Source organism: Silvimonas iriomotensis, assembly GCF_014645535.1.
GTDB classification, from domain to species: domain Bacteria; phylum Pseudomonadota; class Gammaproteobacteria; order Burkholderiales; family Chitinibacteraceae; genus Silvimonas; species Silvimonas iriomotensis.
The window spans coordinates 1153433-1210216 of record NZ_BMLX01000001.1 but is presented as its reverse complement, the minus strand read 5'-3'; the positions used below and the strand labels follow the sequence as shown (position 1 = coordinate 1210216).

Here is a 56784-nt window from a genome sequence, read left to right as displayed (position 1 = left end):
CAGGTGGTGCCGTCGAATTGCTCCATCACCGGGCCGCGCCAGTACAGTTGCGCGCGTTGCGGCGACAGATTGTCAAAATCGACGCGGAAGGCCACGCTGTCATCCTGGACCAGATCGCTGATACTGCCGGGCTCCATGGTATCGGACATGCCGGTGCGGGCTTGCTGGGTGTCGTTGGGCATACGCCACAGCGGGGTGGCCAGGCGCGGAAAAAGCACAAACAGGATCAACGCGATCGGCAGCGCTTCTGCCAGCATGCGCAGCACGCGCCAGAGGTCGGGCCAGCCGAAGTGGCCGTCTTCCCGCATCCAGGTCATCAGCTGCAGGCAGATCAACAGCAGCGTTGCCACTGCATACAGCATCATGAAAGGCGATTGCGACAACAAAAAGCCGGTGCTGCAGGCAAAAAACGCCAGCAGTGTCAGCACGCGTACATCGCGCTGGTTCGTGGTTTCCAGAAACTTCACGGCAATCAGACTACCCAGCGCCGCAACGCCGCCGCCGCGCCCGATCAGGGTGTGATATTGCAGCAAAATCGGCACAAACAACGCCAGCGCAACGCCAATGCGGATCACCGGATGCGGCACTGGCCGCCCGGCGTGAGCCAGCCACAGGCGCCAGCCCAGCGGCAATAAAACCAGCAGGCTATGCCAGACGGGTACTTGCAGCAGCACCGGCCCCAGCGCGCAGGCCACGGCGGCGGCCAGAATATAAAACGGGGGCATCAGCAACGGCGCGGCTGTGGTCTTGCGACGGGTCATGGCGCATCTCCGGGCAAGCCGAACAGCGCCAGCGCGCGTAAGCAGATTTCCCGGTGGCGGGCGCCATTGGCGGGCTCAATGCGCCGGCCAGGCAACTCCAGTGTGTAGGGCCGGCCCGAGGCATCGGCCTGCAATACCCAGGCGGTCAGGCGCGACAACCGAGCCTCCAGCCCCAGCCCGGCGGTGTCTCCCCAGCGCAGATAAAGCATGGCGGAGTGCGGTGCTTCATGCATGCGTACGGCCAGCCATTCCAGCCGCGCCGACTGTTTCCAGGCAATCTGCCGGAAGGTGTCCCCAGGCTGATACTGGCGCAGCCCGGCAAAGTCTTCATCACCGGACCGTGCGCGCAGCCCGGTTTTTTCGTTGCCGCCGCCATCCGGCCAGCCCGGCGGGTTCTTTTCCGGCGCGGGGTAAACCAGGCATTGTGCGTGCAGATGTGCCAGCGTCCATGCCCGGCACCAGCCCGTGGGGTAACGGGTTTCGATGGTAATGCGCGGCAGGGCCAGCCAGCCGCGGGCGGGCGCCGGCACCGGCAGCCAGACCTGCGCCTCGCCGCCGGCCTGGAGGCGGGCCTGCAGCGTCTCTTTGCTGCGGCCGGCGTGCAGGCGCAGGTTATGCCGGGCGCTATTGCGGCCGTCGCCCAGTTGCACCGGAAAATGCGCCGTCTCGCCGGCAAAAACCGCGGGCGCGATGTTGGCGGTAATGGTCAAACCCAGCAGATTGCGAAAGGCCTCGATCAAGCCGGCGTGGCCCAGCCCCAGCATCAGAAAGGCGAACATGTACGCCAGACTGAGCTGGTAGTTGATCGCGCCGATCAGCACCAGCACGCAGGTCAGCGCATAGGCCATGCCAAAACCGCTGGGCAGCACATAAATGCGGTTCTGTTTGACCCTGATGGTGCCGGTCACGGCTGGATGGCGCTGCGCCATCCAGTGCTGGATACGATCTTGCAGGGGCTGGATAAACGGAATTTGCACGCGTGGCCGGCTCAGGGAATGGCGACCGAGGCCAGCAGATCACGCGCGGTATGGGCATCGGCCTGACCATGCAGACGCGCTTGCAGGCGGTGGCCGGCCACGGCGGGGAACACCGCTTGCACGTCTTCCGGGATGGCAAAGTCACGGCCGTCCAGCCAGGCCCAGGCGCGCGTGGCAGAGACCAGATCCAGCAAGGCGCGCGGCGACAGTCCGTAGCTTAGCCGCTCGCTGGTCCGGGTGGCGGCGGCCAGAGCCTGGACATAATCGAGCAACGGTGCCGCAATGCGCACGCTGGCCACTGCCGCCTGCGCGGCCAATAGCTGATCGGGCTGGATGGTGGGCCGTACCTGTGCCAGCAAAATGCGGCGATCTTCGCCTGCCAGCAACGCGCGCTCGGCGGCCACGCTGGGGTAGCCCAGTTCCAGACGCATCAGGAAGCGGTCGAGTTGCGACTCTGGCAGCGCAAAAGTGCCAATCTGGTTTTGCGGGTTTTGCGTGGCGATCACAAAAAACGGTTCAGGCAGCTTCCAGGTTTTGCCATCGGCGCTGACCTGGCCTTCTTCCATGGCTTCCAGCAAGGCCGACTGGGTCTTGGGCGGTGCGCGGTTGATTTCGTCGGCCAGCAGCAACTGGCTGAACACCGGGCCGCGATGAAAACGGAAGCTTTCGCTTTCGCGTGCATATACCGACACGCCCAGCAGATCAGCCGGCAGCAGATCGCTGGTGAACTGGACGCGCTGGAACTGCAGGCCCAGCGTGGCCGCCAGGGCGTGGGCCAGCGTGGTTTTGCCCACGCCAGGGACATCTTCGAACAGCAGGTGACCTCGGGCCAGCAAGCACGCCAGCGCCAGTCTTACCTGGGTTTCTTTGCCCAGGATCAGGGTGTTGAGTTGTTTCAGCGTTGCAATAAAAGGCTGCAGCATCAGGTCTCTCTGCGGATGGCGGGTTGCATGGGTCGGCGTTGAAGCTGGATCAGTATCGCGCTGTCAGGGAAGATGGGGACGTTATGACTATATGCCATAAGTATTGTTCTGGATTTGGCCAGCGCACGCCGGCGCATCCAGTTTATGGCAATGCACAGCGCTTTGCCTGAGCGCGTTGCGAACGCGTAAACTCCGGGGACCAGCGGCGCCACAGAACCAACAGACCAGCGCGCCTTTTTGCGATTCTGCATGCAGTTCCAGCGTCCGGTAACGGACAGGAGTCTGGCGTTTGTCTTTAGCAGCTACCAGAAACGATGTGACCGCCTATATCAGCGCCAGCGCCTGCGCGATGCATGAAATGGGCAAAGGCCACCCGGAATGCCCGGAGCGCCTTGCTGCCATCCAGGACCGGCTGATGGCTGCTGGCCTGTGGGATACACTCATGCACGTTGAGTCTGAACCCGCCACCTACGAGCAACTGGCGCGCGTGCATGACCGCGAATACCTGGACAAGCTGGCGCTGATGTCGCCGCTGCATGGTTACGTGCATCTTGATCCGGATACCGCCATCAACTCGTTCAGCTTGCGCGCCGCATATCACGCGGCCGGCGCGGGTATCAGCGCGGTCGACATGATGATGCGCGGACAGATCCACAATGCTTTTTGTGCCGTACGCCCGCCCGGCCACCATGCCGAACACGCCCGCGCCATGGGCTTTTGTCTGTTCAATAACGTCGCCGTGGCCGCCGCGCATGCCATGGCAGAGTACGGGCTTACCCGCGTTGCCGTGGTCGATTTTGACGTGCACCACGGCAATGGCACGGAAGACATTTTCTGCAAGGACGAACGCGTGCTGATGACGGGCTGGTTCCAGCACCCGTTCTTTCCGTACTGTGGCGACGTGCCGCGCGGCGAAAACATGAAGAATGTGCCCAAACCGCGCGCCACCACCGGGCCGGATTTCCGGGCCATGGTCAGCGAACACTGGCTGCCCGCGCTGCATGATTTCAAGCCGCAACTGATTGTGGTTTCCGCCGGCTTTGACGCCCACCGCGAAGACGACATGTCATCGATGGGGCTGGTGGAGTCTGACTACGCCTGGGTCACCCAGGAGATTGTCAAAGTGGCGGACGAGCATGCACAGGGACGGGTGGTGTCCATGCTGGAAGGTGGATATGACTTGTCGTCGCTGGCGCGCAGCGTGGCCGTACACGTGAAGGAACTGGCCGGCTTGTAATGCAGAGTGGGGATGCGGCCGGCGAGGTGAGGCGCCCTCACACCTCACACCTCACGGCTTGATCAGTTCTGCCAGCAATTCCTTCACCCGGGCAGTACGCAGCGGCGCTTCTGGCCAGTTGCCCTCCAGCCGCAAGCGATCCTGGCCAGCCAGACGATAGTTTTTCTTGCTCTGGATCAGCGTGATGATCTTCATTGGATCAACCTGCGTGTTCTTGGCAAAGCTGATCACAATGGCGCTGTCGGCGGCGTCGATCTTGGTAATCCCGATCGGCTTGGCCAGCATGCGCAGCTTGTGGCAATCCAGCAGCACCTTGGCCGGATCAGGCAAGAGCCCGAAGCGGTCGATCAACTCCTGCAGCAGTTCGTCTAGGTCTTCTGCGGTTTCGCAATTGGCCAGGCGTTTGTACAGGCTCAGACGTTCATGCACGTCCGGGCAGTATTCGTTGGGCAACAGCGCCGGTGCATGCAGATTGATTTCAGTGGTCACGCCCAGCGGCTGGGACAGATCCCGCTCCACGCCTTTTTTCAGCGCCTTGACCGCTTCATTGAGCATTTGCGAGTACAACGAGAAACCGATTTCCTGCATCTCGCCCGACTGGGAATCCCCCAGCACCTCGCCGGCACCGCGAATTTCCAGATCATGCATGGCCAGGAAGAAGCCCGAGCCCAGCTCTTCCATCATCTGGATGGCTTCCAGCCGTTTTTTGGCCGACTGCGTCATGCCTTCCATATCCGGCACCAGCAGATAGGCATAGGCCTGGTGGTGACTACGGCCCACACGGCCGCGCATCTGGTGCAATTGCGCCAGACCGAACTTGTCGGCCCGGTTCATGATGATGGTGTTGGCGTTGGGGATGTCGATCCCGGTTTCGATGATGGTCGTGCACAGCAAGACGTTGAAACGCTGGGCATAGAAATCACGCATGACGTGTTCAAGCTCGCGTTCACGCATCTGGCCATGCGCCACCCCGATACGCGCTTCGGGCAGCAATGCAGCCAGCTTTTGCTGCATGTTCTCGATGGTTTCGACTTCGTTGTGCAAGAAGAACACCTGGCCGCCGCGCTTGAGTTCACGCAGTACGGCTTCACGGATCACGCCATCGTTGAATTTGGCGACAAAGGTTTTCACGGCCAGCCGGCGCGACGGTGCGGTAGCAATGACCGAGAAATCACGCAAGCCCTCAAGGCTCATGGCCAGCGTGCGCGGGATCGGCGTCGCGGTAAGCGTCAGCACGTCCACATTGGCCCGCAAGGCTTTGAGTTGCTCTTTCTGCCGCACGCCAAAGCGGTGTTCTTCGTCGATAATCACCAGCCCCAGGCGGGCAAACTGGACATCCGGCTGCACCAGTTTGTGCGTGCCGATCACGATATCAACCTGGCCATCCGCCAGGCCCTTCATGGCGGCGGCGACTTCCTTGGTCGAGCGAAAACGTGACAGCTCGACAATCTTCACTGGCCAGTCGGCAAAACGGTCAGAGAAGGTCTGGAAATGTTGTTCGGCCAAGAGTGTGGTCGGCACCAACACTGCCACCTGTTTGCCACCGGCAACTGCCGCAAACGCAGCGCGCAGGGCGACTTCGGTCTTGCCAAAGCCCACATCGCCACACACCAGACGATCCATGGGCCGGCCCAGACGCATGTCGATCAGCACGGCCTCGATTGCGGCTTCCTGGTCGGCGGTTTCTTCAAAGCCAAAGCCTTCGGCAAAGGCTTCGTAATCCTTGAATGACCAGTCAAAGGCGTGGCCTTCGCGCGCGGCGCGGCGGGCATACAGGTTAAGCAGTTCGGCCGCGGTATCGCGCACCTGTTCTGCCGCTTTGCGCTTGGCCTTGTCCCAGGCGCCGGAACCCAGCTTGTGCAGGGGGGCAGCATCTGGCGAGCCGCCAGAGTAACGGCTGATCACGTGCAGTTGCGATACGGGCACGTACAGTTTGTCGCTGCCGGCGTATTCAATCAGCAGTAGCTCGGTTTCGCCTTCGCCCAGATCCATGGAAATCAGCCCCTGGTACAGGCCGATGCCGTGCGCTTCATGCACCACAGGGTCGCCAATCTTCAATTCGGACAGGTCGCGCAGCATGGTGTCGGTATTGCTGCGCTTTTGCTGTTTCTTGCCGCGCGCCTGCGCGACCGAGGCGTACAGATTGCCTTCGGTAATGATGGCCAGCTTTTCCTGCGGCAAAACAAAGCCACGGTATAGCGCTGCCGGGGCGAGCGTGACGCGTTCCTTGCCGTCGATAAAACCTTGCCAGCTCTCCGCCAGGGCTGGTTTCAGACCGTATTCGGCAAAGTACTGGGCCATGGTTTCGCGGCGGCCCAGACTTTCGGCGCAAATCAGCACGCGGCCTTTGAAACTGTCCAGGAACGAGGTCAGCTTGGCCAGCGGGTTATCGGCGCGGCGATCCACATCCAGCGCGGGCAGGGCCTCGGCCATGTCCTGTTCTGCCGCGGCGCCAAATTCAAGCCGCGGCCAGTTCTTGCAACTGCCAAAGAAAGTGTCCGGCATCAGGTACAGATCGGCCGGCTTCAGGATGGGGCGGTCTTTCTCGCCAGAAAGATTGCGGTAGCGGTCCTGGGTGTCGGCCCAGAAGCGCTGGGCTGCCTCTTGCAAGTTGCCGCGCAGCGCCAGCAACGCGCTGGCGGGCAGGTAGTCAAACAGCGTGGCGGTGTGTTCAAAGAACAGCGGCAAATAGTATTCGATCCCCGCCGGGGTAGCGCCGCTGGAGATATCTTTGTAAAGACGCGATTTGGACGGATCGCCCTCGAACACTTCCCGGAACCGCTGGCGAAAGCGCGTGCGGCCGCCATCGTCGATCGGGAACTCCCGCGCGGGCAGCAGGCGTACCTCGGGGACCGGGTATAGACTGCGCTGCGTGTCGACGTCAAAGGTGCGGATGGTCTCGATCTCGTCGTCAAACAAGTCGATGCGGTAGGGCAGCGTAGAGCCCATCGGGTACAGATCGATCAGGCCGCCGCGAATCGAGAACTCCCCCGGGCTGTAAACCTGGGTGACGTGGCTGTACCCGGCAAAGGCCAGATCGGCGCGCATTTTTTCCGCGTCAAACTTCTGGCCCTTCTTGATGAAGAACGTGTGCCCCGCCAGGTATTCCACCGGTGCCAGACGCCCCATGGCGGTCTGCACCGGCACAATGACCACATCGGCCTTGCCTTCGCGGATCATCCACAGTGTTGCCAGCCGTTCCGAGATCAGATCCTGGTGCGGCGAGAAATGATCGTAGGGCAGCGTTTCCCAGTCCGGCAGCATGACCACGTTTTTTTCCGGCAACAGCCAGGCCAGCTCTTCTTTCAGGCGCGTGGCTTCATGCGCGGCGTCGGTCAGCACCACCAGCGGGCGGGCACGGTCGGTGTAGCGCGCCAGCAAAAGGCTGTCGGCGGAACCGGGCGGAAGGGCAAGTTGCAGGCGGTCGCCTGCGCGGGGAAGAGCGGGAGCGGACACGGGGCGGGTACTTGGCGGGCGGCAAAAACGCCATTATACGTATGAGCGCTACGCGGGGCGAGGCATGTGCGGAAGGCGCCTTGCCGCACGCCAGCCGGTCAATGCTGTAAACTCACGGGTTCGCAAAGTTTTCGCCGGGTCATCATGGATCACAAAGTCATACACGGTTTTCACGCCGTTACCTCGCGCCTGAAGCGCTTTCCGGATAGCGTGCTGGAACTCTATCTGAACGCAGGCCGCATGGATCAGCGCTCCAAAGACTTGGCGCGTCTGGCCGAGGGGCAGGGCTGCAAGGTGCATCTGGTCGATGCCAAACGGCTGGATGGCTTGACCAACGGTGGCCGCCACCAGGGCGTGGCCGCGCTGATTGATGCGGGCAAATCGTACATCACTGTGGATGACGTGCTGGACGACCTGGACGAGCCACCTTTCTTGCTGGTGCTGGACGGCATTACTGATCCGCACAACCTGGGCGCCTGCCTGCGGGTGGCCGACGCCATGGGCGTACACGCGGTGATTGCGCCCAAAGACAAGTCGGTCGGCCTGACCGCGACGGTCTCTAAAGTGGCCTGCGGCGCGGCGGAAGTCATTCCCTACGTGATGGTGACCAACCTGGCGCGGACGCTGCGCGAGTTGCAGGAACGTGAAATCTGGATCGCCGGCACTGCAGGCGAGGCCGATACCGATCTGCATCACTTCAACCATACCGGCCCGCTGGCCTGGGTCATGGGGAACGAAGGGGACGGCATGCGCCGCCTGACCCGTGAACACTGCGACGTGCTGGTGTCGATCCCGATGTTCGGCTCGGTGGAGAGCCTGAATGTGTCGGTTGCCAGCGGCATTGTGCTGGCAGAGACCCGCCGCCAGCGCGTGATGGCGCGGCCAGCATGAACCAGCGTCAGACAGCAACACAGCAAAAGAAAAAACCGGCCTTCGTGGCCGGTTTTTTTATGGGCTGCACCAGACAGTACGGGCCCGGTTTTGCCGGTTTATTGCCCGGCAGCGGTTTGCGTGCCTTGTACATCAATTTCCACGCGGCGATCAGGTGCCAGGCAAGCCACCAGACGGTCACGATTCTTGATGCCATCACACGTATTGCCGGTGACCGGACGTGCTTTGCCCATGCTGTGGATCTGGATGCGGTCAGCCGGTGCGCCGCGACTGATCAGATAGTTGCCAACAGCCCTGGCGCGGTCGTAGCCCAGTTGGGTGTTGTACTTGTCGGAACCCATTCGATCTGTGTAACCCACCACGATAGCCTGGCCGTCTTGCACGTTGATATTGCCCACCTGCTCATACAGCTTGTTCAGTTCATCACGCCCTTGAGGCTTGAGCGTGGCTTTGCCGAAATCAAACAGCACGTCAGACTTGAGCGAGAAGTGACGGGTTTCCATCGGTGGCTTGGGCGGTACAACCGTCGCCTTGATGGGTTCCGGGCTGGCAACAACGGGCTCTACGCGCGGCGTCGGGGTGGCGACAACGGGTGCGGGTGCGGCTTTGGCACCAAAGTGATAGTTCAGCCCCAGCATAAAGCTGTTGCTCTTGATTTTGGTGCCATCATGCTCCGGATGCATGACAGTCCATTCACCGGTGATGCCCCAGTTGGGGGCAATCTTGTATTCAGCGCCCAGACCTGCGTGCCAGGTGTTGTCAGAGAAATCGCTGATGACATCGGTGCCCTTGTAGTGGGCGTAGCCGATTTTGGCGTAAGGCATCAAGTTGTCGATCTGATAACCCAGGCGCAGGTCTGCACCCCAGATATCGGCGCCAAAGTTGCCGTAATTGGCCATGGTGGTAGCCGCTTTGCGGTCGACGTAGTCACCGAAAATATTGGCGCCCAGAACGAAGTTATTGCTGAATACGTAGTTGTAACCCGCTTCTACGCCGACGGTCAGGGATTCAGTGGTATCAGGACGAATCTTGCCAGTGAAGTCCATCTGGTTGGCACCGGCTTTGCCGCCGATATAAAAGCCGGAAAAATTATCCGCCCCGATTGCATAAACGCTGGCGAGCAAGGACGCAATGGCCAGCAATTTTATTTGTTTCGATTTCATATTGTCTCCGATCAATTGGCATTGATTTTTTGAGTCAGGTTTTTCTGAAAGCCCATACAGGCGAAGGCGCATGAACGCACCGCCGGATGCCGGCACTTCTGAACCTGAAATCCTGGAGTGTTGTTACCGAATTGACCAGTACACCCGGTCACGTTGGCCGCATTTTCAGATTTTTCCGGGGTTTCTAATTGGATGGGGAATATCGGATTGGCGGTGTTTTTAAAAAACGATTGAAATTGGGTGTGGGTTTTCGTTTTTATGCAATCAGATATGTCTGATTGGTGAATGGGGTGACTTTAATTGCGTTGATTTTTTGTCGATAAAAAAACCGGATGCATTTTCATGCATCCGGTTTTTGATTGATTTGTTCACTCAAACAAACATGGATACCAGCTTATTTCCAGCGGCCATCGCTTTTGGCTTTGGCCGGTTTTTGCTTCGTGGGTTTGGGTGTTGGGGTTGGGGTGTCCGATGTGTCGTTCAGATCCAGCCCGCTGTCATAGGCGCCCTTGATCGCCTGCGCCAGTTGCAGCACAGCCGTGGCATACAGCGTGCTGCGGTTGTAGCGCGTCACCACATAGAAATTGTTGAAGCCCATGTAGTAGCTGGTTACACCGGCTTCGGTCTCCAGGCTGAACAGCACGGCTTGCTGGTTGGGGTCGGTTTCATCCAGCGGCTGCACGCCTTTTTGCATCAGCTCGGCCACGGTGTAGTGCAGGTTGAACTTGTCTGCCAGCAAATCATCCTCTGCGCCCGACACATTCACCGGAACATAAGTATCTCCGTTGCGTTGCCAGCCATGCGCGGCAAGGAAGTTGGCCACGCTGGCGATGGCGTCATCCGGCGTGCCCCAGATGTCGCGGTGATGATCGCCATTCCAGTCCACGGCGTACTCACGAAAGCTCGAGGGCATGAACTGCGGCATGCCCATGGCGCCCGCGTAGGAGCCCATGAAAGTCAGCGGGTTTTCGTTTTCTTCGCGGGCCAGCAGCAAGAACTGCGTGAGTTGATCCTTGAAGTAGTCGGCGCGGCGCGGGTAGTCAAACGCAATGGTCGTCAGCGCATCAATCACCCGGAAAGAGCCTGTGTTGCGGCCATAAAGGGTTTCCACACCCAGGATCGAGGTGATGACTTCTGGCGGTACGCCGTATTTGTCGCTCACGGCATTGAGTGTGTCGGCGTTGCGGCGCATGAAGCGGGCACCACCGACAATCCGCTGGTTGTTCACAAAGTTGCCGCGAAACTGATACCAGGGGCGGCTGGTGGACGGGCGATCCAGCACGCTGATAATGCTCGATTTGGTCACCACCTGGCCAAACAGCGCGGTCAGGCTGTCGCGGTCAAAATTCTGGGTGTTGACGAGGGTATCAATGTACGACTGCACTTCTGGCCGCTTGAGCAAGGTGTCATCAGCATGACCAAGGGCGGGAAGCGCGGCGAGGGCGGCGCAGCACAGCGCTGCGCGAAGCGTTGAAAGCATGGGGAATCCGGATCAAGACAGGTCTGGAACGTGCAGCGGCACGGGGCAAGGCAGGTGCCGGAATCAGGCTGAAGCCAGAATCCGGTTCTCGTACCTTACCGAATCGAGTTCAAAATACAAGGTGCCATATTGCTCGAACTGGCGGCCGTTGTAAAAAGCCAGCGCAGCGTGATTCTGACTGTTGACCGACAACCACAACGCCCCATGGCCCGCGCGCTCGGTGGCCATGGCCTCACAGGCGCCCAGCAAGGCCCTGCCCACGCCCTGGCGGGTAAAGCGCGGCATGACATAGAGCGTTTGCAGTTCGATATCGGTGTGTGGCACCCCGGGTTGACTGGCGTCAAAATCCAGCGCTGCGTAGCCCACCAGATGTTCACCCTGACAGGCCACCAGCACGGCGTAGCGCGTGTCTGCCATCAGCCGTGCAAAATGATCTTGCGTATAGGTACTGAACACATAGTTGGCCAGCGCCGGGCGGATGCCCCCGGTGGCATAGGTGTTGAGCCACACGGTGATGGCCAGCGCGGCCAGGGTCTGTGCGTCTGTCGCGGTGGCAGGGCGGATGCTGATGGTGTCAGTGAGGGTAGCTGCAAGCGTCATTGGGATAGCGCACTGGAGAGCAGTTTGGCGGTGACATCAACAATGGGAATGATGCGCTCGTAGGCCATGCGCGTCGGGCCGATGACCCCCAGCGTGCCGATGATCTGGCCATTGGCGCGATACGGCGCGGTAATGATCGAGCATTCATCCAGCGGCGCAAGACCAGACTCGCCGCCGATAAAAATCTGTACGCCATCGGCGCGGTTGCCCAGTTCCATCAGTTGCAGCAGAGCGGTCTTGCGTTCAAACAGCTCGAACAGCTGGCGCAAGCGGCCCATGTTGTTGGCCAGATCGTCGCTTTCCAGCAGGTTGCGTTCACCGGAAATCACCAGGTCTTCTGCCGTGTGATCCAGCGCGCTCTGGCCGTACAGCACGGCGCTGTTCAGGAGTTCTGCCAACTGGCCTTTGACCGAACGCACTTCGGTTTCAACAAAGAGTCTTAATTCGCGCCAGGTCTTGCCGGCGCAATTGGCGTTCAGGAAATGGGCCGCCTCGATCAGATCGGCCGCCGGGAACGCGGTCTGGGTCTGGATGATGCGGTTCTGCACATCGCCATCATCGGTCACCAGAATCAGCAGCACCCGTTTGTCTGACAGCGGCAGGAATTCGATCTGCCTGAGCACGGTGTCCTGGCGGCGGGGCGACACCACCACGCCGGCAAAGTGCGTCAGTTGCGATAACAGGTTGGATGCGGCGGTAATGGTCCGTTGCGGGCTGTCCAGCGGCAGCGAGCCGGGCGAGAGCCCGATGTTTTCCAGCGACTGCACCGACATCAGGCTGTCGACAAAGAAACGGTAGCCCAGCGCGGTCGGGATACGGCCGGCCGAGGTGTGCGGGCTGGCCACAAAGCCCAGTTGCTCCAGGTCTACCATCACGTTACGGATGGTGGCCGAGCTGATATCCAGCCCGGAATACTGCGATAGCGCCCGCGAGCCCACGGGTTGTCCGTCGGCAATGTAGCGTTCGACCAGCGTCTTCAGAAGGATTTGGGCACGATCACTGAGCATGATCCGATTCTAATGTGGTTTGCGTTTCGCGTTAAAGTCTTGCAATGCGTTGTTGGTGGCGGGATACGCTTGAAGTGCCAAAGCGCCATGCCTTGTGGTTAAATGCAGCCGTATTTGTCTGGATCAAGCCATGCAGAGCCTATTTAAAACCATTGTGCTGGTCGGCCGCTTCAATACCCCCACGCTGGGCGGGCCGCTGCGCCAGCTTGCCGGTACCCTGCAGGAACTGGGCGCACGCGTGCTGATTGAAGCCGACGTGGCGGCTGAGCATGGCATTGAAGACATCCCGGTGGTGGATCGTCTGGCCATTGGCAAACTGGCTGATCTGGTGATTGTGCTGGGCGGCGATGGCACCATGCTTGGTGTCGCGCGGCTGGTAGCGCCGTACCGGATTCCGGTGATCGGCGTGAACCAGGGGCGTCTGGGCTTCATGACTGACATCCCGCTCAAGGATATGGAACGCACCATCAGCGGCATGCTGGCCGGCGCGTTTGTGCCCGAAGAGCGCATTTTGCTGGAGACCACAGTCAAGCGTGATGGCAGCAAGGATACCGTCAACGCGCTGGCGTTCAACGACGTGGTATTCAGCCGTGGCTCTACCGGCGCCATGATCGAGTTCGAGATTTTCATCGACCGCCAGTTTGTGTACAGCCAGCGGTCCGACGGCTTGATCGTCTCCACCCCGACGGGTTCCACCGCGTATGCGCTGGCCTCGGGCGGGCCGATTTTGCACCCCAGCCTGCCGGCCATTACGCTGGTGCCGATCTGCCCGCAATCGCTATCCAACCGCCCGATCGTGATCAACGATACGAGCGAAGTCGAATTCTTGCTGACCCGCAATTCTGACGCGCGGGTGTATTTTGATAACCAGTCTGATTGCGAACTACGCGAGAAAGACCGGGTGATCATCCGCCGTCACCGCAATACCCTGCGTATCCTGCATCCGGTGGGATACAACTATTACGACATGCTGCGCGACAAACTGCACTGGGGCGAAAAGCTCCTCTGATCACGGCTACCCATGCTGCTCTCTCTGAATCTCAGGAATTTTGTGATTGTCGACAAGCTGGCGCTGGAGTTCGCGTCCGGGCTGTCCGTGTTCACCGGCGAAACCGGCGCGGGCAAGTCGATTGTGATCGACGCGCTGGGCCTGTTGCTGGGCGACCGGGCCGATGCCGGCATGGTGCGCCATGGCACAGACAAGGCCGAGCTGGCGGTCGAGTTTGATATCAGCCGCCTGCCTGCCGCACAAGCGTGGCTGGCCGAGGCAGAGCTGACCGGGGACGACGCCGAAGTCGTCAACCTGCGGCGCACGCTGGATATCCAGGGCAAAAGCAAAGCCTTTATCAACGGCACCGCCGCCACCCTGGCACAACTGAAAAACCTGGGCGAAATGCTGGTGGACATCCATGGCCAGCACGCCCACCAGTTGCTGCTGCGTCCGGAAACCCAGCGCGCGGTGTTTGATGCCTTTGCCGGCGCCAGCGATGTCGCCGCGACGGTCGCCGGCCATTGGCGTGGCTGGCAACGGGCCGAAGAAGAATTCGCTGCCGCCAGCCGCAATGCCGCAGCATTTGAAGCCGAACGCGAGCGCCTGCAATGGCAGATCAACGAGGTCTCCGAACTGGCGCTGGGCGATTCCGAATGGGAAGAATTGCAGGGTGAACATCGCCGTCTGCAACACGCGGCCAGCCTGATTGATGGCGTGCAATCTGCCCTGGGCACGTTGAGCGACGATGACGAGAACTGCCAGGGCTGGCTGGGCAGCGCCACGCGCCGTCTGCAAGAACTGGCGGGCTATGACGAGCAACTGAATCCCTCGCTGGATTTGCTGGCCGGTGTCGAGGCGCAATTGTCGGAAGCGGTGAGCGAACTGCGGCGCTACGCCGATCACCTTGAACTGGACCCGCAACGCCTGGAAGAGGTTGAAGCGCGTCTGGATGCCATCTGGCGCACCGCCCGCAAATACCGCATTGAACCGCCAGACCGCCTGCCGCAGGCACTGCAGGACTGGACAACCCAGCTGGAAAGCCTGGGCGGCGGCGAGGGCATGGTCCGCCTTGAAAAAGCCGTTGCCATTGCCCGGGCTGCGTATGAGAAAACCGCCGCGCAACTGTCCGCGCTGCGCCAGAAACACGCGGCCCCGTTTGCCAAAGCAGTGACTGCGCAGATGAAGCCGCTGGCGCTGGCCGACAGCGCCTTCACCGTGGCGTTGACCACGGTCGCGGCGGGCGGACATGGTCTGGAAGATGTCGACTTCCAGATCGCGCACGGTGAAGCCGACGCGCGGCCCATGGGCAAAATCGTGTCGGGGGGCGAGCTCTCGCGGATCAGCCTGGCCATTCAGGTCATCACCAGCGGTTTGTCCGGCGTGCCCACGCTGGTGTTCGATGAAGTGGATGTGGGCATTGGCGGGCGCGTGGCAGAGATTGTCGGGCGCATGCTGGCCGACCTTGGCAAGGCGCATCAGGTGCTGTGCATTACCCATTTGCCGCAAGTCGCGGCCTGCGGTCAGCAGCATTTTCAGGTCAGCAAGGACAAGAGCAACGGCGGCATCGTCAGTCACGTTGCTGCGCTGGATGACGCCGGCCGGGTCGAGGAAATTGCCCGCATGCTGGGTGGCGTAGAGATCACCGAAACCACACGCCGCCACGCGGCCGAGTTGCTGGGCCATGTCTGATCCGGCAGCAGTGGTGCCGCCGGCCATGTTGCATGAATGGACCGAGGCGCAGACCGGGTTCATGCACGCTGCGCTGGCCGAGGCGGCCAAGGCACAGGCCCTGGGCGAGGTGCCGGTGGGCGCGGTGGTCGTGCATCAGGGCCGGATTATTGGTGCTGGCCACAACCAGCCGATTACCCGGCATGATCCGTCCGCCCACGCCGAAATGCTGGCGCTGCGCGCGGCAGCAGCAACACTGGAGAACTACCGCCTGCCGGGCTGCGAGTTGTATGTCACGCTGGAGCCGTGCCTGATGTGTTCCGGCGTCATGATGCACGCCCGTCTGGCGCGCGTCGTGTTTGCCACCAATGATCCCAAAACCGGTTGCGCCGGTAGCGTGATCAACCCCTTCATGGACCCGCGCCTGAACCACCATACCGAGGTGCTGGGCGGTTTGCTGGCGCAAGAAGCAGCAGCGCAACTGAAAGCGTTTTTTGCCGAACGCCGCCGCCAGCAAAAAGCCGCGCGGGATGCGCGCGCCGCCGGCGGCTGATCCAGCTTTATCTTCAATCTGACCCACTGTTGCTCAAATTGCCCGTCGTACATGACGTCCGGGTATGGGCGGGCGCTTGCGTGTTAGAGTCCCACGCATGGTCGCGACAATAACGCGGCCGTGAATAAAAGATTGCGAACACGATGTGCCGTCAAGGGCCGCGGCAGTTTTGCAGCAAAAGACGGGGCGCCGGTTGCCATGCAATCAGGTAAAAAAATACCCGAACGAGGATGAAGAATGAGACAGCTATTGTTGCTGCCATTGATGGCAGCCGCAGCGCTTGCGCACGCCGATAAAGTGGTGTTCCAGGACGATTTCAAGGGTGACCTCTCGCAATGGGTGGGTCAGAACGGCGACGGTAGCGTCCCCATGCATGGCGTCATCGTGGATGACCCGCTGCGCCCTGGCGCCAAGGCGCTGAAGTTCACCAAAAAGGTGTTCGGTGGCGACCTCTTCTCCAAAACCCAGTTTGCTGAAGGCAAGAAATACACGCTGACGTTCGACTATCTGGGCACGTGCAGCTCAAGTTGCGGCGGCGTGGTTGGCTATACGGCGGATTTTCCTGGGCGTGACAACTGGCTGGCGGGTGCGGCCAAGCTGGGTGGCGGCGCCGAAGTGCTCAAAGACAACAATCAATGGAATAGCTACAGCATTGATTTCAAGAGCAAATTTGCGTTTCATCTGGCGCTGGAGCAATGGGTGAACGGTGCCGGCAATCCGGGTGAATCGCTGTTTGCCAACTTCAAGCTGATTGAAAAAGACGATGCCGGCGGTGGCGATGCCAAACCGGCCGCAGCTGCCGCCGCCGTAGTCGGTGGCGTACCAGCACCGGCCAAACCGCAGTTTGTGGCGTATTACCCGGCCTGGGCCAATGGCCGCACGCCGCCGTATTTCATCAAGAACATGGAATCGACCGGCCTTGCCAACCAGATCACCGTGATCAACTACGCGTTTGCCAATGTGGTGGATAACAAGTGCGTGGTCGGTTATCCGGACCAGGATTACAAACAGCCGCTTGATGCCGCCAACACGCTGGATGGCAAACCCGATGCCGGCAGCAATGGCCTGTTTGGCAACTGGAACCAGATTAAGCAGCTCAAGCAAAAGCACCCGAACCTGAAAGTGGTGATTTCACTGGGCGGCTGGACGTGGTCCAAGTACTTCTCTGATGCCGCGCTGCCCAAAAACCGCGAGGCGTTTGTGAAGTCGTGCGTTGATACCTTTATCAAGGGCAATATCGACGGCAAGGCGGGCCTGGCGGCTGGCGTGTTCGACGGGATCGACATTGACTGGGAATACCCGGGCACGGCCGGTAACGAAGGCAATATCGTGCGCGATGAAGACCCGAAGAACTACACCGCGCTGCTGGCCGAGTTCCGCAAGCAGCTGGATGCGGCCAAGCCGGGTTATCTGCTGACCGTCGCGGCGAGCGCAGCGGCGAATGTCTACGGCAATATCGAAAGCGAGAAGATCCAGAGTTCGGTTAACTGGATCAACCTGATGACCTACGATTTTGCCGGCCCGTGGGATAGCCAGACGGGCTACCAGTCCAACCTGTTTGCCGGCCCGAAAGACCGGCTCTCGATTGATATGGCCGTCAAAGACTATATCGACAAGGGCGTGCTGCCGGGCAAACTGGTGTTGGGCATTCCGTTCTACGGCTACGGCTGGTTGCCAGTCAGCATGGACGCCCATGGCATTCATCAGGGCGTGAAGGCCAAAGCCCCGGGCTCGTCGGAGCAGGGCATTGCCAGCTATGCCGAGGTCAAGGCGAAGAAGGGCGATGTGTTCCGTGACGACAAGACCCGCGCCATTGTCAAAGTGGTGGGTGATGAGGTCTGGGTGTATGACGATCCGCAAGTCATCAAGGACAAGATCGACTACGTGAAAAAGATGAAGCTGGGCGGTATGATGGCCTGGGAAGCCTCTCAGGACACGCCGGATGGCGAACTGGCCAGCACCATCTACAACGGTCTGATCAAGTAAAGCGCGCGTCAGCGAGTTACCTGGAACGGAGGCTGCGGCCTCCGTTTTTCATTTCTGCCCCTGATTTTCTGATGACGTCCATGCATATCGAAATTGACCTTGCTGCCCAGACCCTGCATCTGTTTGAAGAGGGCCGGCTGATCCGGCAGTACACGGTATCGACCGCCGCGGCCGGAATCGGGGAACAGCAAGGCAGCATGAAAACGCCGCGTGGTCGGCACACGGTGAGGGCGCTGATTGGCCGCGACCTGCCGCAGGGCAGTGTGCTGCGCGGGCGCCGCCCGACGGGCGAAATCCACACGCCGGAACTGGGGGCGCAACACCGGGAGCGCGACTGGATCCTCAGCCGCATTATCTGGTTGTCGGGGTGTCAGCCGGGTTTTAACCGGCTGGGCCCGGTCGATACGATGCGCCGGTATATCTATATCCACGGCACGCCGGACGATCAGCCGATGGGCGTGCCGGGCTCGCACGGGTGTATCCGCATGCGCAATGAAGACGTGATCGACCTGTTTGCGCGCATCCGGCCGGGGATTGACGTGTTGTTGCTGGAAGCGCCCGCTGCGCGTCAGCGTTATTATGTTGCGGCGGTTCCGGTGAACTCGCTGGCGGCGCTGCAAGCGCAACTGGTGGCCGCGCAGGACGGCTTGCCGGCCTCGCCAGTGGCGTCTGATGATCACCCGGCCTGGGCGCTGTGGCGTGGTGACGGGCAATTGCAGGCACTGCTGCGTTTGCAGGCGGGCTCTGGTTTGCAGATCTGGCAACACGGCGCGGGCGAGCCCACCGCGTGGTTTGCCTTGTGGCCAGAGGCCGAACGCGCGGCGCTGGCGCGGGGCTGGCGGGAGGTACGCTTGCTCTTGCCCGCCAACCAGCCCGCACCGGCCGGGTTTGAAATGATCCGGACGCTACCGGACGCCGTTTTATGGCGGCACTGGCTGGCCGCCTGAACCCGTCATTTCCCCTGGCGGGTCTGCGATGACAGCGCCGGCGCCTTGGGGACATCAATGCACGCTTGCGCCATTTCTTCGTAGGCGTAGAAGGTCTGGTCTGCGCTTTCGACCAACACTGGCGGGCTATCGCGCAAATCAAACGGGCTGGATAACACCGCCGCCATGATCCGGGCATGCGGCAGGCGCTCGCGGAATGTCGCGATCAGGTCGTCGAACATTTCCCGTTCCTGTTCCGGGATCACGCTGATCAGGAACACCATGGCGACGATATCCGGATTCACTTCGCTCGGAATCGGGCCTTTCAGGTCTTCCAGCGACAAATGCCGGCCATCAATCTGCTGCGTGCGCAAAATGCGCACCAGGATTTCTGCCGCCAGTTCATCGCCGGCTGAACCCAGGCCGATGGCCAGCACCACGGAACCCAGCGGTGCATTCACCGGCCCTTGCCAGCGGCCGGTTTGCTGTTCACGCCGCGCCCGCAACTGGCGGCCCAGGCTGGTTTCTTCCAGCACGGATTGACGCTGTCGGCGGGGCGCTTTGGCCGTTTTGCCAGAACCACTCAGGGTCTCGATCACCGTGCCGATCACCGCACCCACCCGCTTTTGCTCCGCGTGAGAGATGCTCTTGCCGTTGTAATCAATGGCCAGCATATGCAGGGCCGGGCGCAGCACGGTGTCGCAATACACCGCCAGCGGCTTGCGCTTGAGAAAGGCGCGGGCGCTGGCGATGATCTCTTCGGCATCACCGGAAAGCGCGCGCTGGTAGAAGTTCTCCGGCATGGTCAGCGCCGGGACTTCCCCCAGCAAAATTTCCAGGAAATTGAGCGCCTTGATATAGCGGCCGGCGACCACCAGCACCAGCGTCATCGGGGTCGAGAGCACCAGGCCCACCGGGCCCCAGATCCAGCTCCAGAAAATCGCGGCGATGACCACCGACAGCGGCGACAAGCCCGTGGTGTGGCCATACAACTGGGGTTCTACCAGTTGCGCTACCAGTACCTCGATCATCAAGAACAGCCCCAGCGTCAGCACCGCCATTTCCCAGCCCGGCGTGATGGCGGCGGCCAGCAAGGTGGCGCAGAAGGCGGCAATCCACACGCCCACGTAGGGCACAAAGCGCAACACGGCCGCCATCACCCCCCACAACAGCGCCTGCGACAGCCCGATCAGGCTCAGCCCCAGCCAGATCAGTGTCCCCACGGCCAGGTTGACGGCAAATTGGGATACAAAAAACCGCGACAGCCGCGTGCCGGCGTCGTTCACGGCGATGGTCGTGGCGCGCAGATCGTCAGAGCCGATCAGCCGGATCAGCCGGTCGCGCAGCGCCTCGTGTTCCAGCAGCACAAAGATCAGCACCACAAACACAATGCCGGCGGTTTCCAGCGGCCCCCAGACCGAGCCGGCAATCCGCGTCAGCAAGGTAAACGGGCTGGGCGCGCTTTCCTGAATGGTGACCGGCAGCGGTCTGTTGCGGTTCTCCGGTGCGACCAGCGCGTCGGCATCGGCATCCGGCGTGGATTCATCGCCCTTGGCAAACATCTGCGAAATCACGCGGTTGGCCTGGCCCGTGACCAGGTTGAGTTTGCCCAGCGTCATTTCATCCAGCGTAACCACCTTGCTGCGGATGGTGTCCTCGTACTGCGGCAGGCTGGCCGCCATATGAATGACCTGCAGCCCGATCACCAGACCGACAAAAGACAGCGCAACAGACAAGCCCGATACCGCCACGACGATCGAGCCCACCTGACCCAGGCCAAAACGGCGCAGCCAGCGGATCAGCGGTGCAATCAACAAACTGAGGATGATGGCCAGGGTGATCGGGATCAGCACATCGCGGCCAAAGTACAACAGCCCCAGCACGGTGGCAGAGCCCAGAATCTGGGCCAGCTTGTTGGTCGGCGGGGTGTCGTTCTTCAGCAAGTTGCGCACTGCATTCATGGGATGGAATCCGGCTGGAGTTCTGGGTGAGGGCGTGGGCGTAGCGCTTGGCAAATACGTTTGCCTGCGAATTTATCGCGTCGTTATGGCGGGGGCAAATGCGGGATGGTGCTTTTGCAGTTTACGGGGAGTGATGCGGGCACATTGCACCGATAGACGGGTAGCCCGTCACGTTCGGCGTGTGCTGTCCTGGTTTTTGCATGGCGGGGCGGATGACCGGGGCGCTGTCTGTTGTTTTCCGGTGCTCAGAAGCTCACCGCCAGGCCAACCGAAACCCCGGATACGTTGTTGCCAAATACATAGCGCGCAACAAGGCGGGTGCGGGTGACGATGATGTCGTACTTGCTGGAATCAAGCTCAAACCCGGCGCCCAGCGAGGTCAGATAGTCAAAACCCAGTGCGCCGCGCAACTGGCCCAGGTATTCGGTGTGGGCAAACTCCAGCACGTAGCGGATGGGCCGATCCAGCGCGGTAAACCCGGTCGGTGCGCGGTAACGGGCCCATACCCCCAGGCTTTGCGCCACCGCGCGGCCCTGAACGGCGGTATCGGAGTCAAAACTTTCCAGCACGATATTGGAATAACGCACTTCGACTTCCTGTTCGCGCTCGGGCTTGAAGTCCTCGTACACCATCATCAACGAACCACCGAGGCCGTAGGCGTTAAGCGTGCCGCCATCCAGAAACTGGATATCCCGGTCTGTCCGGTGATTGACGATCCACTGGCCGGCGTACAGGTCACTGACCACTTTGCCCAGCGCGATATTGAAGATGGGGCGAATCTTGATGTACTGCGATATGGGGAAATCCCAGCCGATGCCGCCGCTGACGTTCACGGTATTCCAGCGTAGCGGCAAAAAGCGGTCTTCAGCGCCGTCGGACGCCACAAAGGTCGGGTCGTACCGGGTATAGGCCGCCAGGCCTTCCAGATACAGCGGCACGCTGTCGCTGATGGTGGCGCCGCCGCCCAGCTGGGTCGATGCCAGACCGGGGTTGCCGGTGCTGCCGTTATTGATGGCCAGAGAGCTGGTGGTGACGTCCGGCACTACCGAGTACCCGATCAACGCGACCACGCCGTTGGCGTTGCGTTTGACGTCCGTGCCGATTACCCGGAATGGCGGGTCGGCCATGGCAGGAGCACTCAGCAACAAGGCGGTCACGGAGAGGAACGCGACTGACAATGGCCATACGGCGTGTCGATGCTGCGCTGGCATGAAGAGGTTGCACCCTGGTGACTGTGTTTTGCTGAGGTTCGGTGAGCGGACACCTCTATCTATAGAAGAGGTGTCAGGTCTGTGCAAACCAGGACAAGCGCTTGTGGTGAGGATGCCAGGAGCGACATCCGCGCCGTACCATGGGTAGCGGCCCGCGTGGGCCGGCCGCGGGATCACCCGGCGGGTAAACGCGGCCGCCCGACATGGCTGGCCAGCGCGCTCAAGCCAGCGCAGAGCACGAAATAAACCAGCCCGGCAAACAGGAATACCGGCACCGGGTGGATCATCACCCGGTTGCTGACCTGACTGGCAACGGTGGAAAGTTCATTGATGCCCACCACATACGCCAGCGAGGTGTCCTTGATCAGCGTGATCCACTGGTTCACAAAGCTGGGCAACATCATGCGCAGCGCCTGCGGCAGGATCACATGGCGCAAGGCCTGCCAGCGGGTCAGCCCCAGCGCCAGCGCAGCGTGCCATTGTCCTTGCGGCAACGCCGCGATGCCGGCCTCAACGGCGTGCGCCAGATACGCCGCGCTGATCAAAGACAACGCGCAAACCACCGGCACCAGTCCTGGCACATTCAGGCCAAACACAATGGGGAGCAGGAAATACACCCAGAAAATCAGCATCAGCACCGGGATTGCCCGTAAAAAGCCCAGCACCAGTAACAGCGCCTGGCGCGGCCAGCCTTGCAACACGGCCAGCAAGACGCCCAGCAGCAGGCCGGCTACCGCTGAACCCAGGCCCGACACCAGACTGAGGATCACGGTGAGCGCCGCACCACCCAGCGGGCCATCCGGCCACGTGCCCCACAGCAGGTAATCCAGATTGGCGCGGATGACTTCAAATGCCTCCATGGTCAGTTCCTTGCCGGCAAGGCCACACGTTGTTGCAACTGGCGTGCCAGTACATCCAGCACGGCAATCAGGCCGATATAACCCAGCGTAGCGACGCCAAAGGCCTGAAAAGTCAGGAAGCTGGCTGCTTCAACCTGGCGCGAAGTGTAAGAGAGCTCGGCCAGCCCGATCCCCATGGTCAGCGATGAATTCTTGACGATATTCATGTATTGCCCGAACAAGGGCGACACAACGTGGCGTAGCGCCTGCGGCAAGATCACGTAGCGCTGCACCTGCCAGCGCGTCAGCCCGCTGGCGGCGGCAGCCTCATACTGGCCACGCGGCACGCCGCGTATACCGGAACGGATGTCTTCTGCCACAAAGGCCGTGGCGTAGAGCGACAAGCCGGCTGCGCCGGCCAGAAACTCGAACGACGGCCAGGACAGCGTGAAACCGGCCAGCTGTAGCTGGTGCGGCGTGTTCAGCCAGAGCATGGCGGTTTCCGGCAACAGATTGGGGGCGGCGAAGTACCAGAAAAACAGCTGGATAAGCAGCGGGGTATTGCGAAAGACCAGCGTGTAAATCCGCGCCAGGCCTCGCCACACGCCGGCCTGGGCGTCCCGCGCCAGTGCCAGGGCAAAGCCGGCCAGGGTAGAGCACGCAATGGCAATGAGGGCGATCCAGGCCGTCATCAACAGGCCATGGGCCATCCAGACCAGGTATTTGGGGGCGAGTAGTTCGGCAGACATGTGCAGACCGCGCATTCCAAAAAAAACGCGCCATCAAGATGGCGCGGCGTCTTTATCAGACAGTGGATGGAGAGCTCGAAGAAAGTACCGGATCGGCAACGGCTTTACTGGGTGCGGATGTGCGCATCACCGATCTTGAACAGCCGTGGCAGCGGCGCTTTGGTGTCCGGACCAAACCAGCGGTCATAAATCTTGCTGGCGGTGCCGTTCTTTTCCAGGTCCTTCAGGGTGTCGTTCAAATAGGCAACCAGCCGGGTTTCCCCTTTGGGTACGCCCACGCCTTCCAGTTCTTCAGAAATGGAAAACCCCGGGATTTCATATTTGTCCTTGTCAGGCAGGTTGCCCAGAATGGCCACCAGCTTGGAGCCATCTTGCGTAATGGCCTGCACGTTGCCGTTGCGCAGGGCGGTCAGCGCAAAGGGCGTGTCGTCGTACAGCACCACGGTGGCATTGGGGTATTTCTCGCGCAGGGTGGCTTCCATGGTGGTGCCCTTGTCGGCGCCGACACGCAAGCTGGCGATCTGCTCAGGCGACTTGAGTGTGCCCTTGCGTGCCAGGAACTGCTGGCCGGAGGCAAAATACGGCACGCTGAAATCAATGACTTTGGCGCGTTCCGGGGTGATGGTGAAGTTGGCGAAGACCAGATCCACCTTGTTGGCAGTCAACAGCGGAATGCGGTTGGCCGGGTTGGTCGGGACGATCTCCAGTTTGACGCCAAGGCGTTTGGCCACTTCCTGGGCGTAATCGACATCCAGGCCAATGATTTTGTGGGTTTTTTCATCGACAAAGCCAAACGGCGGGTTGCCGTCGAACGCGGCGACGCGCAGCACGCCGGCTTTCTTGATGTCATCGAGTTTATCGGCCATGGCCGCGCCAGAGGCCAGACCGAGCAGCAGCAGAGCAAGTACCTGGGTTTTGATTTTCATGGTGTTGTTCCGACGAATAAAAGTGTGCGGTGCGGGTTACTGCCTGGGCGCTGGTGAAGCGCCATGCACCGCATCTTAAGCAATCCATTAAATTTATATAAATTATATAAAATGCTGTTGTTATAACTAATGTGTTTGTAGGGGCGGGCGTGATCCGGCAAGTTTTTGATCTGGCAAGGCTTGTTGGCATTGCTTGAAACGTGTGCTCAAAGGTGCGCAGACCTCCCGCGGCCGCAAAGCGCATCGCGGCAGGTCTGGGTGATAGGCGCTAGTACTGGATCACGCCGGGAATACCGCCGCCCGCAGTCAGCACTGCGCCATTGAGTGCCGTACTGCGGGGCGAGGCCAGAAACGCCACGATGTCGGCAATCTCAGTGGCATCCACAATGCGGCCAATGGTGTTGTGCTGGGGCGCGCTGCGTTCGGTTTCGGCATCGGTGCGCTCGGTGCGGGTCAGGCCCGGGTGAACGGTGACCACGCTGACGCCATGCGGGCCCAGTTCATCGGCCAGATTCTTGCTGATGGCGGCGACGCCGGCATTGCGCAGGCTGGCAATGGGGCGACCGGTACGGTAGAGCGCCAGCCCGCCGATATTGATGATCCGGCCCCAGCCACTGGCGCGCAGGTGGGGTTCAACTGCGCGGGCGGTGCGCAGATAACCGATCACTTTCAGGTCGACATCCAGCAGCGCTTCTTCGTCGATCACTTCAGCCAGCTTGCGCGCTGGCGATATACCGCCGGGCACTGCGGCGGCGTTGACCAGAATTTCCACGCCACCCAGCGCCTCGACAGCATGGGCGACGAGAGCGTTGACCGAATCCGTGCTGCCGGTGTCGGCTACTACCGCAATGATCTTGCGACCGGTTTCAGCCGCCAGAGTCCTTGCCGCATGCTCCAGCTCGGCCTGGCCCCGCGCGGCAATGACGACATCGGCGCCTTCCAGCGCCAGTTGCCGGGCGATGGCTTTGCCAATGCCCTTGCTGCCCCCGGTGACCAGTGCGCGCTTTCCTTCAAGTTGCAGATCCATGCTGTTTTCCCCTCAAGTGTCGGTCAGGTTGATGTCGAGACCGTCACTGAGCAGAAGGCATGCCAGTATCAGGCGCACGCAGGCTGCGGGTTTGAGCGCGACGCAAGCCGGGCGCTGTCGCAAACGGGACAGCAACCGTGACAATGTGCGGGGCAAACGGCAGTCGTGGGCCGCCATAAAAAACTGCCCCGAGGCAAGCCCCGGGGCAGTGTGCATCACGATGCAGACAGGTTACGGATAACTTGCCACCGCGCCGTTCTGGCCGATATTGCTACCGCCCGTGTTGTTGATCACGTTGCTGATCAGGCTGTTGCCATCCAGCGCCACGGTGACCAGGTTGGTGAAGCTCACCCCCGGCTGTTGCGGTGCTTCAATGGCATTGGCCAGCGATACCGTGCGGTCGGTGGTGACAAAGTTAAACCCGTAGATACCCACCCCGAACGCCTTGTGCGTGGTCACGGTATCGGCCACCTTGTACGACGGGTAACCGTTTTCGGTGCCATTCATCCATGCCGCCTGGTTGGGGACGTCATACGGCTCTTCACTTTGATAGAAGTACACGCTACCGCCGTTCCCGTTCCACAAGGTCTGGAATTGCTCGAAGTGTTCCACCGCCAGACCGTACATGGTGACATTGTCGCCATTGACCACCAGCCCGTTGGCCGCCGGGTTGACGGTCCAGCCCGTGGTCGTCAGGCCGATATCACCATGGTCTGCGCGCCACAGCCAGAAATCATCGCCAATGACGTTGTTGGCGTTGATCTCTACCGCTGTATGCGCCTTGCCGGCGATCTGGCCGCCGATACGGGCATAAATGTCATACAGGCAGATCGGATCAGCAGCGTGACTGACGCCGGTGACCGACGAACCCACCTTCAACAGCGCGGGCGAGGAGGTCGTGCCGGCTTCAAACAACAGGCCGGAGATCTTCACGCCATCGACATCGGCTACGTCCATGGCATCCAGCCCGGTATCGGCTTCCAGCGTGGCCACGCCCAGACCCAGCACCACGGTATCGGCCCGGGTCACGCGGATGGTATCGGTCAGGTGATACACGCCCGGCGTGAAAATCAGGTTCAGACCTTTGGCCAGTGCCGCGTTGATGGTCTTGGCCGTATCCACGTTCTCTTTGGCGATATAGAACTGGCTGATCGGCAAAGAGGTCCCTGCGGCGGCATGGCCATGCCATGTGGTGCCGGTGGTGTTGGCATTGAGGGCTGGCACAAACACGCTGTAGTTGCCGTTGCCATCAATGGTCAGGAACGGTTTTTCACGCATGACCGGGGTCTGGGCGACCACGGTATACGGCGAGGTCGGCCAGGTGCCGGCTGCCGGGGCATTTTGCACCCCGACAAACACCATGTTCCAGACGCCACCCACCCACGAGGTCCATTCGTCATTGCGGCTGAACCACTGCTGTTGTGAGCAAGAATTGATCTGGCCATCAATCAGCGTATCGGCCATAAAGCCACCGCTGGACCACCCGCACCACGGCGAACTCAAAAAGGCATCGCCCTTGATATGAACGCGCCGCATGGGCGCTGCTTGCGACACGGCCCAGCGCACCGGGTAAGGCGATACATTGGCCGGATGCTGGACCGAGAGGTTCTCTGCCGAGCGCCAGAAATTCTGCGTGGCATCCTGGCTGGCATTGAGCCAGTCGGCTTCGACATGCAGATCATTCACCTGGACATCATCGGGCGAGCTGCCCAGACCGATCACATGGGTGTAGAACCCGACGTTCACATCAACCGGGTAGGTGCCGGGCTTGAACATCAAGGCGTAGCGATTGGGCCCGAACTGGTTGGCATGTTGCTGCGAATAGACGATATCGACCTGGGTCTGAATGGCTGCAGGGTCCATGCCAGGATCGAAGATCAGCACATTGGGGCCGAAGTCTACTTTGGGTTTGGCCGCAGACGGATCAGCCGCCGCGCTGGGGGCGGCGGTTTCAGTGCTCGGGTTGCTGCTACCCCCACCGCAGGCCGCCAGGGCCAGCGTCAGCGCACTGAGTGCACCAAGCGCAAGGTATTGCCGGGAACGACATTTCATGCAAAAACTCCTCCAGACTGTTTTGATCACCTGCCGCTTTTATTGAGGCTCAAGGCCCCCGGTCAGGCGATGCCGCCACACCCATGCGGGCATGTTGCGCGGCGTGTTTATCAAGTGATATTTCCGGTTCGACGACCGGATTGGCAGCTCCAGATGATCCATACCGGTTCAACGTACCGCGGGCCAGCCATCACCTGTGTCCAGCAGGCGATAATTACAAATGAACATATGAATCAGGGGCTTGTCCGCGGATGGGCGATACTGCACAGCGATGAAACCGATTTCAAATACAGCAATATGCTTATCTTCCGCATCAGATTGGTGCAAAGAAAACGCCGGAAAGGTGCATGGGGAGAGGGCCCAAACCGGTTTTGTCCATAGCGGCAAAAGCGGTACGGGTCAGGTCATTCCGTTATACGGATTACAACAGTGGCGGGGAGTGTGGGGTCTTGCGGGTCTGAACGGGCGTGGTCCGTTCGTGCATGCTGTTCAAGCGCCGATCAGCGTGGCGATACTGGCCCAGCGGTAGATGAAGGTCGGCACGGTAGAACCATCCGGCGCGCTCCAGACCGAAGTTTGTGCGTTATGCGCGCCCAGACTGGTGTAAAAGCCCTGCGCCCGCTGATTGGTCTGGTTGACCAGCAAATACATGCCTAGCCCCGGCTGGCGCGCTTCGCAGCGGAGGGCAATCGCGCGCAGCAACCGTTGCCCGATGCCCTAGCCCTGGTGGCCGTGGGCGACATGCAGATTATCCAGATAAGAGCCCCATTCGGCGTGTTCGCCAGCATAGGCGCAGGCAAAGCCTTGCAACTGCCCGTTGGCGTGCGCGACCAGCACAATCTGGTTGGATCGGGGTTTGTACAGGCGCTGCTGCCAGATAGCCTTGCGCTCGGCGGGCGCGGTGAGGGCCAGATAGTCCGGAGTCAGGACATCTGCATAAGTGGCTTGCCAGCTTGCTGAATGCAGTCTGGCAATCTGTTCGGCATGTTCAAGGGCGGCCGTGGCAAGGTTCATGGTCATCCAGCCTGGGGTGGCGTTCTGGCATGGTGCGCCGGGATCAGCGCGGTGGCGGCATCAGGCGTCGCCTCTGCCCAGAAAGGCCCGGATCGCGCTGATCTGGCCCGCAGCGTTGAAATCGACGGCGTCGACGACAAACAACTCGATATGACCATCAACCATAATGCGCAGTTCGCCCGCGACCGCACTGGCCGACTCATAAACACGCAGGATGTCGATCTGGATGCTTTGGGCCGCTGCGAAATTGGCACGGGTTTCTGCCAGTGCGGCTTCCTTGCCCTGCACGCAGATTTTCCAGTCACGCAGTGTGACGTCACTCGCAAGCATGGCGGCAATGTCGTCGATGTTCTTTTGTTCGTACGCCAGCAGATAGGCCTGAAAGCGCGCGAGACTGGTTTGTTGACTCATGATCGGGTTTGCCATGCATCAGACATGAATATGACGAATGAGTCTAACCGGGTCCGGCCCCAGATTGCCAGCGCATCCTGCGCATCACCCAGTACCAGATCCGCCTGAAAAAGAAAAAACCGGGCAGAGCCCGGTTTTTTCCTGCAATCAACCAACCATTAAGTCCGGATTAGAAATCCGAGTGTTTTTTCATGGATCAATGTGGATAGATCTTTATTTATTTTTGTATGGCTATGATTTTAATGTATTTGTTAGATTTGTGGAGGATTATGATGTTGACTTGTTGGTACCGAAATTGATAGGGTTTGCCTACACGATGCCTACACGATGCCTACACGATGCCTACACGATGATTGAGATGAAGAAGGAAAACTTTACCGTTACGAGAATCAGTGCGTACCGTTGCGAAGATGGAAAACAGCAAAGTATTTTCTGGGATGCGAAAACACCAGGATTGGGTTTGCGCGTGACACAGTCGGGCTCTCGAGCGTACGTGTTTGAGTCCCGGCTCTTTGGTAAGACATTGCGCATTACCATTGGGGACGCTCGCGTCTTGGATTTGGGGCGGGCCCAACTGGAACCCACCCCCTGAAAAGGGTCCATCAGGTGGGTCAGAATTCGATGCAAAAGGTGGGTCAGGATTCAGTGCAAATCAACAGCGTTTCCAACGTCTTGGCCTATATTCACCTTGGCTCACGGCTGCAATGCGATTTTCAGCCGCTGCGCGACGCAATGAGAATATCCAGTAGGGAAAACGCCGTTGCTTTTAAACGGTCTGTGTCCTGATATACACGCTCAATAACTACCAACCCCCGGGTAAAGGTCACCAGTAGCCGTGCCGCACTCTCCGGCGAGCAAGTCAAAGTTGACTGGCTTTCCTTGGACTTCAGGCTGGAAGCAAGAATGCGTTCAAGTCGGTTGAGCATTCCCCTGAGCACCTCGGCCACTGGCTCTTCCAGTTGATCACCCGTGAAGGCTGTTTTGGTCGATAGGCAGCCGCGAGTGGGGGAGCCCATGGTCATGGACCCGATAACAAACTCAAAAAAATCTTCCAGTGCCTGGCGCAAATCAGGTGCAGTCAGGGTTTGTTCTACCTGTTGCAAGAACCGGTTTGAGTACATCTCGAACACCTTCAGGAACAGATTCTCTTTTCCCTGATACGCGTTGTAGAGCGACCCGCGCTGCACGCCCGTTGCCGCAGCCAGTTCCGGCATGGATGCCGCGGCAAAGCCCTTTTGCCAGAAGTATTCCAGCGCTTTTTCCAGGGCTTGTTCTTCATCAAATTGCCTTACCCCTGCCATTGATAGCCCCTCTAGGCCTTTAGTTAGAGATCATTAAACTTATGTTTGACATGTGTGTCAAGATTGTTTAGGGTGCCATTATTGACATGTATGTCAAACATGATTGGAGCGGGCCGGGATCGGTGTGATTGCGGTAGCTGTTCCGTTTTTTTCTTCCTGAGGGAGGGTCTGATATGACAACCCAAATTGCATCACACGCACCCGTGACGACGGCAAAGTCGACCATGTGGCTGCATGTCTTTGCCGGACTGTGCGCCAGCCTGGTCAGTATTGGTCTGGCCCGGTTTGCCTATACGCCGTTGCTGCCGCCACTCATTCAGGCGCACTGGTTTGCTGCCGCCGATGTCGTTTATCTGGGGGCCGCCAATCTGGCGGGCTATCTGGTTGGGGCCTTGGTAGGGCGGCCCATCGCGGCACGTCTCAGTAACACGTGGACATTGCGGCTAATGATGGCGCTGGTCACGCTTGCGTTCTTCGCATGTGCCTGGCCGGTATCGGTGGGCTGGTTTTTCTTCTGGCGTCTCATGTCTGGCGTTGCCGGTGGGGCGATCATGGTGTTGGTTGCTGGCACGGTGTTGCCGCATGTACCTCCTTCAAGAAGAGGGTTGGCCAGCGGTGCCGTTTTTCTTGGTTTGGGTTTGGGTGTTGCGGGTTCCGGCACGGTGGTACCGTTGCTGCTGGGTTTTGGCTTGCATGCCACCTGGTTGGGTCTGGGGGCGATTGCGCTGGTGCTGACTGTAGCGAGTTGGTGGGGATGGCCCGCGCCTGAATTCCAGACTGGCGCAAAGGCGCATGAAGCAGGCATCCGGCTTGGGGCACAGGTCCGTCAGCAGGTGACGACGGTCTACGCTGAGTATGGTTTGATGGCGCTGGGTCTGGTTCCCACCATGGTGTTCCTGGTCGACTTTATCGCCCGCGGTCTGGGAGCCGGTGCACATACTGGCGCGTTGTTCTGGATTCTTTATGGGGTGGGTGCCATCTTCGGTCCGCCGGCATACGGTTTGATGGCGGACGCGTTGGGTTCCAGATTGGCTTTGCGTCTGGTATTGCTGGTTCAGGCGTTTGTCGTGGGCTTGCTGGCGTGGTCCAGCAATCTGGTCATCATTGGTGTCCTGACACTATTGATTGGTAGTTTCCCGCCGGGGATTGTGCCGCTGGTACTGGCACGTGTTCATCACATCGTGCCCCACAATGCGCATCAGCAAAACGTGATCTGGAGCCGGGCAACCACCGTGTTTGCGGCGGCCCAGGCGCTGGCCGGGTATGCCTATGGCAGTCTGTTCAACCACAGCAACGGTGATCACCGCCTGCTGTTTGTTATTGGCACGGCATCACTGGCCATTGCGCTGGCGGTGGATCTGTTTAGTCGGGCTACAACCACTGCGCCAGTTGTGGAATAAGCTGTGAGGCGGAAATGTGTGTTGTCCTGCTCCGGGTGAACTGGCGCAGGACAATATGCCGACGGACAGCCAAGGCAGAATTAGCCGGGGACCCTGGAAAGTTCAATGCGGGATGAATCTGCTGGCGCGCGGGTAAAGTCCAAAGGCAATCCGTCGGGGACAATACCGCTGGGGTTCAAGGTTCGGTGACTTTCATAGTAGTGACGCCGGATATGCTCGAAATCGACGGTTTGCTTGATCCCTTCCATATGGAAGAGATCGCGCAAATATCCGGACAAATGCGGATAGTCCGCGAGGCGTTTCAGGTTGCACTTGAAGTGATCAACATAAACCGCATCGAATCGGACCAGGGTAGTGAACAACCGTATGTCTGCTTCAGAGAAGCGATCTCCCAGCAGAAAGCGCCGGCTGGAGAGTCTAAGCTCCAGCCAGTCGAGGGCGCTAAAGAGCGGGATCACCGCTTCTTCATAAGCCGCCTTGCTTGTGGCAAAGCCAGCACGATAAACGCCGTTGTTGACGGCTTCGTAGACAAGTTGATTCAGTTCATCAATCACGTCGCGGTGCGCCGCCGGGTAATAGTCCCCCTCAAGCGCGCCAACTTGATCAAATGCACTGTTGAACATACGAATAATTTCGGATGACTCGTTACTGACCACGGTGCGCCGCTGTTTGTCCCAAAGAATGGGGACGGTGGCTCTGCCGGTATATTGCGGGTCAGCCAGTTGATAAAGCTGGTAAAGGTAATCGACGCCGTTGATGTCGTCAGGGATGACACCCGGGCCTTTGGCAAAGGTCCAGCCGTGCTCCAACATCAGCCAATGCACAGATGAAACGCTGATCATTGGCGCCAACCCCTTCAGATTGCGCATGATCAAAGTGCGGTGAGCCCAAGGGCAGGCAAGGCTGACATAAAGGTGATAGCGACCGGCTTGTGCTGCAAACCCGCCTTCGCCGCTGGGCCCCGGTTGGCCATCAGGCGTGATCCAGTTCCGGAAAGACGAGTTTTGACGAACAAAGCGACCCCCAGTCGATTTGGTGTCAAACCAGACGTCCGACCATTGTCCTTCTACGAGCATTCCCATATCAAACCTCTGCAGCGCCGCAACCCGGCACTTTGCCGGGTTTCTGGGGCATTCATTCTGCCTGGATGAGAGCGAAAGACGTGCGGGCTATGGATTGAAGTCGTTCGATTTTGTCGAATGACCATGGATGTCGGCGGTGATCTTCGCCTCGTCATCGGCACCTGAAACCGGCGCAATGACCAAAGCGAGAACGGCGATCAGCAGCAAAGTGGCGAAGAATAAAGAGTCGGGATACATGGCACGCTCCAGACGTTACCGGTTCACGGCATGAGGGTTCAGGGAATCAGAACAATCTTGCCGGCGCGATGGGGTTTGCCTTCCAGCATCCCATGAGCCAGTTTGGCCTCTGACAAGCGCAGCACTTCCCCAACGCGTGTATGCAGACGATCTGCATTGAGTTGCTCGCCAATGGCGTTGAGGACGTCTGTCTTGACCGAAACCAGCAGGAAATCGCTGCGGATATTCTTTTCGGCTGCACGTGCTTTGTCCGGCTCGGTGACGGCAGAAACCAGCACGCCGCCTTCGCGCAGCACCGTCCAGGACGCGTCATGAGTGACTGCACCGACAAGGTCAATGACCACATCAATATTGTTGGCGTAACTAGCAAATGAACCTGTGCGCGCAATGACGACTTCGTCCGCACCCAGGGAGCGCACGTAGTCCGCGTTGGCACTGGAGGCAGTGCCAATCACATAGGCGCCGGCGTTGTGGGCCAACTGGACTGCATAAGCACCCACATTCCCGGCAGCACCGTGGATCAGCACCCGTTGACCCGGCTGCAGTTCGGCGTAATTGAATAACATCTGATGGGCCGTGACTGCCAGTACCGGCGCGGAGGCGGCTTCTTCGTAGCCCAATTTTTGCGGTTTGAGCGCAATCATGTCCACATGCGCAATGGCATAGTCGGCGTACCCGTCGGTAAATCGAGGGTTGGTCACGCCGTAAACTTCATCACCTACCTTGAGGTGATCTACATCCGGGCCCAGGTGAACCACGATGCCGCAGATATCCGAGCCAGGGGTCAATGGCAGCGGCTGCGGTACAACGCTATGACCGGAGCGAACCCATGCGTCCCAAGGACCTACGCCTACGGCGAGTACCCGAACCAGCACTTGACCCATGCCCGGGGTCGGCACCGGAACGGTGGTGTAGTCCAACTGGTCAATGCCGCCAAATTCCCGGACAACCACCGCATGCGCATTGAGTGGCACCGACAGACTGGCTGGACGTGTTGCAGCGGCGGCGGGCGTTGTATTGGTGTTGAAAACCTGGTTCATGATCCACTCCAAAGAACCGGCTTATGGCCGGATTTGCGTTAGCGATACGACACTCTAAGTTCTTGCCTTGGCGGTTTACATCGCCAGTTTTCGGGATTTCGAGGGAACCAGTTGCCTTGGTATTTGCGTGAATCAATGGCCTACTGCCGGGCCGCTGGAACCCCGTGCCGCGTGGGCAAACCAGATCAGCGGAATGATCACAATGAAGATCACGCCGGAAATCCAGAAGATGTCATTGATGCCGAGTTGGGCCGCCTGTGTGTTGAGCTGCCTTTCATAAAAAGCTAGGGCGCTTTTGCCAAATACGGGCTCCAGCATGTTCATGGCGTCGGCAAAGATCGGGCTGGAGGTGCTGGCGGCCTCGGTCAGTTGCGCGTGGTGCAAGATGGTCCGGTTGCTCCAGGCCGTCGCTGCGAGGGAGGTGCCTACTGCACCGCAAAAGACGCGGGTGAAGTTGGATAGCCCCGCCGCCGCCGGTATCCTGGCCGGAGGCAGATCAGAAAGAATAATGGCGGTGAGCGGCACAAAGAACAGCGCAGTAGGGATGCCTTGCAACAGGGTCGGCATGACCAGCGCCCAGGTATCGACCACAGTCGTGTAATGCGAGCGCATGAAGAACACGCCGGCAAAACCCAGAAAAGCCAGCGTCGCCAGAATGCGCGCATCTGACTTGGGGACCAGTTTGCCCATCACCGGCGCCAGGATGACAGCAAAAATCCCCAACGGTGCGGTGGCCATGCCTGCATCAACAGAACGATAGCCAAGGTAGGTCTGCATCCACTGCGGCAGCAGTACTAGGTTGGCGAAGAAAACCGCATAGGCCACAGAAATGGCGATCGTGCCCGCCAGAAAGTTACGTCCCGCGAAGAGTTTCAGATCAATGATCGGGTGTGCGTCGGTAAGCTCCCAGATCACAAAGCAGATAAAGGCGATCAGGGCGATAAGCATCAGCGTCCAGATGACGGGGGAGCTGAACCAGTCCAGATCCTTGCCCTTGTCGAGCATGATTTGCAGCGCGGCAACCCATACAACCAGCAGACCAAGACCCACTTTGTCGACCGGGATTTTCCGGGTCGGGCTTTCCCGATCGCGATAGATCGCCCAGGTCACGCCCGCTGCAAACAAACCAACCGGGATATTGATGTAGAAGATCCACGCCCAGCTGTAGGCGTCAGTAATCCATCCACCCAGTGCCGGCCCGACGATGGGGCCGACTGTGGCCGTCATGGCCCAGAGGGAGAGAGCGGATGCCCCTTTGTCTTTCGGAAACGAGCTCAGCAACAACGCCTGCGACAACGGAATCAGCGGGCCGGCTACCGCACCTTGCATCACACGCGCCGCCAGCAAGAACACAAGGTTGGGCGCCACACCGCACAGCCATGACGAGAGGGTGAACAGCAAAATGGCCCAGACAAACAGTTTGACCTGGCCCAGACGCATGGTTAGCCAGCCGGTGAGCGGAATGGACACCGCATTGGCCGCTGCAAACAGCGTGATCACCCAGGTGCCTTCATCCACCGATACGCCCAGATTGCCCGAAAGCGTAGGAATGGCAACGTTGGCAATGGAAGAGTCCAGCACATTCATGAACGTGGCCAGCGCGACCGCAACTGAACCAAGAATCAGCTTGCCACCGGTGAGCGGAGGAAGAGTCTGTTCCATTTCATGCCCCGCGGCCGCTACGCGGATTGCTCACCAGATTGGCGGTGATGATCTGCTCGATGAGTCGGTCCGCCTCATGCGGATCTTGGGTAAACACGTCGGTATGAAAGGCGGTGCGTGCTGTGGTGCTCATGTTGGCACCCGTTTGCTGGTGCACATCGACATCCACGGTCATCGATAGCCCGATTTGCAGAGGGTGTTCCGCCAGTTCACGCGGGTTCAGCGTAATCCGGACTGGCAGCCGTTGAACGACCTTGATCCAGTTGCCGGTCGCGTTCTGGGCGGGCAGGGCGGCGAACGCGGCACCCGTACCGGCAGAGAACCCGGTCACCTGACCGTGATAAACCACTTTGCCACCCCAGGCGTCGGCCACCAGCTCCACAGGTTGCCCAATGCGGACGTGCTGTAGCTGGACTTCCTTGAAATTGGCGTCGACCCAGACTTCATCCAACGGCACGATGGCCAGCATCTGATTGCCCGGGGCCACACGCTGACCAATCTGGACGCTGCGGCGGGCGACGTAGCCACTGACTGGGGCAGCAATACGGGTACGAGACCAGGCCAACCAAGTGTCGCGGACCTTGCTGGCTGCCGCCAATACGTCCGGATGCTGCGCGACCGGCCCGGCGCCACTTAATGCTAGGTTGGCATGGGCTGCCTGTTGCGCGGCTTCCAGCGCAGACTGGGCTTCGTCGACGGTGCGGCGGGCGTGATCGAGGTCTTCGGCAGAAACACTACCGCTACCAATCGCGGGAAGCCGCCGCGCCAGATCCTGCTGCGCCCGGGTCAGTTCTGCTCGCCGGGATTCAATATTGGCGTCCAGAAAATGGTTGTTGATATACGTAGCGCTGACCTGGCGGGTGGTGCGGGCGAGCTGGGCTTCTGCATTGCTCAACGCCAGTTGGGTATCTGCCGTATCCAGTTCCACCATGGTTTCACCACGCGTCACATGTTGGGTGTCATCCGCGTTGATGCGTACCACGGTCCCGGCGATTTGCGGCGTCAGTTGCACCAGGTTGCCGTTTACATAGGCGTCGTCCGTGCTGACGCTATAGCGGGCGACGAGGAGATACCACGCAAGATAGGCAATGGCCGCAATGATCACCAGCAAGGCCACCAGCAGCAGCCCTGTCTTGCGTTTGCGTGATGCCGGTGTAGCGATTTCAGTGGTCGGTGTGGAAGTCATGGTGATACCTGTTTGAGTAAGTGCGCGGGAGGTTCATTCGCGGTTCGCGCTGGCAAGGTCAGCGTTTGGATCTGCCTGCGACTTGAAGCCGCCGCCCAGCACGGCAGCCAGAGCGATGGCGTCGTCGCGCTGATCCGTCTGCAGATTGATGAGTTGCCGTTCAGCAAAAAGGACCAGCAAGTCAGCACGCAGAACACTGATCTGGGTGGTGAGCCCGGCGTCAAACTGGCCTTGGGTAATGGCGTAGGCTTTGCGCGCTGCGGTTGCCGCGGTTTGGGCTTCGGCGATCTGGTCGGAAACCGTATGAATGCGGTTGAGATCGGTCGCCGCTTCGTCGAGCGCAGACACCAGGGTCTGGTTGTAAAACGCAATCGCCTGATCCATCTCGGCATAGCGCAGTTTGAGTTGGGCGCGCAAACGGCCCGCATCAAAAATGGGCAGGTGAATGGCCGGGCCAGCCGCGACGGTCCGGCTTGAGGACTCTAGAAAGCGGCTAAAGCCGAAGGCGTTCAAACCCAACGCGGCGTTGAGATTGATGTCGGGATAAAAGTCAGCCCGTGCCGATTCCACCTCATGGCCGAAGCTATCGATACGCCAGCGAGCGGCGACCAGATCTGGCCTGCGGCTGACCAAGTCTGCCGGCAGGTTATCGGGGATGGCGGGCGTGGAAAACGCGCTTTGCTGCGGACGCGCCAATTGCAAACCCCGGTCTGGCCCGGCACCAGCCAGTGCGGCCAGTTTGTACTGGGTGGCCGTGATGCGTGCATTCAGTGCCACGATGTCTGCGCGGCTATCGGCACTCAGACTGGTACTGGTTTCGCGCTCAATGGCGTTATCCAGGCCGGAACTGAAGCGCTGATGGGTCAGCTTTTCGATCTCTTCACGGCGCTGCCTTTCTTCCTGCGCGAGGTCCCGCAGCGCATACAAACCGGCTAACTGGTTGTACGTGCGGGTAAGGGCCGTCACCAGTGTCAGTTTCACCTGCTCGGTCTCTGCCGTTTGGGCCTGCACCTGTGATAACGCGGCCAGATCAGCCTGCTTGAGCTTGCCCCAGAAATCCAGCGTATAGCTCGCGCCGATCACCACCCGGTTGTCCGATTGCCAGCTACCCGAGTAGGGCGGTGGAATCAATCCATTTTCGGTGTAGCGAGTTCTGGTCCAGGCATAGTCGGCTCGCACATCTGGCAGGCGGTCAGCCTGCGTGCTCTCATTGAAAGCTTGTGCCGCCGCAAGGCGGGCGCGTGCTTCGGCAAGACTGGGGTTGGCCGCCAGCGCTTCGGCAATCAGTTGCTTGAGTTGCGCATCGCCGAACGCATCAGTCCAGTTGGTATCCGGCCAGCGGCCTCCTCCCATAGGCAGGCTTTGCGCTGATTGCAAACTGGCTGGCGACATCATTGAGCCGGAACCATGTATGCCGCTCGGGCTAACGCAGGCGCTTAATGACAGGCACAGCGTCAGCAGGCTCGCCGTGAGGGTAGTGTTCAGGCTGGACTTCATGATGCAATACCGCCCGTTGTCTTGAATATGCCACCAACAATACGCGCCGGCTGGCCTGCGGAAATCAGAGGGAGGTCTGGGGTGCCAGCCTTACCAAAAGCCGAGTCTGACGGTCGCGATGTGTTGCCCGAGTGGGCGGGATGCGCATGTTCGTCAATGGCAACTGCACTGGCAGAAGCGAGTAATCGTTGCAAGCCAGCCATGACCTGCATGTTCGCTTCTTCCATTCGAGCCGCTGCGGCAAAAGCCTCATCTAGCCGGCCCTGATGATAGAGATCTACTGCCTGTGCGGCATTTTGGTGAACCTGGCTGTGGGGCACATCCAGTTCGGCGTAGCCCGGCACCCTGGCAAAGCGCTGGCGGATTTCGTCAGTGGCGTACCACTGCCCTAAGGCGCAAGCATGATGATCGGGCAATTCGGCCGACGTTAGTTTTGAAATGCCCATCAACACCTTGTAAACCTCAAGCTTCAAGGTGATTTCTTCCATGTTGGCCATCTCAACGCGCCCCAGTCCGGCGGACTCGATCAGCCCTGCATTCATTTGCTGGACCGATGCCAGCACTGAGTCCATGCCGCCGGTGGCTTCAGCGGATTGCTCCAGCATCAGATCCATCAGTTGGGCATTGGTCGACACGTTTTGCCAGGCGTCGCTGGTGTCTTTACGTACTTCCGCCATTACTTCGTTGATCTGTGCTGTAGCGGTGGAGGTGCGTTCTGCTAGCTTGCGCACTTCGTCGGCGACCACGGCAAAACCGCGGCCGGCTTCGCCTGCACGGGCGGCTTCTATGGCGGCGTTCAGGGCAAGCAGATTGGTTTGTTTGGCGATGGCACCGATCAACTCCACCATCTGGCCGATCTGGTCGCTATGGTCATTCAGTCGCTGGATGGCCGCGCCGGTTTCGGCTCGCTTGGCACTCACTTCATGCAAGGTCTGCGTCATCTGCAGGAAGTGCCCGCGATAATCCAGCGAGAGCGTGCTGAGTTGCTGCGCAGCCTGGCGCTCATCAGTCAGGATATTGGCCAGACGCCGTTGCGAGCTACCCGTGGTGGTCAGCGAATCGCCAAAACGGGCCAGTCCGCTGAACAGCCGCGGGAGCCGTGCCAGTTGCAGTTCCAGACCGGTCAGCTTTTCCAGTTGGGCGGCAAATTGCGCATCTTTGTGTGCAAGTTGAGCGCGTAGTCCCAGGATTTCTGAGTCGCGCGCTTCGGTTTGCGCCAGCGCTTCGTGATAACGACGGGTAGTGGTCAACATGTTCGTTTCCTCAATCCGGCGGGCGCAAGAGTGGAGGGGAGGCAGCAAGCCTTTCAGCCTGCCGCACACCTCAAACCGACGTATTGCCAGTGCGCCCGGCAGTGTGGATTTATTGCGCAGGGATGGGCTGCTTCACGGGGTGATTGCCATCCAGGATCGAGAACACCAGCAGCTTGGCCGGCTCAGAGTCACTCGCGTTACGCGACACCAGGTGATGCGTGCCCGGCGCTTCGTACCAGCTTTCACCTGGTCCATAGGTCTTTGCCGGTTCATCACCCAGTTGGGAGGTGATGTGGCCTTCCAGCACGTAGGCGAAGATGGGCCCTGCATGCATGTGCGCCTTTGAAATCTGGCCCGGCGCGTAATTCACCGTGATGATCAAGACGTGGTCGCCCGATTGCGGCGGAATATCCTGCTTCATGACTGGCGTCACGGTTTCTTCGCCAGCGTCATGGGCATAAGCCCGGACCGGGACCCAGGCTGCAGCGGCCAAAATGGCTGCAGCAAACATGAACCGGACGCTCAGGTTTTTTTCAAAGGCACGCATGATGTTTGTCCTCAGGCCGGTGTTTTACGGAAGCCGATTGCCAAACGATTCCAGCCGTTGATGGCAATGACCAGCAGGGAGAGATCGACGATCTCTTCTTCGCTGAAATACGGCTGGACAGCGGCCCAGACGGCATCTGGCACGTGGGAAGCGGAAACCAGGGTCAGTGCTTCAGTCCACTCCAGCGCAGCGCGCTCGCGATCGGTAAAGAAGGGGGTTTCGCGCCAGACCACCAGCGTCGCCAGACGGCGTTCGGTTTCGCCACTCTTACGGGCGTCACTGGAGTGCAGGTCAACGCAATATGCGCAGCCATTGATCTGCGAAGCGCGCAGGCGGACCAGTTCGATCAGGGATTTTTCCAGGGCGGATTTGCCGATGCGCTCTTCAAGTCCAACCATTGCCTTGATGGCATTGCTGTTGGCTTTGTAGAAATCGAGACGTTGTTCCATGTTTTGCTCCTGTGGGATTGAGCGCGTAAAGGTGCGCTGACAGGAGCAAGATTAGACTTGGCAGTGGTCTGGAAAAATGTCCACTTTTGCGTATTTTGAGGTAGCCAGTTGGGTCTGCTTCAAAAGTGGGGCGTCGATCTGCGACCTGGGATTGATGGATAGTCGACGCCAGATCACAGGAGCTTGTTGCAGATTGATCGGAGAGGACTCGACTGCTTGTCGGCCGAAGCAGTCATTCGGCCCCACCCACGCGGACGGCTGGTATACGGAGAGAAGCAGACTCTGGTTGGCAAAAATGACCAGAACCACCCATGGTGCTTAACTCGCGTCTATCGACGCGGGGCTGGACCAGCATGCGCTTTTCATCTTTAAGATCCTTTCGCCATTCGCCCCACTATTTCTTCGTATCGTGTCCACTTGGGATCGGACTGAAGATCAATCTCTACTGGAAAGCGGGGATGTCCCTGCAGGGCTGCGTTGAGTTGCTGCATGAACTGTGTCCGGGATTTGGCGTAGAACACCCACTCGCGTACGCCCTCGCCGGTCGTGACTAGCGCCAGATAAGAAAGTGAACCCGTGTCTGTTACCGGGGCTAACAAATCTTCCATCTGCCCCATAGCTATAGAATCGTCATGGCTTGGCATACCACTGGTGGTCGGGTACAGCCATGAAACAGTGATCCGTTCCGGATATTGCGATTTACTGAAACCGGGGCCGAAGGTGGCCCGGTACCGGTAAATGATCTTGTGCCCATCTGAGGGCCGCGTTGCTGTTGCGACAGCCCAAGCTTCTTTGCTATCTGCGTGAACATATGGCACGCCAAACAGGCCCAGACAGCAAACGATCGGCAGCCACCAACGTCGGAATTTAGTCATGATCGCTTTCGTTATTCGTGGTTTTTCATGCAAGCCTGCTGCATATTGACCCATCCAATCCGGTTATTCCTTGCCTTCTTCTGCAAAGCGTAAATAGATCTCACTGTTGAGCACCTGATCGGCGCGCAAGCGTACGGGTGTCCAATCCTGCTTTACCCGTGATGTCACAAACTTGATCACTTCTTTTGGTGGTGTCGTGTAATTCACACTGATGGCCTTACCGTTGGCAATGGATTTGCCGTGGGCGAGCAAGACTGGTTCTACCTCTGCCCAAGGTACGATCACCATATCTTGCGGCTGCTTGCGAAAGAAACGGGTTGGCGTGTGTTCCTTGCGCACAATGCAGACGTAATCAACAGGTGTCATTGCCACTGGAATGCCGTCGGGCCAGACAGACATCGTTACGGCCTGATTATCCCGAGCCATAAACATGATCATTGGCACAAACTGATCCACGCCGAGCGATTGATAGAAGTTGTCCCGATGACGGTTCCAGTGCCAGCTTCGCTCAAGCTGTTCGCCAGGTAGGTGAAATACCGGCTCCGTGGACTTTTGCAAGCCGATATAGGCTCGATAGCCTGTGTCATTGCCGTAAAGCCAGCCGGTTTTCAGCTTTTCTGCACTGTAGTCACCAACGCCCATTCCATCCATCTGCGGGTCCATTGCCACGAGATCGAAATGACGGACCAATGCAGTCACTTCCGGCTCGGCTTCCAGAACAAAGAATGAAGGCCGGAAATAGTTCAGGTTGAAGGCAATGGGGTAACTCTGGAATTCATCCTCCTCCTCTGCCTCTTCCTCTGCTGTAGCTTGCTTACTGTCGACGGCTGTTTTTTCGGCGAAGTTGAAATAGAAATAGACGCCGGTTTCCTCATTGAGGTACCAGACTTCTCCTCCCTCAGTTTTATATCCTGGGCGATTGGTGAAGTATTGGGTCAGTGCCGTGCGATCGATCGTGCCGTTACGTGGCTTCAGGTAAAGGTCGTAGCTCATGGCTTGTGGTTCGGTGATCTATAAATGAATAGCAACAAAGGCTGCCTGGAGGATTAGGGCCAACCGAGCTTTGGGGATCATTTTATCGGCGCTGAAATCGGTCACGCTTTATGCCTCAAAATAGTATGGAGGTGTCGTTACCATCTACTCCGCCCGTCTGTATGCATGCAGTGCTATTGATTCAGGGACACTTTGTACAGAAGTGCGCGTCAGAATGCCGGTTCTGAGATATTGATGATGGCTAGTTTGTGCAAAATAGATTCGCTCGGCAACAAAGGTGTGCGGCTGGGAGGCACTGAAGCCGACATGTGCACTTGGGGATTTATGGATTACGTTTCAGCAGTTTTTGGGGACACAGTGCATGTTCAGTGTTCATCCGCCAGGCTTCAATCAGAACTAACGACTCTCGGTGCCACTTGCGAAGCCGGGTCATTTGCCGTGCCATACCACTCAAAGCAAGATTTGGCCGCAGTACTCACTGAGCTGCAGAAGCTTGGTTTTCCTTTCATTGACGAACTCGCAGGTTGGCACCCGACCGCTGTCTTCCAACATCTTCGCGATGAAGGGTTGGTTTTCGGCAGCATCAAAACTATTTCCTGGCGTTCTCCGCAAAACCCCATCTTGGGCTGCGACGATCCTCCTCAAGCATGATTTCTGCCACCTTGAAGCATGATAGCGACAGGCCGATGTCACCCCGGGTTTGAGTAGCTGCACGATTGAGCATCCAGTCCTTTGTACTTGGCACAAAGGCACCTGGTGGCGGCTACTGGATTGAAGCGGACACTCGGGCATGGCAATACTTTTGTCCGCTTCGGCCGATTAGCCGTCAGCCAATGGAGGGTTTTGCATCTTCACGGGAACCGCTGGCAGCTTTAATTGGATTCTCTCTAAGTAACAGATCTGCATCTGCAGTTCATTCAAGAGAACGGAAGACGTCGGCCAACTTGTTCAATGCGATTTCGATCTCTTCTTCACTGATGCCGCCGTAGCCGAACAACAGGCCTTGGCGGGGTTCTGTGTCAGCGTAGAAGCTCGAAATGCCATACAGGCCCACACCTTGTTCGCTCGCGGCCGCGATGACGCTGCTTTCAGTCAGGCCTTGTTTTAGCAAGGCGGTAAGGTGGATGCCGGCAGCAGGGATGACTGGTTCCAGCCAAGCGCCGAGCGGCCCATTCAGATGTTTCAGCAATAAGTCACGTCGCGCTTCGTATTGCTTGTAGATACGCCGCAAATGCTTGGCAAAATCGCCGTCCAGTATGAAGCGGGCAATGGCCGCCTGCGTAAAGGTAGAGCTGTGCCAGTCGACAATCTGTTTGGCTTTCAATAGCGCAGCAGAAAGGGACAGCGGTGGAACGATATAACCCACCCGCAACTCCGGAAACATGGTCTTGGAGAACGTGCCGACATAGGCCACGAGACCAAATCGATCCAGGCACTTGAGCGATTCCAGTGGGCGTCCATCAAAGCGGAATTCGCCATCGTAGTCGTCTTCAATAATGGCGGCCCCGGTGTTCTGCGCCCATTCCAGCAAGGCAAGGCGCCGATCCAGGCTTAACGGCATCCCCAAGGGGAACTGGTGTGAGGGAGTCACGTAAACCAGCCGGGCTTCCTTGGGTAATAGATCGACTCGCAGACCCTCCGCATCGACAGGCACGCTGATGACTTTTGCACCGGCCGCAGTAAAGCAGGCACGTGCGGGTGGGTAGCCAGGCTCTTCCATGGCAACGACATCACCCGGATTCAGCGTGACGCGCGCCAACAAGTCCAGTGCCTGCTGCGCGCCATGCGTCACGATCACGTCTTGCCAATTGCTGGTGACTGCGCGGTTGAAAGCCAGATAGCGGGAAATCCCCAGCCTCAGTTCTTGCTCGCCCGCAGGGTCGTGATATGCAGCCCGACCACGGGCCTGTTGTCTTTGGGCGTGGTTCAGGCAGCGCCGCCAAGGCTCAAACGGAAAGCGCGATTTATCAGTCACACCCCCCAGAAAATCGAGCGGCGGAGTGCTGCCAAATTCAGGCATGGATAGAGCGGCGGGCAAAGACTCCCACAAGGCAGTCGGGCGAGCACGATGAACGATCGGTGAGCTGACTGGAATGCGTTGAAGACCATCCGCCACAAAAGTGCCATCACCTGGCCGGCTTTGCAAAAAGCCTTCTGACAACAGCCGTTCAAACACATCCAGCGTGGTCTTGCGCGACACACTGAGCTGACTGGCCAGATCGCGAGTAGAGGGCAAACGCTCGCCCGCCGCCAGACGACCATCAACAATGCTAGCGCGAAGTTGACGGTAAATCTGCCCGGCCAGATCGGTTTTACCCTGCAGGGTGATGTGAATGTCCATGCCCTGAATCTTTCCGCAAACGCCGGGTGCGGGTCCAGACCCAAAAGAGGAGATGTCACGTTTATCCCGCGTCAGTCGTCCTGCAAGGGGCCAAAAATATTGATGAAATTGCCCTCAGGATCCCGAATCAGCGTGGATTTGAGATGCTCCGTGGTTTTCTCTTCAGCCCAGCAAATCTCGACATCATGGGCGCGCAAAACAGCAGTGGTAGTTTTCAGGTCTTCGCTATGCAGTACCAAAGCCTTCCAACCCAGTTGCGAGAGATGAAACGGTGGCGGACTGCGGTCAACCGGCCGGAAGTTTGCGCCCGTACGTGTAATCAGTTCAATCCGCAGGCCTGCGCCTTCCAGTACGGCATAGCGGGCACCGACGATCGGAAACTCGCCTTCCGTGTCGACCTTGAACCCTAGAACGGACTGGTACCAATTCACCATTTTCGGCAAGTCGGCGACGGCGAGCGCGAGATTGCTCAAGCGCAATTGGCCATCAAGTGATGGGGGTGAGATTTGCATGGCTGCTTCTCCTTGGGGATTGGTCTATCGGGCGAATCAAGCTGGCTCGTTCTGCGGAAACAGGGCGCGACGGGTTTCCTCGTCGAAATCCTGTTTCAGCGTCAGGCGATCTTTGAGGGTGCGAGCCCGCCTTGCTGCAGGGCGCTCAGACACCTCTTCGTAAAGTCGTTTCACGTTGGGGTAAGCATCCAGCCCGTTTTCACCAAGGATGTAACCGGCCACATTCACCCAGCCCCAGAATGCCATGTCGGCAACGGTATAGCTATCACCACCCAGGTAGTGAGAGACGGCCAAGCGACGGTCCAGCACCGTGTAATGGCGCTGAACCTCTTTGAGGTACCGGTTCTGGGCATAAGCCAATTTTTCAGGGGAGTGATGCAGGAAATGCACCGCCTGGCCAGAAAACGGAGACAGTCCGGTAGCGACGAACATCAACCAAGACAGGGTAATGGCACGTTCGTTGGGATCAGTCGGCATGAACTGGCCATGTTTTTCTGCGAGGTATAGCAAGATGGCGTGTGAATCAAACACGGTAGTGTCGCCATCCACCAGCGCGGGTACTTTGCCGTTAGGATTTATCTGCAAATAGCCGGCTTCGTGTTGCTCGCCCTTGAAGGTATCAACGGCGATCAGTTCGTAATAGACCAGCAGTTCTTCGAGCAATAAAGCCACCTTCATCGGGTTGGGGGATGGGTGGAAATAGAATTTCAGTGTCATGGGAAGTCTCCGGTTGCTCTGGCAAGGCCAGTGAGTGCTTGCCCATATACTCGACCAGAACGTGCCCGTTGCCGTACTATCGAAAGACCGATTTCGTGCGAGACTTTCGAACATGTTGCAGGCAGAAGAGCTGGCATTGCTCCAGGCCATTCGAGATACCGGCAGCCTTTCACGGGCGGCGGCAAAGCTGGGCAAAGCGCCGTCTACGGTGTCGCATGCCGCCCGCCAGCTAGAATCTCGCGTCGATGCCTTACTGTTTGATCGGCGCAATTACCGATTGCAACTCACGCCGGCTGGTAACCTGCTGATGGATGAGTCCGCGCGGTTGCAGCAGGAGTCGGCCCGAACCATGCAGCGGGTACGCCAGGTAGCCAATGGGTGGGAAGAGCGCCTGTGGATCGTCACTGACGAGCTGATGGAGTTCGAAACCTTGTTGCCGGTCATCAGGGATTTTGATGAACTCCAGTCCGGCGTTCCTTTACGTATTACCAATGAAGTATTGGGTGGCACCTGGGAGGCGCTGCGGGACGGCCGCGCCAATCTGGTCATTGGTGCCACCAACGAACCGCAAAAGATGCCCGGCGTGAGTTGGCGAGAGTTGGGTCGACTGGAATGGGTCTTCGCTGTTTCTTCCAAACATGCGTTGGCGGCCATGCCAGAGCCGTTGAGCCGTGAGGCGATCTCTGCGCACCGCGCCGTGGTGGTGGCAGATAGCTCCAGGCAAACGGAGGGTCGCGTGTATGGCGTACTGGGTGGGCAACCCGCGCTAGCAGTACCCAGCATGCGGGCCAAGATGCTGGCCCAGTGCGAAGCGCTAGGTGTGGGGTGGTTGCCGCGTCATCGGGTAGAACACCTGTTACAGGAGGGAAAGCTAGTCGAAAAGCGCACCGCCCAACCACGCGAGCCTAATATCCTGTACGTTGCCTGGCGCGAAGAACTGGCCGGTCGAGCCTTGAAGTGGTGGCTCGAAAAACTGCAGCAGCCGCGGCTGGCACAGCGTCTGGTCGATGGATTGACGCGTTAGCCAGCCGCCTTGCACAACCAGGTTTCAATTGCCAGCAGGCGGCAAGAATGCGACTAGTGCTGCCGTCACTTGCTCTGGTTGCTCTTCGGCCACCCAATGACCTGATCCCTTGATCTGCGCCACATGAACATCGGTGGCCACGTTCTGCAGGTGCGCGCCAATAATCGGGCCGAAGCTGCCGTCACCGCCAATACCCAATACCGGCATGGTCAATTTGTGTTCGGCAAATTTCTGGTTGGCAATCACGTCTTGCGGGAAGGCGCGGTAGTACTCGAAACCGGCGCGCATGGCACCGGGCATGCTGTACTGGCGGGCATAGACGGCCTCCACTTCATTGGTAAATGCGCGTGAGTTCACCGCTTCGTTGTTGTGGAACCAAGCCATGAATTCTTTCTCGTGTCCGGCCATCAGCATCTCACCGACATCACGTTGCCCGAAGAAGGCGAAATGCCATACACGCGGGGTCTGGACGATCTCATTCCAGGGCGGGATGCCTGGCAACGGCACATCCAGAATCGTTAGTGTTTTCACCTCGGCAGGGTGCTGGGCCGCGTAGGCATAAGCCACCATCCCGCCCATATCATGCCCGGCAATATTGATTTCAGGGCCATAGCCCAATTTGGCGACCAGTTCGTGAATATCGTCCGCGATATTGGCCTTTTCATAGCCAGTGGCCGGTTTGCTGGTGTCACCCAGCCCGCGCAAATCTGGCGCGATCACGGTATAGCCGCGTGCCGCCAGTTGCGGCATTACAAACCGCCACATGTATGAGGTTGAACCCCAGCCATGCAGCAAAACCACCGGCGTACCGTGACCTTGGGCGACCAGGTAGTGGTAGCGCACGCCATTTACTTCGACTTTTCCATCAGTAATGCGGGCGGTGGCAGCGGCTACAGCTGCAGGGATAGGACTTCCGGAAGGCGCTGCGATTGTGTTGCCAGGAAAAACCAGCATGAGTACTGCAATGACAGTGGTCAGACCGTGGGAAAGAAGAGGGTATCGATTCATGGCCTTGATTCCTTGATGCCAGATGGGTGGGAGTCACCAGTAAAAGTCTGAGGTTTGTTGCTCAGCGTGACACACCGGAAACGCGCCGGAATCGTTCGATGGTGTCGCACATGTGTTATGCGATCGACCTAAGACCTTTGATCTATGCCCAAAGCCATAACTACCAGTAAATTTTTTCACGGCAAATAAGCCTCAGCGGCCTGTGGGGTGCCGGGTATTACCAAGGGTGGATGTGGCCCGCCCGAGCCCCGCTTAAGGTTCCCTCACACCAAGTTGAGGGACGATGAACATGAATGCCTTGGGGATGTTGTTATCAGCCTTCGTGATTGCCATTTTGGGGCTGATGTTTTTCATCTGGTCTAATGGCCGCAGTCTCTTGACCGGGGGAGAAGAAGCGGCCAGCGAGATTTTTAGCGAAGGCGAAGTCGGCCTCGTTGAAGACCCGGCCGGCACAGCGACTAGCAGGGCAAGGCTGCAGTCCACCAGCACAGGCCATGCCCAGATTGGTTTGCATGTCGATGAGGCGGACATTCTGGCGCGCATCGAATCAGATAAATCCACCTCGTTGATTGTGCTGATCATGATGACGGCGGCAGTGCTATGGCTGCTCGTTGCTTCGACTTTCGGACTAATCAGTTCCATCAAACTGCACCAGCCTGACTGGCTGACAGGTGCCATGTGGCTCGGCTTTGGCGTCACCCGGACCATTCACCTCAATGCAGTTGCCTATGGCTGGGCTCCGATGGCCTGTCTTTCCAGTTGCATCTGGATACTCCCGCGACTTTTGAAGACCCCTTTGCGCAGCGGACAGTGGGCCATTCTGGGTGGGGTGATCTGGAACTTGTCCCTGATTGCCGGCCTTGTTGCCATTGCTACGGGTTACAACAGCGGTCTGGAGTGGCTGGAAATTCCACTGCCTATTGCCGCAGGCATGGTGGTGGGCGGTGCGATGGTTGGCATCCCGCTGCTCGATACTCTCGGGCACCGGCGTACCCGGCATCTGTATGTTTCGGTCTGGTATATGTCGGCAGCTTTGTTCTGGTTTCCGGTGCTGTTGATCGTGGCCAAGATGCCGGTGCACGTCGGGATCGAACAAGCTACCGCAAACTGGTGGTTTGGTCACAACGTACTGGGACTGTTCTATACGCCGCTGTCACTGGCAACCATTTACTACCTGCTCCCCAAGATCATTGGTCGTCCCATTGAGAACTACAACCTGTCTTTGCTGGGCTTCTGGACGCTGGCTTTTTTCTATGGCCAGGTAGGCGGGCACCACCTGGAGGGCAGTCCTGCGCCAGCGTGGTTGATCACGCTATCCATCGTGCAGAGCATGATGATGATCATCCCGGTCGCTGCGTTCACCATCAACCAGCACATGACCATGCGCGGTCATTTCCGCATGTGGGTGCATTCACCTACGCTGCGCTTCATTCTGATCGGCGGAATGATGTACACACTGAGTTCCTTGCAGGGCTCATTTGAGGCGCTGCGATCCATCAATACCGTTACACATTTCACGCATTTTACCGTGGCACACGCCCACCTCGGGCTGTACGGCTTCGTGACCATGGTCATGTTTGGCGCGTTTTACTTCATCCTGCCCCGGGTGCGCGGGTGGGAATGGCCGTACCCGTGGGCGATCCAGCTGCATTTCTGGTTGGTGGTACTTGGCTTTGGGCTGTATTTCACGGCGCTCACCATCGGAGGTGTGTTGCAGGGCTTAGCCATGCTGGATGCCAGCAAGCCATTTATTGATTCTGTGATCGTGACCCGCCCCTGGCTGATCGGCCGCTCCATCGGCGGCGGCATGATGACGTTAGGGCACGTGGTGTTTGCGGTGCATGTGCTGGCCATGGTGTTCAAGCTAGGCCCCAAGCGGCATACCCAAGCTCTATTCTGGCGCGACGCGATGCCGCCGGGTCTGGCACCGAATCTGGCTGTACAGCCGCTCCAACAAGAAGGGGCCGCATTATGAACTTGATGAACAGTGAAGATTTGCTGGTCGGGGCCTCTTTCATGATGGGGCTGACCATCACGGTACTGATCGTGATTCCGTATACGGAAGTTAGTGACCTGCGCCCGCCAGACAAACTCAAACCGTACTCGGAACAAGCCCAACGTGGGCGTGAAATTTATCTGCAAAACGAGTGCATGGCTTGCCATTCTCAACAGCCGCGCAGCCTTAGTCAGGCGCCTGACCTCAAGCGTGGCTGGGGCAGGGCGCCGATTGCCGCGGACTATTACTACGATCGCCCGGTGTTACTGGGCACGATGCGCACCGGGCCGGACCTCTTCAATATTGCTGCGCGGCAACCCAGCGTGGACTGGCATCTTGGGCACCTGTATCAGCCTCGGGCTTATGTCAAAGACAGCATCATGCCCAGCTATCGCTTCCTGTTTGTGATCAAGTCTAAAGCTGAACCGGGCGACAAGGTCGTGCAACTGCCGCCAGCGTGGCGGCCGGCTTCGGGGGTGGTGGTGGCGACACCCAAAGCGCTTGATCTGGTGGCCTACTTGTTGTCGCTGGATCACACCTATCCCATCGATAACGCGCCCGTGTTGCCGCCAGTAGCCTCTGCGCCGGCAACTGCAGGGCAGTCATGAATCAGGGAGTGTTTCGATGAGCCAGCAAGAAAGCGATGCCGTGCAGCAGCGGCGCGAAAACCCCGATCCCAACGAGCAGGTCAAGCCATTGCCGTTTGCCATCATGCTGGTGATTGCGGCCCTGTTTACCTTTGGCGTCGTTTATATCGCCGAAACACCGCTGAATCTGCCAGGTACATGGGGAGATCAGCGGGTGCTGGCGGATATGGCCGCGCCGGCAAAAAGCGCGACAGCGGACGGGGCTGCGTTGTTTGCGGCTAATTGCGTTGCATGTCACCAGGCCACGGGTTTGGGTGTGCCCGGTGCATTTCCGCCGTTGGCAGGGTCCGAATATCTCAACGGCAAGCCGGATGTCACCGTTCAAATTCTGCTGCATGGCATTAAGGGCAGCATTACGGTCAAGGGCAACACATTCAACGGCGAGATGCCCAACTTCGGCACCAAGTTTTCTGATGCTGAAATTGCCGCTGTGGCCACACACGTGAGAAGCCAGTGGGGCAATAAAGGCGTGGCGATAGACACGGCTGCAGTCGCGAAAGGCCGTGATCTAACCAAGGCTCAAACCACGCCGTGGAATGGTGGGCAAGATCTTGAAAAATATCGCTGACGGGATCAATGGCAGCCTTGGGCCCACGATCACGTTGACCTGCTGCCTGCTGTTATTTGCATTGGTCACAACCGCTCTACTGACGCGCGGCTTTGAAGGCTGGACGACGGAGATGTTGCGCCGGCACGCCATCATGGATCATCCCTTGCCACTACCTTCACTGCAGATCATGGATGAAACAGGCAAGCGGCAGCGGCTTGATCAGTATGTGCGTCTGGATGGACGTGTGGTACTGATCGACTTTATCTACACCCGCTGCAATAGCGTTTGTACCGTGCTTGGGGAGCAATTTCAGCAGGCACAAACCCACATCGAGCAACATGGACTGCAGCAAAAAGTCAGGCTGCTAAGCATCAGCTTTGACGCGCAGCACGACACTCCTGCCGTGTTGGCCAGCTACGCCAGCCGCATGCATGCCGATCCCGCCGTGTGGCACTTTGCGACTGTGACGGACCGCGCCAGTCTGGATCTGCTGCTCCGTCAGTTTGGGATTGTGGTCATCCCCGATGGCTACGGTGGGTTTATCCACAATGCAGCCATTCATGTAGTGGACCGCAACGCCCGGCTTGAACATATCTACAACCTCGATGATTTTGATATGGCGCTGGCCCATGCTCTGGACCTGCACACATGAAGGTCTATGATCTGCGGCGTGCAATCCGGCGTTATCGCGTGGCACTGTTGATTGGTGCACTGATTGGTGCGGTTTGGGGTAGCCGGCACACGGTTGAATCCCGAATGTGGCTACATATGCTTGGGCAGTTCCCAGTGCTGGTATTGGGTGGAGTTTGGCTGGGCGCCAGGTTGCCACTTCCCTGGCAGCGCAAGGCGGCTCTTGTTAACCGATTTGGCTTAAGCGGACTCGTTTTTGCATCGCTCGTGACAGCGTTCTGGATGATCCCGGCGGCGCTGGATCAGGCCGTAGCTCAAATAGACGTCGATGCCCTGAAAATGCTGGTGCTGGTGGCCGCCGGGCTTGCACTACAGCAGTCTTGGCATGTCAGCGGACGTGCTTTGCAGGCGTACTTTCTGATCACCTGGAGCATGATGACGGTGACCATTGGACTGATCTTTCAGGACCCCGCTGCGCGGCTGTGTAATTACTATCGGCTTGATGACCAACAGATAGCGGGATATGGCCTCGTTTTTGTGGGGGCGATGATCGTTGCCATCTGGTTTTGGCAGGTGGTTGCAGATACAGCCCGCGCTAAAGACCGCGGGCTTGATCAGGTGATCGGCAAATAAAAGCACCGCAAAGAGCCGCTGGGGAATGACCTGACAGCAGTCCGATGTTTTCTCACCTCGACCCAAATTTCGGCTCAGATACCCCGCCCGGGCACGATTGGCCCGGCGGGGCATTCCCGTACTGTTACAGTTGGCTCATCCCACCATCAACGATGATTTCAGTGCCAACAATGAATGCCGATTCCGGGGCACTCAAGTGCAGAACGGTGGAGGCCAGTTCTTCCGGCGTACCAAAACGCCCCAGCGGAATCTGCCCGCGGATGCTTTCGGCTACGGCTGTGAGCGTATCGGAGTCCATGCCCAGTTTGCCGTACAGCGGGGTGGCAACCGGGCCCGGGCTTACCACGTTGACGCGCACACCTTGTGGGAGCAATTCAGCACTTAAGGTTTTGGCCAGCGACACCAGCGCGGCTTTGCTTGCGGCATAGATGGCAGTGTTGGGCATGCCAATATGCGCGTTGATCGAACCATTCAACACGATGGCTGCGCCACGGTTAAGCAACGGCGCAACGGCCTGGATCTGGAAGAAGGGGCCTTTGACGTTGATGCCAAAAGCCGCATCAAAGAAGTCTTCAGTTACATCTGCCAGACCGGCAAATTTGGCGATGCCCGCGTTGATGAATACGGCATCAAGACGGAGGTTGCGGCTCGCAAGGCTTTGGCCCAGAGCTTTGGCATCAGCCAGACTTTGCGAGTCCGCACGGATGGCAATGGCTTTGCTGCCGATTGCGGCCACAGCTGTAGCCAATGTGGCGTCGTCGCGCCCGGTAATGACAACTTGCGCGCCTTCCTTGGCGTAGGCTTGAGCGGTTGCGAGACCGATGCCGCTGCTGCCACCGGTAACCAGAACAGTTTTGCCTTCAAAACGTTGCATGATGCGTCTCCAGATATAAATGTAGGTAGAAAAAACAGCCAGGTCTCGTTTTGACCTTGAAGCTATTGTGCAACCCGGCCTGTTCGGTGCCGTGCCATGAATCAAATCAGGTCGTGCGAAAATTTCGAATGATTTAGGATGGGTTGTTCAGCCTGCAGCGCCTGCAGAGGCGAGAGTTGCACTGCCAAAGGGGGGCAGGAGACGGGCGTGTTTGTCTGAGTAGTTGCGTGCGGTCGAAACGAGACCACGTGCGAGCGCAATCGACGCCGCCTCGGTACGAGAGTTGGCTCGCAATTTGCCAAGGATGGCGCCAACATGGGTTTTGACGGTGCCCACGGAAATGCCTAGCGTTTCAGCAATGTCCTGGTTTCCGGCACCACGTGAAATTTGCTCAAGGACAGACATTTCGCGGGGGGTGAGCGCCTCATGCCCCAAGGTGTTCACCAGATTTTGTGAAACGGCATTGCAGACATAAATGCCCTGGTCCACCAAACGGTGGATCGCGACCCGGAGTTCGTCCGCCGTGGCGCCATACAGCATGTAACCGTGAACGCCCACGTTCATGGCCCGACGGACATCCCACTCCAGATCTCGTGAGGTCAACACCATGACGCGCGGTGCATAAGCTGGGTAGTGCGAAACCCCCTTTTGCCGCTCGACGAATTCCAGTGCGAAGTCGTAGTCCGCAACGATGACGTCACTGACGCCAGGCTCGAACTGGTTAATCGGCAAACGCGGACGGATGCGGTATTTGAATTCGGCAAACCGGGTCATGACTTCACCCAGTCCAAGGCTGATCAATTGATCGGCGTGAACAATATCAATATTGATGTTTGATCGTGTATCCATGGAACTAACCCTCCGGCATTTGAAGAAACGGACTAACCACCCAGGGGCTGAGGACCAGCCGCCTGCAGTGCAGGTGATTAAAGTCTAAGCACCGGCATCCCTGTCATCTGGATCGTAAATGCCATTCGGCTGCGGTAAGTTGGGCTGATCGTGCCATGTCGCTTTAATGACGTTCCAAGCGGCCCTTTTTATGTCAAAGTCATGATCAGAGGCGCGCAACCCATGGCATGACGCACCGAAATACTGCGATTGGTGCACGGATTTCTCTATCTAAAGTCCGGGTTGATGCCACTGGGTGATAGGGCTGCGGCTAACATGGAAGGCTAGGGTTTTAATGACTTCAGTTGTCGTTCAAATTTATGCGAATGGCATAAATTGCCATCGGCCTTGGGCAGAAAATTTCGAGAGAGATGGGTCCACATGGAAAATACCGGCCAATCAGTGAGCTCATGGTCCGCCGTTGACCTGCCTTTGGCTGATCGCTTTGATCAATATGCCGAGACCATGGCCAAGGCAATGACCCCTTTGCGGGTGGTGCATTGCCCTACGGAAGCGTTTGAACTGGATATGCGCTGGGCCGACCTGGCGGGAAATACCGTCTTTAATGTGCACGGTTGCCCGCATGCCTCGGTCCGGTCAGTCCTCGACATAGAACGCAGTGAAGAGAGGGTTTTTCATCTCTTGGTGAACCGCGTTGGCGAAATGCATTTCGACAACGTGAACCGGTTTGTGACCCGTGCCGATGACGCGCTCTTTTACGACTCCCGAACCAGAATGACGCTGGATACACCCGCGACCTTCGAGATCGTCAATCTGCGCCTGACCGAAGACTTCGTCGGCAAATGGGTATCCGATCCTGACGTGTTGCTGGGCAGCCGTATCGATTCAAAAGCAGGCTGGGGTGCTGCCCTGTGTGCGTTTGCCGGTCAGCTCACGCCAGAATTTGTGGTGCGTCCGCCGTTCTCGCAAGAGTTGATCGTTGACCAGCTTGGCGCATTACTGGCCCTGGCAGCATCTCATTTTGATGGGGCCGCCCATTACGCAGCAGCGCCGGGGCTGCGCCCGCGAATTCACGACTGCATCAGGATGCGTTGCTCAGAAGTGCGTCTGGTCGCGAGCGATGTGGCTACAGCACTCAATATTTCTCCGCGCAGTCTGCACCGTGCGCTGGCGGCGCATGGCGAGACCTTCGCGGCGGTGTTGATGGCGGCGCGTATTGCGGTCGCAAGACGGATGCTGATTTCTAGACTCTACGACAAGCTCAACGCCGGCGAGATTGGTAAACGTTCGGGCTTTGCCGACGCCTCCCATTTTGCGCGCGTCTTCAAAAAGCACATTGGCCTGAGCCCTACGGAATTGCGCGCTGCTTCGCGCAAATAAGCCAAAACAGTCCAGTTTTTGACGGAAGAAAATGATGGATACCCCTATTCGCCAGATTCAGAAGTGGGCCTCTTCCCAGATTCCCGCCCAAGAGCGCTTTGGTTGTTTTGCCGAGGTCATGGCGAAATCATTCACGCCGCTGAAAGTGGACAGCTGCATGCGGAATGAATTTGACATCACCGTGACCTGGACCGATTTCGGAACTAACTCCGCATTTCGCCTGGCCGCTTGCGAACATGTCTCGGCCAGGGGAAAGCGTGAAATCGCGCAAAGCGAAGAGCGGGTGTTCCATCTGTTTGTGAACCTGAACTCCCGTATCCATTTCACGCACCTGAACAAACTGACCGCGACGCCAGGCGATGCTCTTTTCTACGACTCTAGGATTGACATGCGGCTTGAATTGCCCGAGGTGTCGGATGTCGTGAACCTCAAGTTATCTGAAATATTCGTCAAACAATGGGTGGCCCGACCGTCTGTGCTGCTGGGGCGTCGTATCGATTCACGCTTTGGCTGGGGCAAGGCCTTGTGCGCGTTTGCCGCGCAATTGACGCCTCAGGCCATCCAGCGCTCCCCCGTGCCGCGAGACGTCATTTCTGATCAGTTGGGGGCGTTGCTGGCGTTGACCGCGGGCGAGCTGGACACCACGACCGAACCCCCATCCCGACCTGAAATCAGCTTGTGCGACAAAATCCGCGATTGTGTCGCCCAGCACTGCGTCAATCCGGCGCTGGTTGCCGCCGAAATAGCTCAGGCTTTGAATATTTCGCCCCGAACGCTGCATCGGGCGCTAGCCGGCCGGGGAGAGACTTTCGGCAATTTATTGATGTCGTCGCGGGTGGACGTTGCCCTGCGCATGCTGACATCCCCCTCGTTCAAACGACTGACCACTGCAGAAATCGGCAGACGCGCTGGTTTCACGGACGCCTCCCATTTCGGCAGGGTGTTCCGCAAGCACGTGGGGACGACACCGGCCCAGGTCCGGCAGGTGCAAGGCACACGATCCGATGCCTGATGGCACATACAAGCCATGTCTTTTGACAGGTTGGCAGGCAACGGCCATCTAGCGCCCGCGCCGGGAGATAGCATAAGCGTGGGGGACTGGCCTGCTCTGACTGGCCACCTCAGGTAACTTCACAAAAACGGCAATGGTGCATCACATGGCAACGGACAATCACGAAAAACACCCCGTCATCCAGGTCTGGTCTACGAATGAAGTTCCTCGCCCGCAGCGCTTTGACTATTGGGCGAATGCCCTGAGTCTTGCGCTGACGCCCATGAGTGTCGATAGCACC

General features: G+C 58.7%; 54 protein-coding genes and 1 pseudogene (2 of these 55 only partly in view). 18 read left to right on the top strand and 37 right to left on the bottom strand.

From position 1 onward, the window contains the following. The 3 genes in view from IEX57_RS05345 to IEX57_RS05335 are tightly spaced (at most 11 nt apart) and all read right to left on the bottom strand, a layout consistent with a single transcriptional unit that may run on beyond the window. Positions 1-761, bottom strand: partial view of a transglutaminase TgpA family protein gene (locus IEX57_RS05345; protein ID WP_188703062.1) — the beginning only. Its footprint begins 1204 nt before the window's first position; the window shows 761 of its 1965 coding nt (coding positions 1-761); the start codon lies at positions 759-761; its stop codon lies off the left edge, out of view. After that, the gene (locus IEX57_RS05340) at positions 758-1738 is read right to left on the bottom strand and encodes a DUF58 domain-containing protein (RefSeq protein WP_188703060.1); all 981 of its coding nucleotides are present in this window, start codon (positions 1736-1738) and stop codon (positions 758-760) included. The genes IEX57_RS05345 and IEX57_RS05340 overlap by 4 nt, the downstream gene beginning before the upstream one ends. Positions 1739-1749: 11 nt before the next feature. Beyond that, positions 1750-2661 (bottom strand): AAA family ATPase, encoded by a 912-nt coding sequence (locus tag IEX57_RS05335; RefSeq protein ID WP_188703058.1) that lies wholly within the window; start codon positions 2659-2661, stop codon positions 1750-1752. A gap of 289 nt (positions 2662-2950) precedes the next feature. Between IEX57_RS05335 and IEX57_RS05330 the strand changes: the two genes are divergently transcribed. After that, entirely contained in the window at positions 2951-3898 is a 948-nt protein-coding gene (locus IEX57_RS05330; protein ID WP_229708749.1) for a histone deacetylase family protein, read from the top strand. 51 nt (positions 3899-3949) lie between these two features. Here IEX57_RS05330 and mfd read toward each other — a convergent pair whose 3' ends face one another. Next, on the bottom strand, positions 3950-7354 hold the full coding sequence (mfd, locus tag IEX57_RS05325; protein WP_188703056.1) for a transcription-repair coupling factor: 3405 nt from the start codon (positions 7352-7354) through the stop codon (positions 3950-3952). 144 nt (positions 7355-7498) lie between these two features. On the opposite strand from mfd, the gene rlmB reads away from it, so the two are divergent. Beyond that, positions 7499-8245 (top strand): 23S rRNA (guanosine(2251)-2'-O)-methyltransferase RlmB, encoded by a 747-nt coding sequence (gene rlmB, locus IEX57_RS05320; protein ID WP_188703054.1) that lies wholly within the window; start codon positions 7499-7501, stop codon positions 8243-8245. Positions 8246-8343: 98 nt separating this feature from the next. On the opposite strand, the gene IEX57_RS05315 is transcribed toward rlmB, so the two are convergent. The 4 genes from IEX57_RS05315 to hrcA all read right to left on the bottom strand — a co-directional run bounded on the left by IEX57_RS05315 (position 8344) and on the right by hrcA (position 12495). After that, the gene (locus tag IEX57_RS05315; RefSeq protein WP_188703051.1) at positions 8344-9408 is read right to left on the bottom strand and encodes an outer membrane beta-barrel protein; all 1065 of its coding nucleotides are present in this window, start codon (positions 9406-9408) and stop codon (positions 8344-8346) included. Positions 9409-9802: 394 nt separating this feature from the next. Continuing rightward, positions 9803-10888: a lytic murein transglycosylase B gene (gene mltB / locus IEX57_RS05310; protein WP_188703049.1), complete on the bottom strand. Its 1086-nt coding sequence runs from the start codon at positions 10886-10888 to the stop codon at positions 9803-9805. A gap of 63 nt (positions 10889-10951) precedes the next feature. Further along, the gene (locus IEX57_RS05305; RefSeq protein WP_188703047.1) at positions 10952-11488 is read right to left on the bottom strand and encodes a GNAT family N-acetyltransferase; all 537 of its coding nucleotides are present in this window, start codon (positions 11486-11488) and stop codon (positions 10952-10954) included. Further along, positions 11485-12495, bottom strand: coding sequence for a heat-inducible transcriptional repressor HrcA (hrcA, locus tag IEX57_RS05300; protein WP_188703044.1), 1011 nt, complete (start codon positions 12493-12495; stop codon positions 11485-11487). Before hrcA ends, IEX57_RS05305 begins: the two co-directional genes overlap by 4 nt. A 130-nt stretch (positions 12496-12625) precedes the next feature. Between hrcA and IEX57_RS05295 the strand changes: the two genes are divergently transcribed. From IEX57_RS05295 to IEX57_RS05275, 5 genes are all read left to right on the top strand, one after another. Next, positions 12626-13504 (top strand): NAD kinase, encoded by an 879-nt coding sequence (locus IEX57_RS05295; RefSeq protein ID WP_188703042.1) that lies wholly within the window; start codon positions 12626-12628, stop codon positions 13502-13504. A gap of 12 nt (positions 13505-13516) precedes the next feature. Next, positions 13517-15175, top strand: coding sequence for a DNA repair protein RecN (gene recN, locus IEX57_RS05290; protein WP_188703039.1), 1659 nt, complete (start codon positions 13517-13519; stop codon positions 15173-15175). Continuing rightward, entirely contained in the window at positions 15168-15707 is a 540-nt protein-coding gene (gene tadA, locus IEX57_RS05285; RefSeq protein ID WP_188703038.1) for a tRNA adenosine(34) deaminase TadA, read from the top strand. Before recN ends, tadA begins: the two co-directional genes overlap by 8 nt. 237 nt (positions 15708-15944) lie before the next feature. Continuing rightward, positions 15945-17693: a glycoside hydrolase family 18 protein gene (locus IEX57_RS05280; protein ID WP_188703035.1), complete on the top strand. Its 1749-nt coding sequence runs from the start codon at positions 15945-15947 to the stop codon at positions 17691-17693. 71 nt (positions 17694-17764) lie between these two features. Beyond that, positions 17765-18640 carry a L,D-transpeptidase gene (locus tag IEX57_RS05275; RefSeq protein WP_229708748.1) on the top strand — a complete coding sequence of 292 codons (876 nt, stop codon included), beginning with the start codon at positions 17765-17767 and terminating at the stop codon, positions 18638-18640. A 5-nt stretch (positions 18641-18645) separates the two neighbouring features. On the opposite strand, the gene IEX57_RS05270 is transcribed toward IEX57_RS05275, so the two are convergent. The 10 genes from IEX57_RS05270 to IEX57_RS05225 all read right to left on the bottom strand — a co-directional run bounded on the left by IEX57_RS05270 (position 18646) and on the right by IEX57_RS05225 (position 28809). Beyond that, the gene (locus IEX57_RS05270; protein ID WP_188703033.1) at positions 18646-20580 is read right to left on the bottom strand and encodes an AI-2E family transporter; all 1935 of its coding nucleotides are present in this window, start codon (positions 20578-20580) and stop codon (positions 18646-18648) included. A gap of 245 nt (positions 20581-20825) precedes the next feature. Further along, positions 20826-21791: a hypothetical protein gene (locus tag IEX57_RS05265; protein WP_229708747.1), complete on the bottom strand. Its 966-nt coding sequence runs from the start codon at positions 21789-21791 to the stop codon at positions 20826-20828. Between the two features lie 173 nt (positions 21792-21964). Continuing rightward, the gene (locus tag IEX57_RS05260; protein WP_188703031.1) at positions 21965-22651 is read right to left on the bottom strand and encodes an amino acid ABC transporter permease; all 687 of its coding nucleotides are present in this window, start codon (positions 22649-22651) and stop codon (positions 21965-21967) included. A gap of 2 nt (positions 22652-22653) precedes the next feature. Continuing rightward, positions 22654-23379, bottom strand: coding sequence for an amino acid ABC transporter permease (locus IEX57_RS05255; RefSeq protein ID WP_229708746.1), 726 nt, complete (start codon positions 23377-23379; stop codon positions 22654-22656). 104 nt (positions 23380-23483) lie between these two features. Further along, on the bottom strand, positions 23484-24305 hold the full coding sequence (locus IEX57_RS05250; RefSeq protein WP_188703027.1) for an ABC transporter substrate-binding protein: 822 nt from the start codon (positions 24303-24305) through the stop codon (positions 23484-23486). 268 nt (positions 24306-24573) lie between these two features. Then, positions 24574-25332 carry an SDR family NAD(P)-dependent oxidoreductase gene (locus IEX57_RS05245; RefSeq protein WP_188703025.1) on the bottom strand — a complete coding sequence of 253 codons (759 nt, stop codon included), beginning with the start codon at positions 25330-25332 and terminating at the stop codon, positions 24574-24576. Between the two features lie 231 nt (positions 25333-25563). Continuing rightward, positions 25564-27384 (bottom strand): pectate lyase-like domain-containing protein, encoded by a 1821-nt coding sequence (locus IEX57_RS05240; RefSeq protein WP_188703023.1) that lies wholly within the window; start codon positions 27382-27384, stop codon positions 25564-25566. A gap of 489 nt (positions 27385-27873) precedes the next feature. Then, entirely contained in the window at positions 27874-28035 is a 162-nt protein-coding gene (locus tag IEX57_RS05235) for an N-acetyltransferase (RefSeq protein ID WP_188703021.1), read from the bottom strand. A 66-nt stretch (positions 28036-28101) separates the two neighbouring features. Then, positions 28102-28398: a GNAT family N-acetyltransferase gene (locus IEX57_RS05230; RefSeq protein ID WP_188703019.1), complete on the bottom strand. Its 297-nt coding sequence runs from the start codon at positions 28396-28398 to the stop codon at positions 28102-28104. Positions 28399-28458: 60 nt separating this feature from the next. Next, a complete protein-coding gene (locus tag IEX57_RS05225; RefSeq protein WP_188703017.1) occupies positions 28459-28809 on the bottom strand; it encodes a nuclear transport factor 2 family protein in 351 nt (116 codons plus the stop codon). Positions 28810-28846: 37 nt separating this feature from the next. On the opposite strand from IEX57_RS05225, the gene IEX57_RS21110 reads away from it, so the two are divergent. Next, positions 28847-29401, top strand: coding sequence for an Arm DNA-binding domain-containing protein (locus IEX57_RS21110; RefSeq protein WP_229708743.1), 555 nt, complete (start codon positions 28847-28849; stop codon positions 29399-29401). A gap of 121 nt (positions 29402-29522) precedes the next feature. On the opposite strand, the gene IEX57_RS05215 is transcribed toward IEX57_RS21110, so the two are convergent. Then, positions 29523-30110 (bottom strand): TetR/AcrR family transcriptional regulator, encoded by a 588-nt coding sequence (locus tag IEX57_RS05215; RefSeq protein ID WP_188703015.1) that lies wholly within the window; start codon positions 30108-30110, stop codon positions 29523-29525. A gap of 173 nt (positions 30111-30283) precedes the next feature. Here IEX57_RS05215 and IEX57_RS05210 point away from each other — a divergent pair, with 173 nt between their 5' ends. After that, positions 30284-31510: a YbfB/YjiJ family MFS transporter gene (locus IEX57_RS05210; RefSeq protein WP_188703013.1), complete on the top strand. Its 1227-nt coding sequence runs from the start codon at positions 30284-30286 to the stop codon at positions 31508-31510. A gap of 80 nt (positions 31511-31590) precedes the next feature. On the opposite strand, the gene IEX57_RS05205 is transcribed toward IEX57_RS05210, so the two are convergent. The 15 genes and pseudogenes from IEX57_RS05205 to IEX57_RS05140 all read right to left on the bottom strand — a co-directional run bounded on the left by IEX57_RS05205 (position 31591) and on the right by IEX57_RS05140 (position 45901). After that, positions 31591-32592 carry a glutathione S-transferase family protein gene (locus IEX57_RS05205; protein WP_188703011.1) on the bottom strand — a complete coding sequence of 334 codons (1002 nt, stop codon included), beginning with the start codon at positions 32590-32592 and terminating at the stop codon, positions 31591-31593. An 87-nt stretch (positions 32593-32679) separates the two neighbouring features. Further along, a complete protein-coding gene (locus IEX57_RS05200) occupies positions 32680-32829 on the bottom strand; it encodes a hypothetical protein (protein ID WP_188703009.1) in 150 nt (49 codons plus the stop codon). Positions 32830-32867: 38 nt separating this feature from the next. Beyond that, on the bottom strand, positions 32868-33869 hold the full coding sequence (locus IEX57_RS05195; RefSeq protein WP_188703007.1) for an NADP-dependent oxidoreductase: 1002 nt from the start codon (positions 33867-33869) through the stop codon (positions 32868-32870). Positions 33870-34001: 132 nt separating this feature from the next. Then, positions 34002-35531, bottom strand: coding sequence for a DHA2 family efflux MFS transporter permease subunit (locus IEX57_RS05190; protein WP_188703006.1), 1530 nt, complete (start codon positions 35529-35531; stop codon positions 34002-34004). Between the two features lies 1 nt (position 35532). Continuing rightward, the gene (locus tag IEX57_RS05185; protein ID WP_188703004.1) at positions 35533-36717 is read right to left on the bottom strand and encodes an HlyD family secretion protein; all 1185 of its coding nucleotides are present in this window, start codon (positions 36715-36717) and stop codon (positions 35533-35535) included. 33 nt (positions 36718-36750) lie between these two features. Next, a complete protein-coding gene (locus IEX57_RS05180; protein WP_188703002.1) occupies positions 36751-38214 on the bottom strand; it encodes an efflux transporter outer membrane subunit in 1464 nt (487 codons plus the stop codon). Further along, the gene (locus IEX57_RS21380; protein ID WP_268238317.1) at positions 38211-38702 is read right to left on the bottom strand and encodes a CZB domain-containing protein; all 492 of its coding nucleotides are present in this window, start codon (positions 38700-38702) and stop codon (positions 38211-38213) included. Before IEX57_RS21380 ends, IEX57_RS05180 begins: the two co-directional genes overlap by 4 nt. 99 nt (positions 38703-38801) lie before the next feature. Beyond that, a pseudogene (locus IEX57_RS21375) lies at positions 38802-39092 on the bottom strand (methyl-accepting chemotaxis protein); the annotation flags it as partial. 484 nt (positions 39093-39576) lie between these two features. Continuing rightward, positions 39577-40014 carry a cupin domain-containing protein gene (locus IEX57_RS05170; protein ID WP_188702998.1) on the bottom strand — a complete coding sequence of 146 codons (438 nt, stop codon included), beginning with the start codon at positions 40012-40014 and terminating at the stop codon, positions 39577-39579. Between the two features lie 11 nt (positions 40015-40025). After that, the gene (locus IEX57_RS05165) at positions 40026-40463 is read right to left on the bottom strand and encodes a carboxymuconolactone decarboxylase family protein (RefSeq protein WP_188702996.1); all 438 of its coding nucleotides are present in this window, start codon (positions 40461-40463) and stop codon (positions 40026-40028) included. Between the two features lie 368 nt (positions 40464-40831). Next, the gene (locus IEX57_RS05160) at positions 40832-41392 is read right to left on the bottom strand and encodes a DUF695 domain-containing protein (protein ID WP_188702993.1); all 561 of its coding nucleotides are present in this window, start codon (positions 41390-41392) and stop codon (positions 40832-40834) included. Between the two features lie 9 nt (positions 41393-41401). Continuing rightward, on the bottom strand, positions 41402-42331 hold the full coding sequence (locus IEX57_RS05155) for a hypothetical protein (protein WP_188702991.1): 930 nt from the start codon (positions 42329-42331) through the stop codon (positions 41402-41404). A gap of 913 nt (positions 42332-43244) precedes the next feature. Further along, positions 43245-44672 (bottom strand): MocR-like pyridoxine biosynthesis transcription factor PdxR, encoded by a 1428-nt coding sequence (gene pdxR / locus IEX57_RS05150; RefSeq protein ID WP_188702989.1) that lies wholly within the window; start codon positions 44670-44672, stop codon positions 43245-43247. 71 nt (positions 44673-44743) lie between these two features. Further along, entirely contained in the window at positions 44744-45184 is a 441-nt protein-coding gene (locus tag IEX57_RS05145) for a VOC family protein (protein WP_188702988.1), read from the bottom strand. Between the two features lie 36 nt (positions 45185-45220). Next, positions 45221-45901, bottom strand: a complete 681-nt coding sequence (locus tag IEX57_RS05140; RefSeq protein WP_229708739.1) for a glutathione S-transferase family protein — start codon at positions 45899-45901, stop codon at positions 45221-45223. A 112-nt stretch (positions 45902-46013) separates the two neighbouring features. On the opposite strand from IEX57_RS05140, the gene IEX57_RS05135 reads away from it, so the two are divergent. Then, positions 46014-46925 (top strand): LysR family transcriptional regulator, encoded by a 912-nt coding sequence (locus IEX57_RS05135; protein ID WP_188702985.1) that lies wholly within the window; start codon positions 46014-46016, stop codon positions 46923-46925. A gap of 24 nt (positions 46926-46949) precedes the next feature. Here the strand turns inward: IEX57_RS05135 and IEX57_RS05130 are convergent, their stop codons facing one another. Continuing rightward, positions 46950-47768: an alpha/beta fold hydrolase gene (locus tag IEX57_RS05130; protein WP_229708737.1), complete on the bottom strand. Its 819-nt coding sequence runs from the start codon at positions 47766-47768 to the stop codon at positions 46950-46952. 448 nt (positions 47769-48216) lie between these two features. Between IEX57_RS05130 and IEX57_RS05125 the strand changes: the two genes are divergently transcribed. From IEX57_RS05125 to IEX57_RS05105, 5 genes are read left to right on the top strand one after another with little or no spacing between them, the layout of a single operon-like run. Continuing rightward, positions 48217-49908, top strand: coding sequence for a cbb3-type cytochrome c oxidase subunit I (locus tag IEX57_RS05125; protein ID WP_229708733.1), 1692 nt, complete (start codon positions 48217-48219; stop codon positions 49906-49908). Positions 49909-49913: 5 nt separating this feature from the next. Further along, the gene (locus tag IEX57_RS05120; RefSeq protein ID WP_188702981.1) at positions 49914-50537 is read left to right on the top strand and encodes a cbb3-type cytochrome c oxidase subunit II; all 624 of its coding nucleotides are present in this window, start codon (positions 49914-49916) and stop codon (positions 50535-50537) included. 16 nt (positions 50538-50553) lie between these two features. Further along, on the top strand, positions 50554-51144 hold the full coding sequence (locus IEX57_RS05115; protein WP_188702978.1) for a c-type cytochrome: 591 nt from the start codon (positions 50554-50556) through the stop codon (positions 51142-51144). After that, positions 51128-51778, top strand: a complete 651-nt coding sequence (locus IEX57_RS05110; RefSeq protein ID WP_229708730.1) for an SCO family protein — start codon at positions 51128-51130, stop codon at positions 51776-51778. The genes IEX57_RS05115 and IEX57_RS05110 overlap by 17 nt, the downstream gene beginning before the upstream one ends. Next, the gene (locus tag IEX57_RS05105) at positions 51775-52389 is read left to right on the top strand and encodes a hypothetical protein (RefSeq protein ID WP_188702974.1); all 615 of its coding nucleotides are present in this window, start codon (positions 51775-51777) and stop codon (positions 52387-52389) included. The genes IEX57_RS05110 and IEX57_RS05105 overlap by 4 nt, the downstream gene beginning before the upstream one ends. 124 nt (positions 52390-52513) lie before the next feature. On the opposite strand, the gene IEX57_RS05100 is transcribed toward IEX57_RS05105, so the two are convergent. Together IEX57_RS05100 and IEX57_RS05095 are read right to left on the bottom strand one after the other, a co-directional pair. Continuing rightward, positions 52514-53368: an SDR family oxidoreductase gene (locus IEX57_RS05100; protein WP_229708728.1), complete on the bottom strand. Its 855-nt coding sequence runs from the start codon at positions 53366-53368 to the stop codon at positions 52514-52516. Between the two features lie 42 nt (positions 53369-53410). Beyond that, the gene (locus tag IEX57_RS05095) at positions 53411-54112 is read right to left on the bottom strand and encodes a response regulator transcription factor (protein WP_188687538.1); all 702 of its coding nucleotides are present in this window, start codon (positions 54110-54112) and stop codon (positions 53411-53413) included. 420 nt (positions 54113-54532) lie between these two features. On the opposite strand from IEX57_RS05095, the gene IEX57_RS05090 reads away from it, so the two are divergent. The 3 genes from IEX57_RS05090 to IEX57_RS05080 form a co-directional block, all read left to right on the top strand. Then, positions 54533-55492, top strand: a complete 960-nt coding sequence (locus tag IEX57_RS05090) for a helix-turn-helix transcriptional regulator (protein ID WP_188687539.1) — start codon at positions 54533-54535, stop codon at positions 55490-55492. A gap of 34 nt (positions 55493-55526) precedes the next feature. Beyond that, positions 55527-56504: an AraC family transcriptional regulator gene (locus tag IEX57_RS05085; protein WP_188702972.1), complete on the top strand. Its 978-nt coding sequence runs from the start codon at positions 55527-55529 to the stop codon at positions 56502-56504. Positions 56505-56649: 145 nt separating this feature from the next. Then, on the top strand, positions 56650-56784 hold the start of the coding sequence (locus tag IEX57_RS05080; RefSeq protein WP_188702971.1) for a helix-turn-helix domain-containing protein. The gene runs 834 nt beyond the window's last position; 135 of the gene's 969 nt are visible here — the first part of the coding sequence; the start codon lies at positions 56650-56652; its stop codon lies beyond the right edge, outside the window.

Coding starts and splice junctions, on each gene's coding strand:
- IEX57_RS05335 (WP_188703058.1), bottom strand. CDS start 2,661: ATGCTGCAGCCTTTTATTGCAACGCTGAAACAACTCAACACCCTGATC.
- rlmB (WP_188703054.1), top strand. CDS start 7,499: ATGGATCACAAAGTCATACACGGTTTTCACGCCGTTACCTCGCGCCTG.
- IEX57_RS05315 (WP_188703051.1), bottom strand. CDS start 9,408: ATGAAATCGAAACAAATAAAATTGCTGGCCATTGCGTCCTTGCTCGCC.
- mltB (WP_188703049.1), bottom strand. CDS start 10,888: ATGCTTTCAACGCTTCGCGCAGCGCTGTGCTGCGCCGCCCTCGCCGCG.
- IEX57_RS05305 (WP_188703047.1), bottom strand. CDS start 11,488: ATGACGCTTGCAGCTACCCTCACTGACACCATCAGCATCCGCCCTGCC.
- hrcA (WP_188703044.1), bottom strand. CDS start 12,495: ATGCTCAGTGATCGTGCCCAAATCCTTCTGAAGACGCTGGTCGAACGC.
- IEX57_RS05295 (WP_188703042.1), top strand. CDS start 12,626: ATGCAGAGCCTATTTAAAACCATTGTGCTGGTCGGCCGCTTCAATACC.
- recN (WP_188703039.1), top strand. CDS start 13,517: ATGCTGCTCTCTCTGAATCTCAGGAATTTTGTGATTGTCGACAAGCTG.
- tadA (WP_188703038.1), top strand. CDS start 15,168: ATGTCTGATCCGGCAGCAGTGGTGCCGCCGGCCATGTTGCATGAATGG.
- IEX57_RS05280 (WP_188703035.1), top strand. CDS start 15,945: ATGAGACAGCTATTGTTGCTGCCATTGATGGCAGCCGCAGCGCTTGCG.
- IEX57_RS05275 (WP_229708748.1), top strand. CDS start 17,765: ATGACGTCCATGCATATCGAAATTGACCTTGCTGCCCAGACCCTGCAT.
- IEX57_RS05270 (WP_188703033.1), bottom strand. CDS start 20,580: ATGAATGCAGTGCGCAACTTGCTGAAGAACGACACCCCGCCGACCAAC.
- IEX57_RS05265 (WP_229708747.1), bottom strand. CDS start 21,791: ATGCCAGCGCAGCATCGACACGCCGTATGGCCATTGTCAGTCGCGTTC.
- IEX57_RS05260 (WP_188703031.1), bottom strand. CDS start 22,651: ATGGAGGCATTTGAAGTCATCCGCGCCAATCTGGATTACCTGCTGTGG.
- IEX57_RS05255 (WP_229708746.1), bottom strand. CDS start 23,379: ATGTCTGCCGAACTACTCGCCCCCAAATACCTGGTCTGGATGGCCCAT.
- IEX57_RS05250 (WP_188703027.1), bottom strand. CDS start 24,305: ATGAAAATCAAAACCCAGGTACTTGCTCTGCTGCTGCTCGGTCTGGCC.
- IEX57_RS05245 (WP_188703025.1), bottom strand. CDS start 25,332: ATGGATCTGCAACTTGAAGGAAAGCGCGCACTGGTCACCGGGGGCAGC.
- IEX57_RS05240 (WP_188703023.1), bottom strand. CDS start 27,384: ATGAAATGTCGTTCCCGGCAATACCTTGCGCTTGGTGCACTCAGTGCG.
- IEX57_RS05235 (WP_188703021.1), bottom strand. CDS start 28,035: ATGTATTTGCTGGTCAACCAGACCAATCAGCGGGCGCAGGGCTTTTAC.
- IEX57_RS05230 (WP_188703019.1), bottom strand. CDS start 28,398: ATGAACCTTGCCACGGCCGCCCTTGAACATGCCGAACAGATTGCCAGA.
- IEX57_RS05225 (WP_188703017.1), bottom strand. CDS start 28,809: ATGAGTCAACAAACCAGTCTCGCGCGCTTTCAGGCCTATCTGCTGGCG.
- IEX57_RS21110 (WP_229708743.1), top strand. CDS start 28,847: ATGAGTCTAACCGGGTCCGGCCCCAGATTGCCAGCGCATCCTGCGCAT.
- IEX57_RS05215 (WP_188703015.1), bottom strand. CDS start 30,110: ATGGCAGGGGTAAGGCAATTTGATGAAGAACAAGCCCTGGAAAAAGCG.
- IEX57_RS05210 (WP_188703013.1), top strand. CDS start 30,284: ATGACAACCCAAATTGCATCACACGCACCCGTGACGACGGCAAAGTCG.
- IEX57_RS05205 (WP_188703011.1), bottom strand. CDS start 32,592: ATGGGAATGCTCGTAGAAGGACAATGGTCGGACGTCTGGTTTGACACC.
- IEX57_RS05200 (WP_188703009.1), bottom strand. CDS start 32,829: ATGTATCCCGACTCTTTATTCTTCGCCACTTTGCTGCTGATCGCCGTT.
- IEX57_RS05195 (WP_188703007.1), bottom strand. CDS start 33,869: ATGAACCAGGTTTTCAACACCAATACAACGCCCGCCGCCGCTGCAACA.
- IEX57_RS05190 (WP_188703006.1), bottom strand. CDS start 35,531: ATGGAACAGACTCTTCCTCCGCTCACCGGTGGCAAGCTGATTCTTGGT.
- IEX57_RS05185 (WP_188703004.1), bottom strand. CDS start 36,717: ATGACTTCCACACCGACCACTGAAATCGCTACACCGGCATCACGCAAA.
- IEX57_RS05180 (WP_188703002.1), bottom strand. CDS start 38,214: ATGAAGTCCAGCCTGAACACTACCCTCACGGCGAGCCTGCTGACGCTG.
- IEX57_RS21380 (WP_268238317.1), bottom strand. CDS start 38,702: ATGGAAGAAATCACCTTGAAGCTTGAGGTTTACAAGGTGTTGATGGGC.
- IEX57_RS05170 (WP_188702998.1), bottom strand. CDS start 40,014: ATGCGTGCCTTTGAAAAAAACCTGAGCGTCCGGTTCATGTTTGCTGCA.
- IEX57_RS05165 (WP_188702996.1), bottom strand. CDS start 40,463: ATGGAACAACGTCTCGATTTCTACAAAGCCAACAGCAATGCCATCAAG.
- IEX57_RS05160 (WP_188702993.1), bottom strand. CDS start 41,392: ATGGGTCAATATGCAGCAGGCTTGCATGAAAAACCACGAATAACGAAA.
- IEX57_RS05155 (WP_188702991.1), bottom strand. CDS start 42,331: ATGAGCTACGACCTTTACCTGAAGCCACGTAACGGCACGATCGATCGC.
- pdxR (WP_188702989.1), bottom strand. CDS start 44,672: ATGGACATTCACATCACCCTGCAGGGTAAAACCGATCTGGCCGGGCAG.
- IEX57_RS05145 (WP_188702988.1), bottom strand. CDS start 45,184: ATGCAAATCTCACCCCCATCACTTGATGGCCAATTGCGCTTGAGCAAT.
- IEX57_RS05140 (WP_229708739.1), bottom strand. CDS start 45,901: ATGACACTGAAATTCTATTTCCACCCATCCCCCAACCCGATGAAGGTG.
- IEX57_RS05135 (WP_188702985.1), top strand. CDS start 46,014: ATGTTGCAGGCAGAAGAGCTGGCATTGCTCCAGGCCATTCGAGATACC.
- IEX57_RS05125 (WP_229708733.1), top strand. CDS start 48,217: ATGAACATGAATGCCTTGGGGATGTTGTTATCAGCCTTCGTGATTGCC.
- IEX57_RS05120 (WP_188702981.1), top strand. CDS start 49,914: ATGAACAGTGAAGATTTGCTGGTCGGGGCCTCTTTCATGATGGGGCTG.
- IEX57_RS05115 (WP_188702978.1), top strand. CDS start 50,554: ATGAGCCAGCAAGAAAGCGATGCCGTGCAGCAGCGGCGCGAAAACCCC.
- IEX57_RS05105 (WP_188702974.1), top strand. CDS start 51,775: ATGAAGGTCTATGATCTGCGGCGTGCAATCCGGCGTTATCGCGTGGCA.
- IEX57_RS05095 (WP_188687538.1), bottom strand. CDS start 54,112: ATGGATACACGATCAAACATCAATATTGATATTGTTCACGCCGATCAA.
- IEX57_RS05090 (WP_188687539.1), top strand. CDS start 54,533: ATGGAAAATACCGGCCAATCAGTGAGCTCATGGTCCGCCGTTGACCTG.
- IEX57_RS05085 (WP_188702972.1), top strand. CDS start 55,527: ATGGATACCCCTATTCGCCAGATTCAGAAGTGGGCCTCTTCCCAGATT.